General features: G+C 66.0%; 48 protein-coding genes and 4 tRNA genes (1 of these 52 running past the window's edge). 27 read left to right on the top strand and 25 right to left on the bottom strand.

The features are described from left to right. From CYJ22_RS08975 to CYJ22_RS08950, 6 genes are all read left to right on the top strand, one after another. On the top strand, positions 1-505 hold the 3' portion of the coding sequence (locus CYJ22_RS08975) for a DUF2510 domain-containing protein (RefSeq protein ID WP_007588036.1). Its footprint begins 116 nt before the window's first position; only the last 505 of its 621 coding nucleotides appear in the window; its start codon lies off the left edge, out of view; the stop codon is at positions 503-505. Continuing rightward, positions 502-1,194, top strand: coding sequence for a hypothetical protein (locus tag CYJ22_RS08970; RefSeq protein ID WP_007587998.1), 693 nt, complete (start codon positions 502-504; stop codon positions 1,192-1,194). Before CYJ22_RS08975 ends, CYJ22_RS08970 begins: the two co-directional genes overlap by 4 nt. An 85-nt stretch (positions 1,195-1,279) precedes the next feature. After that, complete coding sequence (locus CYJ22_RS08965; RefSeq protein ID WP_101602366.1) at positions 1,280-1,699, top strand: DUF2510 domain-containing protein; 420 nt, start codon at positions 1,280-1,282, stop codon at positions 1,697-1,699. Further along, positions 1,696-2,379, top strand: coding sequence for a hypothetical protein (locus CYJ22_RS08960; RefSeq protein WP_007588007.1), 684 nt, complete (start codon positions 1,696-1,698; stop codon positions 2,377-2,379). Before CYJ22_RS08965 ends, CYJ22_RS08960 begins: the two co-directional genes overlap by 4 nt. 174 nt (positions 2,380-2,553) lie before the next feature. Continuing rightward, positions 2,554-2,991 carry a DUF2510 domain-containing protein gene (locus tag CYJ22_RS08955; protein WP_101602365.1) on the top strand — a complete coding sequence of 146 codons (438 nt, stop codon included), beginning with the start codon at positions 2,554-2,556 and terminating at the stop codon, positions 2,989-2,991. Then, a complete protein-coding gene (locus CYJ22_RS08950; RefSeq protein WP_101602364.1) occupies positions 2,988-3,671 on the top strand; it encodes a hypothetical protein in 684 nt (227 codons plus the stop codon). Before CYJ22_RS08955 ends, CYJ22_RS08950 begins: the two co-directional genes overlap by 4 nt. Before the next feature lie 167 nt (positions 3,672-3,838). Here CYJ22_RS08950 and CYJ22_RS08945 read toward each other — a convergent pair whose 3' ends face one another. From CYJ22_RS08945 to CYJ22_RS08925, 5 genes are all read right to left on the bottom strand, one after another. Continuing rightward, a complete protein-coding gene (locus tag CYJ22_RS08945) occupies positions 3,839-4,261 on the bottom strand; it encodes an RNA-binding S4 domain-containing protein (protein ID WP_101602363.1) in 423 nt (140 codons plus the stop codon). A 9-nt stretch (positions 4,262-4,270) separates the two neighbouring features. Then, on the bottom strand, positions 4,271-6,973 hold the full coding sequence (locus tag CYJ22_RS08940; protein ID WP_101602362.1) for an ABC transporter permease: 2,703 nt from the start codon (positions 6,971-6,973) through the stop codon (positions 4,271-4,273). Positions 6,974-6,993: 20 nt separating this feature from the next. After that, a complete protein-coding gene (locus CYJ22_RS08935; RefSeq protein ID WP_101602361.1) occupies positions 6,994-7,731 on the bottom strand; it encodes an ABC transporter ATP-binding protein in 738 nt (245 codons plus the stop codon). Beyond that, positions 7,728-8,336 carry a PadR family transcriptional regulator gene (locus CYJ22_RS08930; protein ID WP_101602360.1) on the bottom strand — a complete coding sequence of 203 codons (609 nt, stop codon included), beginning with the start codon at positions 8,334-8,336 and terminating at the stop codon, positions 7,728-7,730. Before CYJ22_RS08930 ends, CYJ22_RS08935 begins: the two co-directional genes overlap by 4 nt. A 393-nt stretch (positions 8,337-8,729) precedes the next feature. After that, positions 8,730-9,554, bottom strand: coding sequence for a hypothetical protein (locus CYJ22_RS08925; RefSeq protein ID WP_007588015.1), 825 nt, complete (start codon positions 9,552-9,554; stop codon positions 8,730-8,732). Positions 9,555-9,699: 145 nt separating this feature from the next. Between CYJ22_RS08925 and CYJ22_RS08920 the strand changes: the two genes are divergently transcribed. Together CYJ22_RS08920 and CYJ22_RS08915 are read left to right on the top strand one after the other, a co-directional pair. After that, complete coding sequence (locus CYJ22_RS08920; RefSeq protein ID WP_101602359.1) at positions 9,700-10,578, top strand: aldo/keto reductase; 879 nt, start codon at positions 9,700-9,702, stop codon at positions 10,576-10,578. Between the two features lie 19 nt (positions 10,579-10,597). After that, positions 10,598-11,917: a DUF4921 family protein gene (locus CYJ22_RS08915; RefSeq protein ID WP_101602358.1), complete on the top strand. Its 1,320-nt coding sequence runs from the start codon at positions 10,598-10,600 to the stop codon at positions 11,915-11,917. Between the two features lie 24 nt (positions 11,918-11,941). Here the strand turns inward: CYJ22_RS08915 and CYJ22_RS08910 are convergent, their stop codons facing one another. Continuing rightward, positions 11,942-13,231, bottom strand: coding sequence for a hypothetical protein (locus CYJ22_RS08910; protein WP_101602357.1), 1,290 nt, complete (start codon positions 13,229-13,231; stop codon positions 11,942-11,944). Between the two features lie 141 nt (positions 13,232-13,372). Between CYJ22_RS08910 and CYJ22_RS08905 the strand changes: the two genes are divergently transcribed. Further along, complete coding sequence (locus CYJ22_RS08905) at positions 13,373-13,651, top strand: DUF4235 domain-containing protein (RefSeq protein ID WP_007588034.1); 279 nt, start codon at positions 13,373-13,375, stop codon at positions 13,649-13,651. Positions 13,652-13,675: 24 nt separating this feature from the next. Here CYJ22_RS08905 and CYJ22_RS08900 read toward each other — a convergent pair whose 3' ends face one another. Next, positions 13,676-14,044, bottom strand: coding sequence for a sterol carrier family protein (locus tag CYJ22_RS08900; protein ID WP_034496250.1), 369 nt, complete (start codon positions 14,042-14,044; stop codon positions 13,676-13,678). 101 nt (positions 14,045-14,145) lie between these two features. Here CYJ22_RS08900 and CYJ22_RS08895 point away from each other — a divergent pair, with 101 nt between their 5' ends. Further along, positions 14,146-15,054 (top strand): cytochrome C oxidase subunit IV, encoded by a 909-nt coding sequence (locus CYJ22_RS08895; RefSeq protein WP_101602356.1) that lies wholly within the window; start codon positions 14,146-14,148, stop codon positions 15,052-15,054. Between the two features lie 179 nt (positions 15,055-15,233). Here CYJ22_RS08895 and CYJ22_RS08890 read toward each other — a convergent pair whose 3' ends face one another. From CYJ22_RS08890 to CYJ22_RS08825, 13 genes are all read right to left on the bottom strand, one after another. Next, complete coding sequence (locus tag CYJ22_RS08890) at positions 15,234-16,001, bottom strand: CDP-alcohol phosphatidyltransferase family protein (RefSeq protein ID WP_101602355.1); 768 nt, start codon at positions 15,999-16,001, stop codon at positions 15,234-15,236. A gap of 1,470 nt (positions 16,002-17,471) precedes the next feature. Continuing rightward, the gene (gene purL / locus CYJ22_RS08880; RefSeq protein ID WP_101602354.1) at positions 17,472-19,829 is read right to left on the bottom strand and encodes a phosphoribosylformylglycinamidine synthase subunit PurL; all 2,358 of its coding nucleotides are present in this window, start codon (positions 19,827-19,829) and stop codon (positions 17,472-17,474) included. Positions 19,830-19,898: 69 nt separating this feature from the next. Further along, positions 19,899-20,606 carry a phosphoribosylformylglycinamidine synthase subunit PurQ gene (gene purQ, locus CYJ22_RS08875; protein ID WP_101602353.1) on the bottom strand — a complete coding sequence of 236 codons (708 nt, stop codon included), beginning with the start codon at positions 20,604-20,606 and terminating at the stop codon, positions 19,899-19,901. Continuing rightward, positions 20,603-20,884 (bottom strand): phosphoribosylformylglycinamidine synthase subunit PurS, encoded by a 282-nt coding sequence (locus tag CYJ22_RS08870; RefSeq protein ID WP_009054370.1) that lies wholly within the window; start codon positions 20,882-20,884, stop codon positions 20,603-20,605. The genes purQ and CYJ22_RS08870 overlap by 4 nt, the downstream gene beginning before the upstream one ends. Positions 20,885-20,948: 64 nt before the next feature. After that, positions 20,949-21,950: a phosphoribosylaminoimidazolesuccinocarboxamide synthase gene (locus CYJ22_RS08865; protein ID WP_101602352.1), complete on the bottom strand. Its 1,002-nt coding sequence runs from the start codon at positions 21,948-21,950 to the stop codon at positions 20,949-20,951. Between the two features lie 19 nt (positions 21,951-21,969). Beyond that, entirely contained in the window at positions 21,970-23,304 is a 1,335-nt protein-coding gene (gene purD, locus CYJ22_RS08860; protein WP_101602351.1) for a phosphoribosylamine--glycine ligase, read from the bottom strand. Between the two features lie 92 nt (positions 23,305-23,396). Continuing rightward, positions 23,397-24,350 (bottom strand): tetratricopeptide repeat protein, encoded by a 954-nt coding sequence (locus CYJ22_RS08855; protein WP_009054401.1) that lies wholly within the window; start codon positions 24,348-24,350, stop codon positions 23,397-23,399. Continuing rightward, positions 24,340-25,374 carry a vWA domain-containing protein gene (locus CYJ22_RS08850; protein ID WP_101602350.1) on the bottom strand — a complete coding sequence of 345 codons (1,035 nt, stop codon included), beginning with the start codon at positions 25,372-25,374 and terminating at the stop codon, positions 24,340-24,342. The genes CYJ22_RS08855 and CYJ22_RS08850 overlap by 11 nt, the downstream gene beginning before the upstream one ends. 1 nt (position 25,375) lies before the next feature. Beyond that, complete coding sequence (locus tag CYJ22_RS08845) at positions 25,376-26,395, bottom strand: vWA domain-containing protein (RefSeq protein WP_009054363.1); 1,020 nt, start codon at positions 26,393-26,395, stop codon at positions 25,376-25,378. Continuing rightward, positions 26,392-26,880 carry a hypothetical protein gene (locus tag CYJ22_RS08840; protein WP_101602349.1) on the bottom strand — a complete coding sequence of 163 codons (489 nt, stop codon included), beginning with the start codon at positions 26,878-26,880 and terminating at the stop codon, positions 26,392-26,394. The genes CYJ22_RS08845 and CYJ22_RS08840 overlap by 4 nt, the downstream gene beginning before the upstream one ends. Further along, entirely contained in the window at positions 26,870-27,763 is an 894-nt protein-coding gene (locus CYJ22_RS08835) for a DUF58 domain-containing protein (RefSeq protein ID WP_009054355.1), read from the bottom strand. Before CYJ22_RS08835 ends, CYJ22_RS08840 begins: the two co-directional genes overlap by 11 nt. Before the next feature lie 45 nt (positions 27,764-27,808). Then, complete coding sequence (locus CYJ22_RS08830; RefSeq protein WP_009054360.1) at positions 27,809-28,798, bottom strand: AAA family ATPase; 990 nt, start codon at positions 28,796-28,798, stop codon at positions 27,809-27,811. Positions 28,799-29,008: 210 nt separating this feature from the next. Next, positions 29,009-30,847 (bottom strand): phosphoenolpyruvate carboxykinase (GTP), encoded by a 1,839-nt coding sequence (locus tag CYJ22_RS08825; RefSeq protein WP_009054403.1) that lies wholly within the window; start codon positions 30,845-30,847, stop codon positions 29,009-29,011. A gap of 371 nt (positions 30,848-31,218) precedes the next feature. Here CYJ22_RS08825 and CYJ22_RS08820 point away from each other — a divergent pair, with 371 nt between their 5' ends. From CYJ22_RS08820 to CYJ22_RS08795, 6 genes are all read left to right on the top strand, one after another. Beyond that, a complete protein-coding gene (locus CYJ22_RS08820) occupies positions 31,219-31,851 on the top strand; it encodes a DUF47 domain-containing protein (protein ID WP_009054359.1) in 633 nt (210 codons plus the stop codon). A gap of 3 nt (positions 31,852-31,854) precedes the next feature. Further along, positions 31,855-32,919, top strand: coding sequence for an inorganic phosphate transporter (locus tag CYJ22_RS08815; protein WP_101602348.1), 1,065 nt, complete (start codon positions 31,855-31,857; stop codon positions 32,917-32,919). Further along, the gene (locus tag CYJ22_RS08810) at positions 32,919-33,356 is read left to right on the top strand and encodes a septum formation family protein (RefSeq protein ID WP_009054405.1); all 438 of its coding nucleotides are present in this window, start codon (positions 32,919-32,921) and stop codon (positions 33,354-33,356) included. Before CYJ22_RS08815 ends, CYJ22_RS08810 begins: the two co-directional genes overlap by 1 nt. Positions 33,357-33,507: 151 nt before the next feature. Then, on the top strand, positions 33,508-33,969 hold the full coding sequence (locus CYJ22_RS08805) for a septum formation family protein (RefSeq protein WP_101602347.1): 462 nt from the start codon (positions 33,508-33,510) through the stop codon (positions 33,967-33,969). Between the two features lie 28 nt (positions 33,970-33,997). Continuing rightward, complete coding sequence (locus tag CYJ22_RS08800) at positions 33,998-34,540, top strand: septum formation family protein (protein WP_101602346.1); 543 nt, start codon at positions 33,998-34,000, stop codon at positions 34,538-34,540. A 197-nt stretch (positions 34,541-34,737) separates the two neighbouring features. Then, complete coding sequence (locus CYJ22_RS08795; protein ID WP_101602345.1) at positions 34,738-35,184, top strand: septum formation family protein; 447 nt, start codon at positions 34,738-34,740, stop codon at positions 35,182-35,184. 47 nt (positions 35,185-35,231) lie between these two features. Here the strand turns inward: CYJ22_RS08795 and CYJ22_RS08790 are convergent, their stop codons facing one another. Beyond that, a complete protein-coding gene (locus CYJ22_RS08790; protein ID WP_101602344.1) occupies positions 35,232-36,482 on the bottom strand; it encodes an NUDIX domain-containing protein in 1,251 nt (416 codons plus the stop codon). Between the two features lie 134 nt (positions 36,483-36,616). Continuing rightward, positions 36,617-37,246: a hypothetical protein gene (locus CYJ22_RS08785; protein ID WP_101602343.1), complete on the bottom strand. Its 630-nt coding sequence runs from the start codon at positions 37,244-37,246 to the stop codon at positions 36,617-36,619. 31 nt (positions 37,247-37,277) lie between these two features. Here CYJ22_RS08785 and CYJ22_RS08780 point away from each other — a divergent pair. The 8 genes from CYJ22_RS08780 (at position 37,278) to CYJ22_RS08745 (ending at position 51,726) form a co-directional block, all read left to right on the top strand. Further along, positions 37,278-37,349, top strand: a tRNA-Lys gene (locus CYJ22_RS08780). A 69-nt stretch (positions 37,350-37,418) separates the two neighbouring features. After that, positions 37,419-39,506, top strand: coding sequence for a PfkB family carbohydrate kinase (locus tag CYJ22_RS08775; RefSeq protein WP_101602342.1), 2,088 nt, complete (start codon positions 37,419-37,421; stop codon positions 39,504-39,506). A gap of 1 nt (position 39,507) precedes the next feature. Next, complete coding sequence (locus CYJ22_RS08770) at positions 39,508-41,463, top strand: carbohydrate kinase (protein ID WP_101602341.1); 1,956 nt, start codon at positions 39,508-39,510, stop codon at positions 41,461-41,463. 15 nt (positions 41,464-41,478) lie between these two features. Beyond that, positions 41,479-44,391: an ADP-ribosylglycohydrolase family protein gene (locus tag CYJ22_RS10340; RefSeq protein WP_243390488.1), complete on the top strand. Its 2,913-nt coding sequence runs from the start codon at positions 41,479-41,481 to the stop codon at positions 44,389-44,391. A gap of 12 nt (positions 44,392-44,403) precedes the next feature. After that, on the top strand, positions 44,404-45,471 hold the full coding sequence (locus tag CYJ22_RS10335; protein ID WP_243390487.1) for a PfkB family carbohydrate kinase: 1,068 nt from the start codon (positions 44,404-44,406) through the stop codon (positions 45,469-45,471). A gap of 60 nt (positions 45,472-45,531) precedes the next feature. Then, a complete protein-coding gene (locus CYJ22_RS08755; RefSeq protein WP_243390486.1) occupies positions 45,532-47,427 on the top strand; it encodes a PfkB family carbohydrate kinase in 1,896 nt (631 codons plus the stop codon). A 14-nt stretch (positions 47,428-47,441) separates the two neighbouring features. Further along, complete coding sequence (locus CYJ22_RS08750) at positions 47,442-50,342, top strand: ADP-ribosylglycohydrolase family protein (RefSeq protein WP_207760533.1); 2,901 nt, start codon at positions 47,442-47,444, stop codon at positions 50,340-50,342. 139 nt (positions 50,343-50,481) lie between these two features. Beyond that, positions 50,482-51,726, top strand: a complete 1,245-nt coding sequence (locus CYJ22_RS08745; protein WP_101602339.1) for a multidrug effflux MFS transporter — start codon at positions 50,482-50,484, stop codon at positions 51,724-51,726. A 295-nt stretch (positions 51,727-52,021) separates the two neighbouring features. Here the strand turns inward: CYJ22_RS08745 and CYJ22_RS08740 are convergent, their stop codons facing one another. From CYJ22_RS08740 to CYJ22_RS08730, 3 genes are all read right to left on the bottom strand, one after another. Continuing rightward, positions 52,022-52,882: an EamA family transporter gene (locus tag CYJ22_RS08740; protein WP_101602338.1), complete on the bottom strand. Its 861-nt coding sequence runs from the start codon at positions 52,880-52,882 to the stop codon at positions 52,022-52,024. After that, positions 52,879-53,283: a peptide-methionine (R)-S-oxide reductase MsrB gene (gene msrB, locus CYJ22_RS08735; RefSeq protein ID WP_101602337.1), complete on the bottom strand. Its 405-nt coding sequence runs from the start codon at positions 53,281-53,283 to the stop codon at positions 52,879-52,881. The genes CYJ22_RS08740 and msrB overlap by 4 nt, the downstream gene beginning before the upstream one ends. Positions 53,284-53,543: 260 nt before the next feature. Next, positions 53,544-56,939: a mechanosensitive ion channel domain-containing protein gene (locus CYJ22_RS08730; protein WP_101602336.1), complete on the bottom strand. Its 3,396-nt coding sequence runs from the start codon at positions 56,937-56,939 to the stop codon at positions 53,544-53,546. Between the two features lie 163 nt (positions 56,940-57,102). On the opposite strand from CYJ22_RS08730, the gene CYJ22_RS08725 reads away from it, so the two are divergent. The 3 genes from CYJ22_RS08725 to CYJ22_RS08715 all read left to right on the top strand — a co-directional run bounded on the left by CYJ22_RS08725 (position 57,103) and on the right by CYJ22_RS08715 (position 57,404). Further along, positions 57,103-57,178: transfer RNA gene (locus tag CYJ22_RS08725), tRNA-Glu, on the top strand. Between the two features lie 49 nt (positions 57,179-57,227). Further along, positions 57,228-57,301: transfer RNA gene (locus CYJ22_RS08720), tRNA-Asp, on the top strand. A gap of 27 nt (positions 57,302-57,328) precedes the next feature. Continuing rightward, a tRNA-Phe gene (locus CYJ22_RS08715) sits at positions 57,329-57,404 on the top strand. Positions 57,405-57,671: the final 267 nt, after the last annotated feature.

Genomic DNA, 57,671 nt, shown 5'->3' with positions numbered 1-57,671 from the left:
GGCCGGAGCAACTCCCGTACAGGCTGAGGCGATCCCCGCCTACGACGAAGCCCCGCAGTACGCTCAGCCCGAACACGTCGTTTCGACCGCGGCGGCCGAGGCCAACGCCGAGATCCCCCCGATCCCCTCCCCGGACGATCCCGCGCACTGGGAGGTCTCCGACCCCATTCCCTCCCCCGAGGAAACGGGCGCATGGGAGCCCGCCCCCGCCTCGTCCATGAACGAGGGGAACGATACCCCCGTCCCGATGCCCGGCGACGCCACGAGCCCTCGGGAGGCGCAGAAACGCTCCGGCACCCTCAAGTGGACGCTCGGCTGCGTCGCCTCCTGGATGCTTGTCGCCGTTTTCATCACGGTCCTCGTAGTCGCATGGTCCCACCTGGGCGCCAGCGGCCGCATCCACGATGAGGCGAAGAGCCGCGCCGAAACCGCGCAGCAGGAACTCGATACCGCGCAGTCCACCCTCGCAGACATCAACCGACAGATTGAGGAGGCCCAGAAGTGAGCGCACCCGCCCCCCTACGCGCCGCGACCGTCGCGGGCGCCGCCCTCGCTGTCATTTTCATCATCCTGTCAGCCGTCGTCGGCGGAATTAACGCCTGGCGCTCGCACTCGGCGTCCAGCTACGACACACAGGCCGAGCAGGCTCAGTCCGAGAAGGCTGCGGTCGACCAGCAGATCGCAGACGCGAAGACACGCCTTGACGCCGCCAACGTTCACAAGGACGCCAAGGCGTGGTGCGATTCCATCACCCGAGAGAGGGCGGCATCGATCCGCGACGCCATTAAGTCCTACGATTCGGCGACGCAGGCCGTCAAGGACGCCATTCACGAGGAGTGCGCCCCCAAGGAGACGTACGCCAACGCGCAGCGCGCCGGTGCCGAGGCCGCATTCAGCCCCGGAGTCCCGGAGTGCACGACCGACCAGGTGACCACGACAATCAACGGCACCATCACGCTGAGCTCCACGAGTGCCATCTCCTCGCTCGGCCCCCTTGAGCTCACGATTTCCGGCTACACACTCGACAAGGGAACCACGCTGAGCCCCTCCTCCCCCTACCAGGGGACGACGACGGTGACACTCACGCCGGGGACCCCCGCTACGTTCACAATCTCCGTCCCCTACGACCCGGCGATGACCGACAAGACCGAGTGCGGCTTCTCGATGACGTCCTGGTGGCCGACCAGCCTCTGACAAACGCGTGAGGCCAATCACTGAACAGATTCCATCAATTCACGCTGGCCTAGAATTGACGGGACACAGTGAAAGGAGCCTCCTCGTGAGCAACCCCGTCCAGGGCTGGTACGCAGATCCCGAAGGATCCGACCAGCTGCGCTGGTGGGACGGCACCCAGTGGAGCGAGCAGTTCCGCCCTGCACCCACCGGCAACGAAGCAGCTAGTGACACCCACCCTCAGCCCGCCGCGCAAGTAGAAGAGCCCCCCACCGGCGCTCCCGTCCAGGTGCCCGCCGCGACGCCGCCAGCAGCGAAGCCAGCAGCAGCGAAGCCCAAAGCTCAGCCCCCAGCCTCGCAGCTCGTTACCACGGGAATCCTGGGACTCCTGACGTTCTTCTTCATCGCTGGCGCTGCACTGGCAGGCAGCGCGTATGTGAGTGCCGGTAACGACCTGCAGAACGCACAATCCCTGTACGATCAGGCAGAGCAGACGCTCCAGGAAGCGAAGGACGCAGCCAAGTGAGCGAACACTACTCCCGCCCCCTGTCTTTCCCGCAGCACAAGGTCCGTGGCCTGACTATCGTCAACCGGATCTTGGCCCTCATTGTTATCGTCAGCGCGGTCGCCATGATCACGCTCTTCTCACAGGCCATTTCCCGTAACAACGAGGTGAAGAGCCTGACGAGCGCGACGGAAAATGCCAAGAGACGGACCCTCGAAATCAAGGCGACCAGCTGGTGCGACCAGATCACGTCGGAGAACGCCGACAAGATGTCCACTCTGTTTAGGGACTACGACGCAGCGTCGTCGCAACAAAAGGGCGAGATCGAACGTCAGTGCAATAAGAAAGTGGCCGTTGCCAAGCTCATTAGCTCGCACGATCCCACTGAGGCATTCATAGTCACGTCCGAGTGCACCGTCAACGAGTCGGAAAATACTGCTTCCTGCACTGCTACCGTGGCCACCAATCCGTACACGCTGGGGCAGGGACTCAGCTTCTACTCGGCGACGACCGCGACCCTGCGGATGCGTGTCGCCACCACTCCGACGAACTTAGTCACCGACCCACACGTGATCGACAACGTCGCGACGATAACGCTTGATTCGAGCGGATCCGGAACGACATCTTTCGATGTTCCCATCGATATCAACTGGGGCACCGCTTACGACATCCAGGTGACGTCGTACTTCCCGAACGAATAAGCCTGAGCATCGCACGATGGTCCCGCTGCCCGCACGGGTGGCGGGACCATCGCTTTCCCTGAGATATCGCACCGCACCTCACTGTCCATATGCGACGTGAGGCCTATCACTGACCGATTCAATGAAATTCGAGCTCCCCTAGAATAGTCGGGACACAGTGAAAGGAGGCTCCTCGTGAGCAACCCCGTCCAGGGCTGGTACGCAGACCCTGCAGGAACTGACCAGCTGCGCTGGTGGGACGGCACCCAGTGGACCGACCGCTATCAGGCCGCGCCCGCTTCCAGCACCTCCACGGATTCCGAAACCCCGAACGCCGCAGGCGATGCCGCGGCCACCAGCGAGACCACCGACGCCACCGCCGCAGAGACGTCGCCGCAACCCGCCAACGCCACGGTGCAGTTCACCCCCGTAGCCCAGGCACCTGCCACCAAGGCTACCCGCGGACAGATCGTCCTCGCCGTTGTCGCCTCGATCGTGACACTCGCCTTCCTCGGATCGACCATCGTAGCCACGGGCATGCACGGCAAAGCCCAGGAAGACCTTCATCGTTCGCAGACCATCCTCAACGAGGCAAAGGAACAGCTCCAGAAGGTACAGGAGGCGATCCAGTGAGCGACCCGAACACCACCACGTCCGGCCTCGCAAAGCCCAGCAAGAGCGCGGGCCTGTCGTTCTACAACCGCTTCGCATGTGGCGCGGCAGCGCTTCTCGCCTTGGCGACGGCCATGATCCTGGTCTCGACGTCGCAGGCAAGCCAGTCCGCCAGAGACACGCGGGACGAGGCACACACAACCCTCCAGCAGGCCGGCGAGGAGCTCGCCCCCTACTGGTGCTCGCAGATCACGCCCGACAACGTCAAGAATTTCGACGATCTGTACAGCCTTTACCTCGACGTCAACGACGAGGTCCGAAGCATTGTCAAGCAGCAGTGCGAGAAGAAGGTCATCATCAACGACCTCGTCGCCAATAACACACCCAACGAGGCTTTCGACACTACGAGCGAGTGCACTATTGGTGAGTCGGACACGACTCTCGCCTGCACAGCGACCGTCACCGCGAACGACAGCGTGAAGAAGGAACTCGCGGCGTTCCCCTCCACAACAGTCACGCTCACAATGAAAATCCACACCACGAGCAGCTGGATCACATCGAAGGGATATGACGTCGGCGAAGTGGCAACTATCGACATTGACAGCAGCGGCACGGGGACGACTCAGTTTGAGATCCCCTACGACCCCACCTGGGGCAGGTACTACGAGATCAAGCTCAAGAGGTTCTACCCGAACGAGTAACGCGGCTTCCCTGATCACACTGACCCCGTCGCCCCGTGGGCGGCGGGGTCTCTGCTTGCACGGCTGATGATGAGCAGGAGGGCCATTCGAGCCCCACGAGCAACGGGACAAACAACCCGCCCATGGCCACGACCTCATGGAGGGGCGCCCGGGCCTCGTCGATGCGCTCAGTAGTGCTCGTGGGAGTCATAGCCGCGAAGCCTATCGAGCTCGCGGCGCTCCTTCTTGGTCGGCCGACCGCTCCCCTTCTCGCGCATCGCGACGGGCATGTGCATGCGCGGGCGCTCCGGGGTGCGGTCGTCGTAGGCGATACGAGCCTGCGGGTAGGAGACGCGCTTGCTGAGCAGCAGGACCACCCCGAGGATGCGGTCGAAGCCCTCGATGCGCAGGCGTACCTCGTCCCCCACGCACACCTTGTACGCCGCTTTAACGGGCTCCCCGTTGACGCGCACGTGCCCCGCGCGCACGGCGGCCGTGGCCTGGGAGCGTGACTTCAGCTGCCGGGTTGCCCATAGCCAGGTATCCACACGCACGGACGACGAGGCGAGCGCGCCGGCAGGGATAACGACTTCGTCGGGGGTCTCACTCATCGACGTCCCCTAGTTGATGCGACGAATACGCTTCTGGTGGCGGGGCGTCAGGACAATCGCGACGAGCGCGCACAGGATCGGCATGCCGATGAGCATGCCCAGGAGCGCACCCCACGGCACGATGGGCCGCAGCGTAGTGAGCGTCGAGAATACATGCGCGTTAGCGAACGTAATGACGGCGAGGACGCCGACGACGAGGCCGGACAGAACGGCCGTCGGGATGACATTCAGCGCGAGCACGATACCCTGCCACGTGGTGACGTGGCGACGCATCGCGGGGGCCGCACCGATTGCGTCGAGCGTATCGAGATCGGGACGCATGTCCGAGGCCGACAGGGCGACGACGAGGGCGACCGTGGCCGCCGCAGCGACAACGGCGATAAGCGCTGCAACGTAGGGCAGGACGAGGGAACGCATCGTCGGAACAATGACCTGAGCAGAGGCGCCGGGCACCTGGCGGGCAATCGTCGCCTGGAACGACGGAGCGTCGACGGGACTAACCTGCTTCTCGACGGTCAGGAGCTCGCCCAGAGGCCGCGCCTGCAGGCCCAGGTAGGACGCTGCGGTCGGCGACAGCACGATGATGTTGACGCGAGTCAGGGGCGTGGCGACGAAGGTCTGGACGGTCGTCACCTTGGCGTCCGGCAGATTGTCGTCCGAGGCACCGGCAGCCTTCGCTTCGGCGATGGCGCTCATATCGAGGCTGCGCAGCGTCACCTGGCCAGCGCCGTCGATGTACTGCGGATCGGGAATGAGGACACCGCCGGCGTTGAGGGTCGCGATTGCACGCACCATGTCGTCTTCGTTGGTGAAGTATCCAGCCTCACGCAGATACGTGCCGTCGTCGACCATGTAGGCCAGGTCCAGCTCCGTCATGGTGCCAATCTTGTCCGACATCGTGAAGGTCGAACCGTTGTAGGGGTGCACTGCCTCGACCATGCTGGTCGGGCCACCCGGCCCACTGTTCCACGCGAGGCCATTGAGCGTCACCTGCGACGTGACACCGCGCTGGGCGTTGACGGCATCGACAGCGGACTTCATGAGGTCACGTGAGCGCTTGACCGACTCGGTGCGATCGACGGTCGACACGAAGATCTGACCACGCTGGCCCACGTGGGGGCGAGCGTTCCAGCCGGCCTCGTTCGACGAGGACAGGGTGATGAGCAGGCTGCAGGCAACGAACACGGTCGTCAGGATCGAGGCCATGGCCGGGAACGTACGATGGCCGTTGCGCACCGCGTCGCGCAGGGCGAGGCGCATGCTCATCGACGCCCGGCGGTTGGGAGCGCGCCACCGGGTGAAGATGTAGGGGATCGATCCGATCAGGCCCGCCTCGAGCAGACCGATACCGACGACGAGCACCAGAATCGAGCCTTGCCAGGCGGCAAGGCCGAGCAGCGGCAGGCCGGCAAGGAGGGCGAGCGGGTAGATCATGCGGCGTCGCACCAGGCGGGATGGCTCCCACACGCGCCCGCCGATAACGGCGGAGGTGTCGATATGGGAGGTCGTGTGCGCCGGGGACACGGACGCCATCAGCGAGAGGAGAACCGGCAGGAGCACAGACAGCGCGAGAGGCCACCAGGGGACGATGCCGATGCCCAGGCCCGACCACATGCCGATGCCGACCATGGAGGCCGCAGACAAGGCGGCAGAAAAAAACGCCGAGTAGATGCCGATGATGACGCCGTGGGCAATAGTGAGCCTGCGTCCGTCCGTGCGGTCGCCGCCGTTCGCAACGATCATGGCGGCTGTGCGCATCACCGAGCGCTGAGCGACGGTGTACAGCGGCGAGATCAGCAGGACCATCTCCGTGAGGATCAGGAGGATACCCGCAACGAGGAGAAGGTACTGGCCGGGGTTCGCACGACGAGCGTTTTGGGATACCTCGTACTGTTCGAGGCGCGGGGAGAGCACAGAGGCGTCGGGCGGGTTCGCCAACACCTGGCGAGACAGGACAGAGAAGCCGGACGCGTTGAGCTCACGGACCTTTTCCCAGGTGATGGGCACAGGTCCGATCACGTACCAGGCCGTCTGCGTGCGCCCCGCGACGGCAAGGCGATCGATGGGAAGCGTTCCGTCGCCGATAATGGCGCGCTCGGTGCCACCGATGAGTGCATCGATAACGACGGTTCCCTTAAGGGTCTGCGTTGCGCGTTCCTTAGCGATCGTCAGGGACAGATTGACGCTGTCTCCGACCGAGACTGAGAGCGCTCGGGCAACATCCTGAGAGATAACGGCGTGGCCGGCGGCCAGGGGCCCGGTCTTGCCTCCAGCATTGACACGCGGAGCTTCGAGTGAGGCCGTCTGCATGCCATTGTCAACCGTGAAGCCCGCGCCCTCAGCCGTTTCCAGACGCAGCTGGTAGAGAGTGTCAACGGCGATCAGATGGTCGCCTGCTGGCACCCAGCTGTTGAGGGTCTCCATCGAGACCGATACCTCGTCGCTCGAGGCCGTCGACGCCAGGCGATCGACCGTAAAGTCCTGTTCGAGGGCGCTCGAGGAGCGATGCAGCGTCACCGCCTGCACGTCGCTGCGGTGTCCGAGCCACGACGAGGCATGGTAGCGCTGCGAGGTCGTCACATCCCAGAAGGTGATCGCCGCGATCGCGATAATGATCGGCAGCGAGATCAGAAACACCGCCGTGAGCGTGCGCCCCAAGCTTTGGCGCGCATCACGAGAGGCGATGCGGAGTACTACTCCCCATCGCCTCATCCGTGTGTTGAGCCTGCTCATTAGATCCTTGGTGCTGTGTCTGCCAGCAGATCCCTCAGCGAGTCTCCCCTCGAGCGGTCGACGATGCGACCGTCGCGTAGGAAGACAGTTCGATCTGCCCATGCGGCCATTCTGGCCTCATGAGTCACGAGGATACCGGCTGCACCGGCATCAATGTGATCACGCAACACCAACATGATCTGTTCGCCAGTGTGAGAATCGAGCGCACCCGTCGGTTCATCCGCAAGAATGACCGAGCGGTTACCCACGAGCCCGCGGGCGATCGCGACGCGCTGTCGCTGACCACCGGAGAGCAGCTCAGGGAACCGGTCTGCCAGGTCGGCAACGCCCACCTCCTCCAGCGCAGCCATCGCGGCCGAGCGGACCTTCGACGGGCTCACACCATCGAGCTGCAGCGGCATCTCAACGTTTTCAAGAGCCGACAGAGACGGGATCAGGTTGTAGTCCTGGAAGACGTACCCAATTGAGCGGCGACGCACCTCGGCGCGGTGCACGCTGTCCAGCGACGCCAGGTCAACCCCGTTAATGAAGACACTTCCACGGATCGGACGCTCGAGACCACCGGCGATCGACAGGAGCGTCGACTTACCGGAGCCAGAGGGTCCCATAACAGCGAGAAGCTCGCCGGGTGCGACCTCAAGGTCGATCCCGTCGAGCGCTCTCACTCGGACACCGTCCGCGCCGAACTCATGTCCGACGCCAACCATCCGGATCGGTAGTGGCACAGGCTGGCTCATCGCACCCCGGCACGCTCCGAAATGCTGACCTCAGCCTGAGCCCAGCTCATCGAGCGACCCTTCGCGGCAGCGAAGGCGGCACGACGCGCGGCCTCGGAGACCGCACCGGACTCGATGTGGTCGAGCCAGTTGAGCTCGGCCTCAAGGTCGAAGATGTGGCGCTCCAGGATGAGCTTCCATGCGAGCTCACCCTCATCGGCCGAAGCCTTCAGGCGGGTGACGTCACGCAGGGAACCCAGGGTCGAGCGACGCTGAGTCTGAATCATGGCCTCGACGTCGACCGTCGGGTCGGCGGCAGCCACGGCAAGCTTCATGACGAGCTCATCACGTTCGGGGTGCTCGCGGGGAACGGGTGTGGACCACCAGGCGGCGAGGACGTCGCGACCAGCATCGGTCAGCTCGAAGACCTCAGAATCACGGCCCGCGTTGGTCTCAGCGTGAGACACAACCTGACCATCGCGCTCGAGGCGCTGCATCGTCTGGTAGACCTGGCCGATATTCAGCGGCCATGCTCCGCACGTCTGCTCCTCGAACATCTGCTTCAGGCGGTAGACACCGGCGGGCTGCTGCGCAACAAGCGCGAGCAGTGCATTGCGAACCGACATAACTCTCCGTTCATTGTCTGGACGTGTAGACGATCTGTGGTTGAACAGTATCTATCGTACGCGAATTTTGCTCTTAGAGCGGGGAATTCACGGTGGGTTACCTAACATAAAGCCTACCGTCTGGTTAGACAGGAGTCCCCGAATTTTCGCGCTATATCACAGATATTGACCGTCATACCAATTTAAGTGTCAACCACATTGCAGACGCCATTCAAGGGTTTTTCAGCGACATTTCAGCACTTCTCTACTCACGCGGTCAGCCTCCTCAAAAGAGAGGACTACGAGCGTCCAAAGCCGGGAAAAACGCCGCAAACAGGCCGACTGACCATCGGGACAGAAATAATTTGTCACCCGACGTTCTCAGACTGTGAGATCTGCGGTTCAGGAGTTGGACTACTCGGAGAGAACATCCTCGATATCTTCCCAGAGCACCCCCGTCGATGAAGGGGCAGCAACCGCCCAGAACTCACCATCTGCGCTCGCCAGCAGGGGCACCTCGTCGGGATACAGCTCGGTGAATTCAACGCCGGCCAGCACCTCGCAGACCTCCTCGCTGGTGGCGAGCAAACGCCAGCTCTCGCCCGACAGACTCGGGTACGACACCGCATCAACGACCCGCACGGAAAGTCCCACCCACGAGTCATCCGCGAGGTCCGCCCAGAAGCCTCCCGTCGCCTCGTCCACCTCGGTGTCGATGAGCTCGGCGATCTCACGGGCCACCTTCGGCACCTCCACGAGTATCTCCGTCACCTCCGCCCGTTCGAGGGCACCGAAGAGCGTCGCCGGCACCGCCGTCGGCAACACCCCCTCGCCGGAAGGCTCGCCGATGGCGCTGAGCTCGAAGAACGTGTCGCGCAGCTGCGCGGAGTCAACCACCCACACCGACAACGGGTCATCCTCGCCGGGAAGTAGCATCCCGTCCTCGCACCGTGACACCACAGAGGAGTGCGGGCCAACGAAGAAGGTGGATCGGCGGCACCCAGCCGGAGCGACGACCCAGGCGGTCAGCACCTTCGTTGCCTGCGAGAACGCCTGAAGGAGAGCAGCGAGGCGCGGGACGGGAGTATCACCAACAACGAGGCCCTGGCCGCGCAGCAGCTCAACGAACGGATGCTCGGGATCAGCCAGGAGTCCGTCGGCGTATGAGCGCAGCGCCTCGCACTCCAGGTTGCTCATGTCGAAGACGACGCCGTCCTCCGTCTCGTAGGCATTAATCATGATTCCTCCTGCGCTCTCAGATCGTCGCCGCGCACGGCGTTAAACGAGGACAACGCTACGACATGCGCACCGACCGCGCCCGCGGACGACGGCGACCGCAGCGTGTGCGGGAGGCTACACTGGGAACGACTAGGAGGATTCACCGATGAACACCCCGCTTCCCGCTGGCCCCACCCCGGCCTCGTCCCCGATTCCGACCCTCATACTCCCGACAGGATCACCCATCCCCGTGCTCGGATTCGGCACCTACAAGGTCGCACCCGAGGACACGTACGACGCGGTGAGCCGCGCCCTCGAGGTCGGGTACCGTCATATCGACACCGCTCAGATGTACGGCAACGAGGCCGAGGTCGGGGCAGCGCTCGAGGCATCGGGCATCGCGCGCGAAGACCTGTTCGTCACGACGAAGGTCGACAACTCCAACCACGAGCCCGATCGGGCAGCCGCGTCCATCCAGCGCTCCCTCGAGGACCTGCGCACCGACTACGTGGACCTCCTCCTCGTGCACTGGCCGCTGCCCACGCTCTACGGAGGCGACGTCGCCCTGCCCTGGCCCGCCCTCGAGGACGCCTTCAACGCAGGCGGCGCACGCGCGATCGGCCTGTCGAACTACGAGCGCGAGCACGTCGAGGCCGTCCGCGCGGTCGCAACAGTCGCCCCGCACGTCCTCCAAGTTGAATCCCACCCCTTCTTCCCCAACGCCGACCTGCGCACCTACGCACAGGGACTCGGCATGGTGTTCGAGGCGTGGTCCCCCTTGGCGCGCGGACGCGCGGTCACCGACCCGACGCTCATCGAAATCGGCGCGCAGCTCGGGGTGGGCCCGACGCAGGTCGCGCTACGTTGGGCGCTGGATCGCGGCCACGTCGTCTTCCCCAAGACCCTGAGCCGCGAGCGCATGGCCGCCAACTTCGACGTGTTCTCCTTCTCGCTGGATCCCGAACAGACCGCGCGCATCGATGCCCTCGACGCGGGCGAAGCCGGTCGCATGGGGTCGCATCCGGCCACAATGGACCGACTCTGAAGACGGGTACGATACAGACATGGCTTCCAAGCTCACGCGCGCCGACCGCGCCATCGTTCGACTGGCCGACGGCACTGTCAAACAGCAAAACCTCCTCACGGGCACAGAGGTGTGGACCGTCCCCGGTCGCAGCAACCGCCCCCTGACCGCGCCACACACGGACCACAACCCGATCAACCACGAGGCCGACGGACACCACTGCGCATTCTGTTCCGGCCGATACCTCGAGACCCCGCCCGAGAAGTCGCGCCTGGTGCGCCACGAGGACGGGTCCTGGGAGCAGCTGGACGCCCTCGGCGCCGATCAGCTCGGCGACACGGTCGCCGAATTCCGACGCATCCCCAACCTGTTTGAGATCGTCTCCTACAACTACTGGCACCTCAACCACGGGCACGTCCCCTCCGAGAATGACCGCCGCCGCATGGCGCACTACCTGGCCTCCGACGCTGGCTACGAGCACGTCATGAACGTCGTGCGCGCCCGCATGCTGGCCTCGGGCATGAGCGAGGGCGAGTTTGCGGCAACCAGCGAGACCGCGCGCCTGCAGTACGCCAACGGCTTCTTCTCCGGCGGGCACGACCTCATCATCGGCAAGCGCCACTACGTCGACGGCGCCACCGAAGCACACCAGCTCGCCGGGTCCGGCACCCTCACCCCCGAGGAGCACGAGCAGTACACGGCCTACACGGCCCGCTCGATGCGCGACCTGTACGACCTGGACACCGCCGTGCGCTATGTGGCGACGTTCCAGAACTGGCTGCGCCCCGCGGGCGCATCCTTCGACCACCTGCACAAGCAGCTCGTCGCAATCGACGACCTGTCCGTCCAGACCGAAGCTGAACTCGAGCGCCTGCGCGCCCAGCCCGACATCTACGACCAGATCTTCACCGTCGCGGCCACGCGCAAGCTCCTCATCGCCCAGAACGAGCACGCCGTCGCCCTGGCCGGGTTTGGGCACCGTTTCCCCGGCATCGCGATCTGGCCCCTGGGCGAGCCGAAGAACCCGTGGGAGGTCAGCCCCGAGGCCATGCGGGGGATCTCCGACATCCTCCACGCCGCGCACGCTGCAACGGGCGTGGAGGTGCCCGCCAACGAGGAGTGGTACCACCGCCCGCCCACCGTGTCCACGCCCATGCGCTGGCGCATCCTGCTCAAGTGGCGCATCTCGACGCTCGCGGGTTTCGAGGGCGGCACGCGCATCTACCTCAACACGATCGACCCATGGAAGGTCGTCGAGCGCACCGTGCCGCGCCTCCTCGAGCTGCGCGAAGCGGGCCTCATCGCCCCCATGCGCATCGGCGAAGAATGCAAAGTCAGCCCCGCAATGCTGCGAGGCTGACTCTTCAGGGGCGTCCGGCGGGGATTACTCCTCGTCACCCGAATCGTCGAGGCCCGGATCGGTCGCCGCATCATCCGCGGGCGCCGGATCCTGTCCAGTGTCCTGCGTGCCCGGGTCGGTCGCGGGGTCGGGCGTACTCGGCGTGGTCGGCGCCGGGGAAGCCAGCGCCGAGGACCACGTGGCCAGGAAGGCATCGAGCGCGTCCAGGGAGCCGATCGTCTCGTCAGCGACGACAGCCTCACCCGTAATACCCATGAGCCAGCCGGCCTTCGTGTCGGCGGCAAGCACACCGTCAATCGGGTACGCCGCACCGGTCGTCGCCAGGGAGCGCTGAGCGGTCTCCCCCTGCAGCCAGGCAATCAGCGACTCGGCGCCATCGGAGGCCGACGAGCCCGTCGCGGCCACGTACATGATGCGGGCGATGCACGTCGACGAGATCGGCGTACCGTAGGAATCCGCGCCCGTATTCGTCGCTGCGGCAGCGGCCAGCGAACGCGGGGCCACAACCAGCGGGTACGCTCCCGACGTGGCGGCGGAGGCCCCCGCGATCTCAGAGAGGTATTCCTCGGACACATGCGCGCCCGCGGTCCACGCGCCGATCGTCGCCCCCAAGGAGGCGTCCACACGCGGGTTCAGAGACTGCGCGAAGGATCCCAGTCCCTCGCCCGTCTGCGAGGCAGCTTCCTGCACGAACGCGCGCCCCACCGACGACGAGGCCGGGTCCGGGACCGCGAGCAGCGCGCGGATACGCGGAGACGTCAGATCACCGAACGAGGTCGGCAGCGGGCGTCCATTCGCGCTCATCCACGACTTGTCGGCAATGACGCAGACGTCGTCACGACCGTAGGCGACGGCAGCAGCCGCGCCCTCCACAGCCGTGCCCGACAGTGTCACCGTATCCTGGGGCGCCACGGCCGCAATCGAACCGGCCGCGCTCGCCTGCAGTGCATCCGCGCCGTCAAGCCCCACAACAACATCCGCGTTCGTCTTCGCCAGGCCCGCAACGCTATCGACGGGCACCGCGGCCACCGTGAAACCCGTCGCCTTCGTGAACTCCTGCGCCGTCACCATCGGCAGCTGCGCGCCACCCACCAGAGCGACCGTCACCGTCCCCGAACCACTGCGCGGCGTCGGAGCATCAATCGTGCCAGCCGTGGTCGCGGCCGACGAGGCGCGGGCGCTCTGACCCGGCACAATCGGAGAGGCGAACGGATCCCGGGGCGCGCTCGACGACACGGACGGCGTACAAGCCGCAATCGTCGACGCCGCAACAACGAGGGCCGAGAGCGCAAAAACAGAGCGGGCGCGAGCCATGAGGAATCCTTCAGACGGGAACACTACCGTTCAAGCATAGGACAGCGTGCCCGTGGGCCTCGCGCAAGAGCGCCGCGTGGGGCATCATGGAATCGTGCGCACGCGCACAGGGACAACCACCCCCCACGCCAGGAGGCAACCATGGACTCAGCCACCATCGAAAAGGTCGCCACGACCGTCGTCATCGCCGGAGCGGCCTTCGCCGCCTCCAAGCTCTTCGAAGTCGGCTGGAAGGTCGCCACCGGACGCCCCATCCCCGCCGAAGACTCCGACGACGTCACCATCGCCTCCCTGGTGCTCTTCGCCTCGACCTCCGCGGCCATCGCCGCCGTTGCCCAGCGCTACGCATACAAGGGTTCCCAGAAGTGGCTCGCCCCCAAGCTCGAGGCCCGCTTCGGCGTGCCCCAGCTGGAGGCCTGAGCATTCCTTCCCCTTTCCCGCCGCTCACACGAGCGGCAGGAGGGGCCCCAGGTCGGTGCGCTCACCCGATGCGCTCACGCGCAAGCCAGCCACGGCCTCGTCCCACGTGAGAAGTCCGCACGCGAGCGACAGCCACGTCACGGCGTCGGTTTCGACCACGGCGGGCGGCGTACCACGCCGATGAGTCGTACCCGGCAGGATCTGCACCGCACCCGCGGGAGGCACACGCACTTCGACTGCACGGCCCGGATGCAGAACTCCCAGTTCCTCGAGGGTGAAGCGCACGGCAGTGAGCACGACCGCACGCGCCGGCTCCTCGCCGCGCTCCACCGACTCGCGCCACGAGCGCAGCGCCACCATTCCCTCGCCCGGATCAATCCGTCGTTTCGCCATACCCCGATTCTACGCGGCGAGGCCACGCCAGCCTCGAGCGTGCATTCCGACCACTTTGTCAGGCACAATGGATGTGTCCGACTCCCGACGAGAGGCCCCACGTGAGTGACACCGCTTCCCTCATTACACTGCGTTCGATCCTCGACATTGAGATCGCACGCAGCTACGAGTGGGACGCTGCCACCATCATCGCCATCTCGGGCGTCGACCGGGCCGGCGACCTGACAACCCGGATCGTCGAAGTTCCCGGCGCCCTCACAGACATCGCCGCGGAAGGATTCTCCCCGCACTCCGCCGCAGGGCACGCACTCTCCCACGAACTCCACGACGCCATCCAACGCCGTGTGCGCCTGTGGATCGCCGAAATCCCCACCGAGCAGCTCTCGCGCCTGCGTGAGGCTCTCGGCGACGACCTCATCCACGAGGCCGGCCAGCCACGCGACGGCTACACCCCCATCGCCCTGTCCCCCCTCGAGCTGCTAGAGCGCTGGGCAGCCGGCAGCGACGAGCAACGCGAATTCATGCGCGTCGCGATGGCCGGACTCGATACGCTCACGACCTCGTCACACGCCACCCACGCCTCGCGTGCCGTCGGCGCCTCCATCATCGAACGCGCCGCATTTCTGCGGTTGTGCCGCAACCCCAAATTCATCGCCTACGTCGTCGTCCTCGTGTATTCGATGGCGCGGGCCGTGCCCGTCATGTACGTCCCCCACTTCCGGGGCGACTGGCGCATCCTGTGGGCCATCGACATGATCACCGCGATCCCCTACACGTGGGGCCTCATCGAAATGGTCGCCGGCCAAAAGCTCTGGCACCGCGTCGTCGGCGCCATCACTGCCGCCATCACCTTCCTCGCACCCTACGTGTACTTCCTCATGTACGGGCGCCACGCTCCCCCGGGCGTATGGACCGCCATCGCGCTGATCTTCTTCGGCGGCATCTTCCTCGAGGTCTTCCGCTACCTGCGCGACCGTGCCGTCAAGAAGGGCCTCGCAGAGCTGCTGTAGGCACGCCGTTACTGCTGCATCCCAGTGTGTTCCGGGCGCCGGAAGCCCCGGCCTCGTTCCTCTGAGGTCCGCCCCTGCCCTCACGTGACGTGACCGCGAATGTGTTTATCGGGCTCGCATAACGACCTCCCCCGAGCGCAGTGCCCGGGGGACGTTCGTATCCGTTCGTGATGCGGCGACTACTTGTCCTCGCCGGTCGCCGTACGGATGAAGCCGGCGATGAGGAACCAGCCTCCACCAACCCAGAACAGGATCAGAGTCCACAGGGGCTGGACCGGGTAAAAGACCACCATGTACGCGCAGGCCACGATCCACGCGGCCGCACCGATGATGTTCGGAATCTGGAAACGCTTCACGCGGGCCGGGTGCGTGTAGTGCAGCGGGACCAGCGTCATGATCGCCAGGAAGATCGTCGCCGCAATGTTCACCCACGCGGGTGTTTGAAGCACGTACATGACGATCGCGACGCAGTTCCACGCAGCCGGGAAGCCTACGAAGTAGTTGTCGTTCGATTTTTCTCCGTCGTTCGCGTAGCAGAACACGGAGGACACGATGATGACCACCATCATGATGACAGGGATCGGCTTGGGTCCGAAGGGCAGGTACATCGCCATGAAGACCGCGGGCAGGAACGTCCACGTCAGGTAGTCGACGAGATTGTCGACGACGCCGCCGTCAAACCAGGGGATCACCTGGCGAACGCCGACCTTACGGGCCAGCGTGCCATCGACACCATCAACGATGAGCGCGATGACAAACCACAGCCACATCATGGGGATGTTGTTATCGAGCATCGCGAACAGCGCGAGCGTCGCCCACGCTAGGCCCGAGATGGTGAACGCATGCACCGCCCACGCGGCAATCACGCGACCGAGGCTGGGTTTGGCAGCACCCGCAGACGAGGCCGGGGCCTGCTCAGTTGTAGTGGGGACGTTTTGCTGAGGCACGGACGGCTCCTATGATGGCGGATTATTTCCGCCCCTCAGTATGCCAAAGAATGGTGCGCTATTGGTAGGACTTCAATCAAATGACACACGTTTGGGGCGTTCTCACAGAACACGGTGGAGTAGCATCCTGCATAGTGGGCGTCAGTGCTGCCTCACAGAACCAAGAAGCGAAAGAAAAACCGCCCCTGCACGGGGATCCGGCACCCCAGATGAAACATTTTCCACCCCTGCACGGGGATCCGGCACCCCAGATGAAACATTTTCCACCCCTGCACGGGGATCTGGCACCCCAGATGAAACATTTTCCACCCCTGCACGGCATGGATCGGGCCATCATGAAATTTTCATCGCCCACACACACCCAAAATGCCCAATTTCCGACCATTTTCACCGTGCTGGGGCGATATTTCTTTCACAGAGACACCCCACACGACCATACAGTGCTACGCAGGGGCGATATTTCTTTCATACAACCCCTCGAAGCACCCCCGGCGTGGCGAGGACGCGGACCCGGAGCACCTCATTCGCTTCGCGTCGGCCGTCGCCGCGGTGTCCGTGTCCTCTTTTGGCACGAGGCAGTGGCTGGCTTCCCCCTCTCTCGCAGAGCTGGTGCGCGGCTGGTAGGTGGTGGCTGAGGAGGCACAACAGTAGTTCTGCCTGCCTCTGTGCGGGTCACCCCTGGGACAACGACTGCCAAATAGGCGTCCTTCCTGGTACCGACAGGTCCATAACTATCCCCACTCGCTACCTTGCGGGCCAACCCGGTACAAAACTCGCCCAGCACGGGGCATTCTTGGGTCAACCCGGTACAAAACTCGCCCAGCAAGCCACAAACCGCCAATTTTGGGCCATTTTTCGAGCGCTGGTCGAATTTTGTCACGCTCAGGCCGACAACAGGCCACGCAGGGCGAAAAAAGTCACGCCCCAAGACCCCACCTCACCCCAACAAGGCCACCATCCCCCAATGTCGCATGCAATTCGGTTGGGAGAAGTTTCAACAACGTCTGAAAACGTTGGAATACCAACAATCAAAATTCATGGTTTGAAAGAGTCGTGGGGGAATTGCATGCGAAATTGAATGTGGACTCAGCAATGAGGGTTCGACGGCCCGGGATGAAGTGGGACTGGCAGCACGGCCTGGCCGGGCTTCGAGACGACGCACCAATCAGCGACCCAGCCCCACTGGCGTGGAGGGCGCCGGAGGGACCGGAGGGCACGGGCGGGCTTCGAGATCGACCACTCCGAGCCGCAGGCTCGCGTGTGGCGATCTCGCGGGCGGCCGGGCCCTCCGGCGCCCGGAACACCCGTGGGGCAACAAGCAACAACAAGCAGGCAGGCCGCCGCCCACCGGCACACACAGCGGCCGGGCCCGACGGCACCCAGAACACCAGCGGCGCCACAAGAAACACAGCACAGGGGCGCGGGCCCGCAGGCCCGCGCCCCTAGACGCTACGACTCAGACGCGAACGCTCAGAAGTACGTGCGTCCGGTCTCGCTCAGCTCGCGCAGCTCGTCGATGGAGGCGATCCAGCCGCAGCCCTCGCCTTCGGCGGCGAGCAGGTCCACACCGCTGATCGCGAGCATGTCGCCGCCCGTGGTGCCGATGCGCACGGCATCCACGCCCTCGGCCTCGGCGGCCGCGAACACGGCCTTGACGGCCGCTTCGGGCACCGCGACGAAGGCGCGTGCCTGGGACTCGGACAGGAGCATCTCGTGGTCGCCGACGCAGTCGCGGCGGGCGGCCCCGGCCACGTCGAAGACGCCGCCGATGCCGAAGCGCAGCGCGGAGTCCACGAGGGACTGCACGAGGCCGCCGTTCGACAGGTCGTGCGCGGCACGCACGAGGGGCCGGCCGTCGGGGCCATCGGCGGCGCTCAGCGCGCGCACGACGTTACCGAGGGCAACCTCCGCCTTCAGGTCGACCTCGGGCGGCAGGCCACCGAGATGCGAGCGGGCGATGCGCGCCCACGCGGATCCGTCGAACTCCTCGCGGGTGGTGCCCAGGAGGATGACGGCGAGGCCCTCTTCGGTGAAGCCGGAGGGGTTGGCTCGCGTGACGTCGGGGAGGATGCCGAGCATGCCGATGACGGGCGTCGGGTTGATCGACGAGTTCGGCAGCCCCTTCTCGGTGCCGGACGAGTTGTACAGCGACACGTTGCCGCCGGTCACGGGGATCTCGAGCTCGATGCAGCCGTCCGCGAGCGCGGTCATGGCGGTCACCAGCTGCCACATGGCGTCCGTGTCTTCGGGGTTGCCGAAGTTCAGGCAGTCCGTGATGGCGACGGGCTCGGCGCCGACGACGGCGACGTTACGGTAGGACTCGGCGAGGGCCTGGCGGGCTCCCGTTGCCGGGTCGAGCTTGGTGTACCAGCCGTTCGCGTCGGTGGAGAGCGCGACACCCAGCCCAGTGGTCTCGTCGATGCGGATGACGCCCGCGTCGTCGGGCTGGGCGAGGGCCGTGTTGCCCTGCACGTAGCGGTCGTACTGGTCGGTGACCCACGCCTTGGAGGCCTGGTTGACGGCGGAGAGCACGGCGCGCACGTCGGCGATCAGTTCCTCGCGCGTGGCGGGGCGCGAGAGGTCCTCAGAGGTGGCAGCCTGCAGCTCGTCCTGCCACGCGGGGCGCGCGTAGGGGCGGTCGTAGACGGGGCCCTCGTGGGCGACGGTCTTCGGGTCGACGTCGACGATGCGGTGGCCGTGGTGGTCGATCGTGAGGCGTCCGTCGCCGGTCAGGTGGCCGATGACCGCTGCCTCGACGTCCCACTTGTCAATGATCTCGAAGAAGCGCTCGCGATCCTCGGGGGTCACGATCGCCATCATGCGTTCCTGGGACTCGCTCATGAGGATCTCGCCCGCGGTGAGCGTGGGGTCGCGCAGGAGCACGTTTTCGAGGTCGACGTGCATGCCGGAGTCGCCGTTGGAGGCCAGCTCGGAGGTCGCGCACGAGATGCCCGCGGCGCCGAGGTCCTGGATGCCCTGGACGACGTCGGCCTCGAACAGGTCGAGGCAGCACTCGATGAGGACCTTTTCCATGAAGGGGTCGCCCACCTGGACGGAGGGGCGCTTGGCGGGCATGCCGTCTTCGAAGGTTTCGGAGGCGAGGATGGAGGCGCCGCCGATGCCGTCGCCGCCGGTGCGCGCGCCGAAGAGGACGACGAGGTTGCCTTCGCCGGTCGCGTTGGCCAGGTGGATGTCGTCGTGGCGCAGCTTGCCGATACACAGCGCGTTGACGAGGGGGTTGCCCTGGTAGGAGGGGTCAAACTCGGTTTCGCCGCCGATGTTGGGCAGGCCCAGGCAGTTGCCGTAGCCGCCGACGCCGGAGACGACGCCGTGGACGACGCGCGCCGTGTCGGGGTGGTCGACGGCACCGAAGCGCAGCTGGTCCATGACGGCGATCGGGCGTGCGCCCATGGAGATGATGTCACGGACGATGCCGCCCACGCCGGTGGCCGCGCCCTGGTAGGGCTCGACGAAGGACGGGTGGTTATGGGACTCGACCTTGAAGGTGACGGCCCAGCCGCCGCCGATGTCGACGACGCCGGCGTTCTGGCCCATGCCGACGAGGAGGTTCTTCCTCATGGCGTCGGTCGTGCGCGCGCCGAACTGCTCAGCGAGGTGCTTCTTGGAGGACTTGTAGGAGCAGTGCTCGGACCACATGACGGAGTACATGGCGAGCTCAGCGTTGGTGGGTCGGCGCCCGAGGATGTCGCAGATGCGCTGGTATTCGTCCTCTTTGAGGCCGAGTTCCTTCCAGGGCATGTCCTGGCCGGGGGTCGCGGCGGCGTTCTCGACGGTGTCGGGCAGCTCGCGGGTGTTTTCGGAGGTCATTCGTGTTTCCATTCGAAAGGTCTGGGACGAGGCCGGGGCTCCCTCACGGGTGAGGGTGCGGTGGCGTCGTCAGCCGACGAGGGATGCGAGGACGGAACGGAAGATGCCCAGGCCGTCGGTTCCGCCGTGGTGGCTGGCGCCGTCGGCTCCGAGGGAGAGGGGGCCGAAGCCGGCCTCGGTCGCGTGCTCGGGGTGGGGCATGAGGCCGACGACGTTGCCCGCGGCGTTGGTGACGCCCGCGATGTCATTGGCGGAGCCGTTGGGGTTGAAGTCGACGTAGCGGAACACGACGCGGCCTTCACCCTCGAGCCGTTCGAGCTCGGCGGGAGACGCCTGGAAGTTACCTTCGCCGTTCTTGAGGGGGACGGTAATGGTGTCGCCGACGCTGTAGGTGCGCGTCCACGCGGTGTCCGCGTTCTCGATGCGCAGCACCTGGTCGCGGCACAGGAACTTCTGGTGGTCGTTGCGGATGAGCGCGCCGGGCAGCAGGTGTGACTCGCACAGGATCTGGAAGCCGTTGCAGATGCCCAGGACGGGCAGGCCTCGTCCGGCTTCGCGCACGATTTCGCTCATGACGGGAGCGGTCGCAGCGATCGCGCCACAGCGCAGGTAGTCGCCGTAGGAGAAGCCGCCGGGGATGACGACCGCGTCGACGCCGTGCAGGTCGGCGTCCTTGTGCCACAGCGACACGGCCTGCGCGCCCGCGATTTCAACCGCGCGGGCGGCGTCGCGGTCGTCGAGGGTGCCGGGGAAGGTGACGACTCCGACGCGGGTCACTGCACGCCTCCCGCGTAACGGGCGTCGGCCTCGTCGATGGCCTCGACGCGCACGACGTCCTCGATGATCGGGTTGGACAGGACCTCTTCGGCGGCCTTGCGGGCCTGGTCCAGGAGCTCGTCGGTAACGGGACCGTCCACGCTCAGGTGGAAGCACTTACCCTGGCGCACGGCCTCAAAGCTCGTGATTCCGAGCCTGGGCAGCGCCGAACCGACAGCCTTACCCTGGGGATCCAGGATCTCCGGCTTCGGCATCACTTCCACGATGATTCGCCCCACGGCGTTCCTCCTTGTGTTGTTGGTGAGGATCCCGCCGTGCATCTTGCCCGGCGGGCAAGTCTGTTTACAGGATGGGGTCCGACCCGGTGAGTCGGCGGTATGCCTCGACGTAGCGCGCGGCGGTCGCGGCGGCCACGGAGTCGGGCAGCGCGGGCGGGTTGGCGCCCGAGGAGCGGTCCCAGCCGGACTGCTCGGAGACCAGCCAGTCGCGCACGTACTGCTTGTCGAAGCTGGGCGCGACCTGGCCCTCCACCCACTGGTCGGCGGGCCAGAATCGGGAGGAGTCCGGGGTGAGGATCTCGTCCGCGAGCACGAGCGCGCCCGTGGTCACGTCGATGCCGAACTCAAACTTGGTGTCCGCGATGATGATGCCGCGCTGCGCGGCGATGTCGCGGGCGGCCCGGTACAGGGCGATCGACAGGTCGCGGATCGCGACCGCGAGCTCCTCGCCGATGCGCTCGACGGTCTGCTCGAAGGTGATGTTTTCGTCGTGCTCGCCCAGCTCGGCCTTCGCGGCGGGCGTGAAGATCGGCTCCTCGAGGCGCGAGGCCTCGGTCAGGCCCTCGGGCAACGTGATGCCGCACACGGATCCGGACTCGCGGTACTCGGCCAGGCCGGAGCCCGTCAGGTAGCCGCGCACGACGCACTCAATGGGGATCATGTGCAGGCTGCGGCACACGACCGCGCGACCGTCGACCTCGGCGGGAACCGTGAAGCGCGTGGGCTGGGCGCCCTCCAGGGCGCGCGAGGCCTCGGCCGGAGCCTTCGTGCCGACGGCCAGCAGGTGGTTTTCCACGAGGGGACGCAGCTGGCCCATCCACCAGATGGCAAGCTGGTTGAGGACCGCGCCCTTGCCGGGGATCAGCGTGGGCAGCACGTAGTCGTAGGCGCTGATGCGATCCGAGGTCACCATGAGGAGCGCCTCCGGGCCAGCCTTCGCGTGGCGCGGGCGGCCCGCCGGGGTGGCGGCCTGCGGCGCGGGGCCAACCACGGCCTCGTCGGGAGCGTAGATGTCGCGAACCTTGCCCGCGCTCAGCGGGGTCCAGCCGTGGAGGGTGGCGGTCATGATGCTCCTCAGGGATTTCTCAGTCGAGGCTGACGACCAGGTCGGCGGGCCACGTCGCGATGTCGCTGCGGTGGTGCTCCCCGTCGAAGTGGATGAGGTCGACGCCGCGGTAGGCGAGTGCCCGGGCCTCGTCGAGCGTTGCCGCGCGGGCGACGACGTCGAGGACTCGGCCGCCGGAGTTCACCAGCGCGTAGGTCGGTTCGAAGCCGCAGCATCCCGCCGCGACGTCGGTCGGGTCGTCGGTGATCTCCTCGGAGGTGCCGGCGTGGATGACGTGGACGCCGTCGAGCTCCTCGGCCGCTTCGATACCGGTGATCTCATGCCCGGTATCCGTGGGGCCCGGGTATCCGCCCGAGGCCATGACGACCGTGACGGCAGCGTCCTCGCTCCACACGGGGGCGGGGACCTTGGCGAGAGTGCCGGTCGCGGCCGCGTACAGGATGGGGGCCAGCGGGGAGTCGAGGCGCTCGAGGACCGCCTGGGTCTCCGGGTCGCCGAAACGCACGTTGAACTCGACGACGCGGATACCCTTCGAGGTCATCGCGAGGCCGCAGTACAGGAGGCCACGGAAGGGGGTGCCGCGACGCGCCATCTCGGTGATGACGGGCTGGGCCACCTCGTCGACGATGCGCTGCGTGGCCTCTTCGGGGAGCCACGGCAGGGGGCTGTAGGCGCCCATGCCGCCCGTGTTCGGGCCCTCGTTGCCGTCGCCCACGCGCTTGAAGTCCTGCGCGGGCTGCAGCGGCACGACGGTAGAACCGTCGGCGAAGCAGAAGAGGGAGACCTCGGGGCCGTCGAGGTAGTCCTCGATGACGACCGCTCCCCCGTCGCGCGACAGGCAGGCGCGCGCATGCTCCGAGGCCTGGGCGCGGTCGGTGGTCACGACGACGCCCTTACCGGCGGCAAGCGCGTCGTCCTTCACGACGTAGGGGGCACCCAGATCGTCGAACGCGGCCTCGACCTCGTCCATCGTGGTGCACGTGAAGGCACGAGCCGTGGCCACGTCGGCATCGGCCATGACCTGCTTCGCGAAAGACTTGGAGGCCTCGAGGCGCGCCGCATCCTTCGTCGGGCCGAAAACGGGGATTCCGTAGTCCAGCACGGCATCCGCGACGCCCGCGACGAGCGGGGCCTCGGGGCCGACGACCACGAGGTCGACGTTCTCGGACGTGGCGCGACGGACAACGTCCTTCGGATCGAGGGGATCCATGGTCAGGGAGCGGCCCAGCTGCTCCAACGCGGGGTTACCCGCCTGGACGACAAGCTCCACGGGATGCTCGGGGGTGGACGTTCGCACAAGCGCACGGGCGATCGCGTGTTCGCGACCTCCGTTACCAACGAGAAGGACCTTCACAATTCAAGCCTATCTGTGTTTGGGGCCCTCCCGGGCCGCCGCGGGGTTTTATGGGTGCACGTCACAGCAAAGTTGAGACGAACTTGCAACCCTCACCAGGCGCCGTTCGGATTGCCGTCGCGTTTCCCGTCCTGGGCATCGCGCTGGTTCTGCTGCCGTTCCTTGTTCTGGTCCTGCAGCTGCTCGCGGCGCTCCTTTTGCTCCTGATCCTCACCCTCGAAGGGGTCCTCGGTCGGGCTGGGCGTGGGCGTCGGATCCGTCTGCTGGTCCTGCTGTTGCTGCTGGTCCTGCGAACCGCTCTGCCCCTCAGACTCCTCCTCGGTCTGCTGCTTCTTGTCCTCGACGCGTTCCTTATTTTCGTCAGCGGGGTTATTGGATTCGCTGCCGGACTGCTGACCGGACTGTCCGCCCGACTGGTTCTGGTCGCCGGACTGACCGGAACCACCAGACGCGGTCTGGCACGGCGAGATCGTGTCTTGGGCTTCCTGGTAGACGCTCACAGCGTTACCGGTCGAACCCGAGGAGCGCAGCTTATCGCCCTGAATCTCCAGTCCGATGGCGAGATTGACGCGCACACGGCACTCGTAGGAGAAGGGCTCGAGGCGACCAGGCTGCACCTCGCGAGCCTTCGGAACAAGCTCAAACGCGGTGCGCAGTTCCTCCACGCCCTCATCGACGCGGTCCTGGCGCACCAGGGTCGTGCCGAGGTTGTAGTGCGCGACCCAGGCCTCGATACCGATGCCCGTCCATGTCCGCTGGCCCTCGTAGCCCGCCTGAGCGGACTCGTAGTCGCCAGCCTTCCAGTGATTCAACGACGACTGCGACCAGAGCGTCAGACCAATCAGGTACCCGGCGATCACCAGGGCGATCACGAGAATCGGAATGGAGTACCACAGAGGTCGCAGAGCCCGCGGGGAGCGCTGCACCTTCGGCTTGCCGTTCGTGGCCTGCCCCAGCTGTTCGCGGACCGACGCGTCGACCGGACCACCCTGAAGGGCACCGAAAGGCAGGAGGTCCTCTTCGGGCAGGTTGTTGTTAGAGGGCATGCGAGTTCCTCAGCTGTTGAGCGCGCAGCGCCAGGTTGGCGCCCTCCCACGCGAGGAGTCCCCCGAGCAGGAGCGCAAACGGCCAGATGATGTAGCGGTACGTGTCTTTCATGTTGCGCTGTTCGGCAATCTCCGTCGCGCCTTCCAAGATGGTGTGCGCGTGGGATTCGATCGCCGACTTATCGGGCGAGTGCACGTAGTCGACGCCGATGCGCGATGCGACCGACTGGAGGGCCGCCTCGTCGATCTTCGAGATGGCGATCGGGTTACCAGGCTGGGAGAGGTCGTGAATGTAGCCGTCATCATCGCCGCTCTGCGCCTCGCTGTTGCCCAAGCGCAGCACCTTCATCGGGGCACCCTCCGGGGTGCCGTATCCGATGACAAGGCCGCCGTCGACGTACTCCTTCACGCGATCCCAATCTTCCTCACTGCCCGTCGGTGCGGACTTCCAGTGTTCCTGGTTCGAGGTCTCACCGTCGGAGAAGATGAAAACCGCGCGGAGGTTCTGCGGGTGACGTTCCTTATTCTTGGCGAGGAGGGCGGCCAGCTCCGCCGCCGGTCGGTTCAGCGAAGAACCCTGGGAGGACGCGGACAGCTCTCGGTTGAAGCTGTCCATGTACGAGGCCACGGCGGAGGCGTCACTCGTGAGCGGCATGTCCGTGTGGACCGAAGAATCCCAGGTGAGGATCGAGAAGCGAGATCCCGCCAAAGTGTTCATGATGAGCCCAACGTCGTTGCGCACTCCGTCGATGCGGGGCTTGGTGCCATCCCAGTCTTCCGCAGCCATGGAGCCCGTGCGGTCGATCACGAGGTAGACCTCGAGGGCCGACGAGACTTCGAGGGCCTGGCCGGGGATCGACGGACCAGCACCCATGATGATGACGGTCAGGACGATGAACGAACGTCGGATGATGTCCATGACGCGCTTGCGCGCGGCGCGCTTGGCGGACAGGAACACGAAGGCCGCTGCCACAAGCAGGATCAGGACCAGCAGCACCGGGTGGACGACGGGACGGAAAATCATGTCAGAGCCTCCCGAAAGCAAGCAGACCGAGCAGGGACAGAACACCGACGATGGTCCAGCCGAGGGCGGCGCCCGGGCGGTCGGTTTCCACGAGCTTGCCCGCAGAATCGAGCTCTTCCTTTTGCTCGGATTCGATCTGTCGGACGACCTCATCGACCGCGGAGGGCGATGAGGCATCGTAGAAGCTGCCGCCGGTGGACTTGACCTGGTCCTGCAGCTCCGCGCCCTCGGCCTTCAGCGAGTACGAGGAGCCTGGATAGAGAACCGAGACGGTCACGCCCTGGCTCTTAGCGAACTCGATGGATTCGGCGAGGTTGTAGATGCCCTCGCCGAACACCTCGTTGTCGGTCGCTAGAAGGATCGTGCGGGAACGCTTCTTATCGGTGTGGTCGAAGCCGAGCACACAGGATGCGAGGCCATCGCCCACCAGGGAGCCACGGCGGTCATCCGGCCCGCTAAACGTCGGTTGCAGGTATGCCTCGAGTTCCCTCGTCAGGTAGATCTTGTTGCCGATCTGATTGAAGCCGCGATCGATCTTGTCAGCCATCTCGGTGAGCACCTCGTTGGCCATCTCGTAGTCGTCCGTGAGCGGGAACATCGTCATCGAGTAGGCGTTCCACAGCTGCAGCGAGATTCGCTCGCCCTCGAAGTGCGAGATGATCTGCTTGAAAGAGTCGCCGATCTTGGAGTCGTAGGGAAGCATCGATCCGGAGGCATCCAGGCACAGGACGATGTCACGACTCGAGGACTTGTCGTGCTTCATGTAGCGGTCGACGGGCGCCCCGGCCGACACCGACGTCGCGATGACCGCGATGAGGAAGCACACGACGGCCATCGCCAGCGACGAACGAGTACGGCGCACGAGGGCCTGATACTTGGGCAGGTCGCGCAGGAAGCCAGTGTTGGCCACCCAGCCCTTCTTGCCCGAACGCTCACCGGCGCGGCGCGCGAGCATCCATCCGGCGACGGTCGTCGCCACGACAACCAGCAGCACGACGGGAATAAGCCACCCGAACCTCATACGTTCACCGCCTCCACAGCCATGGTCAGTACGCGGGTGACGGCCTCGTGCGAGGGCTGTCCCTGCGGGATGTTGTCGCCCGTGAAGCTGGGGACTTCACACGCCTGAAGAATGTCCGCCAAACCCGGCCACACCGGGACGAGCTCGCGCACCTCGGACACGGTCGCCACCTCGAGGTCGCGGCCCGTTCGCTCCGTGCCGAGGGCACGCATCAGGCCGGCGAGGGCGAGGTGCACACCGCGCGCATCCAGGTCGCCGTCGGCGTAGCGATCAGCGATCTGGTCGATGAAAGTCAGGTACTTCTTGCGGCGCGCGTCCGTGATCGTCTGCAGTTCCATGACCTCGCCAATACGCGAGGTCCACCAGCGCCACACGCTGTACAGGATCCACCCGATGACGCCAATCACGATTGCCAGGCCGAGGACCCACATCCAGTTCGGGTAGACGACGGGATCCAGCAAGTAGTCTTTGAGTTCACCGGACATGTGCGCCCCTTTCGAGAGCGCGCATCAGGGCGCGCGGAACCTCTTCACTGGACGAAACATCCACGTGGATGACCCCCCTCTTATCGAGCATCTGGGCCACGGCAGCCCGTCGCATCTCCATCACGTTGGCGGCTTCGCCCGAGAGCTGGTCGTCACGCAGCAGGAAGTCGGGCAGCGGCCCCTCGTTCACGTCGACGACGTCCGTTCCCTTGTCGAGGGACGTCGGATCGATGTCAGCCACGCATATCTGCATGACCTGGTGGCGCACCGACAGAGACTTAATGAGGTCGTCGGAGACGCGGGTGGGCTCAGGCTGCGTCGCGTCCGTAACGATGACGATAAGGCTTCGACGCTGGGTGACGGTGCGGGCGCGCGCCAGCAGCTTGGGCACGTCCGAGTGAGGCGAGGACAGGGTGATGTCCTCCTCGATGCGCCGCATCACGGTCTCGGCGTGAGCGTTACCCGAGCGGGCAGGCATGAAGCGAACGCGCTCCGAATCCCCCGCGACGAGGCCAATCTGGTCTCCTCGTGCGACGCTCAGCCAGGCAATCGCCTCGCACGCCGTCAGCGCCACCTCTTCCTTGGTTTCACCGGAGGGTGCCAACGCACCCATCTCGCGTCCGGTGTCAACGACGAGCATGACCTGCAGATTCGCGGTTGCCTCGCGCCGCTTGATGACCGGCGAACCCGTGCGAACGGTTGCCGGCCAGTCGATGGAACGCACGTCGTCGCCCGCCTGATAGGGAGCCAAGTCCAGGAACTCCCATCCGCGACCGTGCCGCAGCGCGGAGTGCTGACCGTCCATGATGGACAGCAGCTTGCGCAAGACTGGCAGCTGGATACGCGAAGAGAGCGAGTGGATCTCGCGCGAACGTACAGGCATAGCGTTCCTCTAGAAAGTCGACTGGCGTGTGGGACCGTGGGTGCTTTACGGAACGGGCACCGCGTTGAACACGGCGTCGATGAGCCCCTCAATGGACACGTTGTCGGCGAGGGCGTCAAAGGTACGGATGATGCGGTGGCGCAGGATGCCGTAGCGCATCGCCTTAATGTCGTCGGGCATCACGTGGTTCCGACCGGCCATGAGGGCAATGGCCTGGGAAATCTGCATGAGCGCAATGCCGCCACGCGGGGAGGCGCCGACGCGCACGTGGTTGTTCCACCCCGGCAGAGGGTTAGGGCCGGCACCTCGGGTCGTGTTGACGATGTCGACGATGTACGCCTTGAGGGTCTCGTGGACGAACACGCGACGGCACGCATCCTGCAGCGTGAGCACGTCGGCGAGGGTGATCGGCGCGGCCGAGGACTGGGCCTTAATCTGGCCGTTGTCAATGCGCGTGAGGACCTCGAGTTCCTCGACGGGCGTCGGGTAGGTGATGACCTCCTTGAGGAGGAAACGGTCCATCTGCGCCTCGGGCAGCACGTAGGTGCCCTCTTCTTCGATGGGGTTCTGGGTGGCCATCACCATGAAGGGCCTGGGCAGCTTGTGGTTGACACCGCCGATGGTGGTCTGACGCTCCTGCATGGCCTCGAGCATGGCGGACTGGGTCTTCGCGGAGGAACGGTTGATCTCGTCCATGAGGACCATGTTCGCGTGGACGGGACCCAGCTGGGTGACCATCTCGCCACGTTCCTGGCTCCAGATCTGCGAGCCGACGATGTCGTTCGGCATGAGGTCAGGCGTGCACTGGATGCGATGGAAGGTGCCAGAGACCGCGGATGCAAGTGTCTGCGCGGCGGTCGTCTTGGCGAGGCCGGGGACGGATTCGACCAGCACGTGGCCGCCGGCGAGCAGCGCGGCGGTGAGTGCGCGGCGCAGGCCTTCCTGGCCGACGACGGTGTGCTGGAAAATATCGTTCATACGATCGAGCAGCCCCTTGGCGTGGGCCAGCTCTTCGTTGGTCAAGTAGTTGGGCACGGGCTCTCCTTGCGTGCGCGGTCGGATGCAATCTCAGTGTAGCGGCCTACGCCGCTTCGCACTCAATCCGGTCAGTTTTCACGTCATCATCAACGAGGTCTCGGCCGGCTGCGCACAGAGGTATCCACTGTCATGCCACCCGAACCCGTCGCACACAAAAGGGGCGAGCCCCGGAGTTTCCTCCGGGGCTCGCCCTCAGGTCCGCGTTGATCAGGCCTGCTTCGCGGCGGCGATGCGCGCGCGGAACTTAGCCAGCTGCTCGGTGATGGCGGCGGGAACCTTGTCGCCGAACTGCGAGAAGTATTCCTCGGTGTCGTCCATCTCGGCGGCCCATGCGTCGGGGTCGATCGCGAAGAGCTTCGCCCAGACCGTCTCGTCGATGTCCAGGCCGTCGAGGTTGAAGTCCTCGAACTTGGGGTAGCGGCCGGTCACACCGTCGATGGCCTCGACCTCGCCGGCGGCGCGGCGAACGATCCAGTCCAGGACGCGGGCGTTGTCGCCGTAGCCGGGCCACATGAAGTTGCCCTCTTCGTCCTTACGGAACCAGTTGACCTGGTAGACGTGCGGGAACTTCTCGCCCAGCTTGTCCTGCATCTCCAGCCAGTGGCCCCAGTAGTCGGCCATGTTGTAGCCGCAGAAGGGCAGCATGGCGAAGGGGTCGTGGCGCAGCGAGCCGGCCTTGACGTCGGTCGCAGCAGCGGTGACCTCGGAGGCCACGGAGGCGCCGATGAACACGCCGTGGGCGGGCTCGTACTGCTCGGCAACCAGCGGGACGTTGGTGGCGCGGCGGCCACCGAAGAGGATGGCGTCAATGGCGACACCCTCGGGGGCTTCCCAGTCGGGGCAGATGATGGGGCACTGCGCGGCGGGGACGGTGAAGCGGCTGTTCGGGTGAGCAGCCTTCTCGCCGGACTCGGGGGTCCAGTCGTTGCCGTGCCAGTCGATCAGGTGCGCCGGAACGTCGCCGTCGATGCCTTCCCACCACACGTCGCCGTCGTCGGTCAGGGCGACGTTCGTGAAGATGGAGTTGGCCTTGGCGGTCTCCATGGCCATGGGGTTGGTCTTGTAGGAGGTACCGGGGGCAACGCCGAAGAAGCCAGCCTCGGGGTTGATGGCGCGCAGGCGGCCATCCTCACCGGGACGCATCCACGCGATGTCGTCGCCGACGGTCTCGACCTTGTAGCCGGGGATCGTGGGCTGGAGCATGGCGAGGTTGGTCTTGCCACAGGCCGACGGGAAGGCGGCGGTGACGTGGAACTGCTGGCCGGTGGACTCGCGGGTCAGGCGCAGGACGAGCATGTGCTCGGCCATCCAGCCGTCACGCTTTGCCATGGTCGAGGCGATACGCAGGGCGAAGCACTTCTTGCCGAGCAGGGCGTTGCCGCCGTAGCCCGAACCGAAGGACCAGATCTCGTTGGTCTCGGGGAAGTGGGTGATGTACTTCTCGTCGTTGCAGGGCCAGGTGGAGTCTTCCTGACCGGGCTCGAGGGGAGCGCCGACCGAGTGAACGGCGGGAACCCACACGCGACCCTCGTTGATGAGGTCCATGGCAGCAGCACCCATGCGGGTCATGATGCGCATGTTGACAACGACGTAGGGGGAGTCGGTGATCTCAATACCGAGCTGGGAGATGGGGCCGCCCAGGGGACCCATGGAGAAGGGCACCACGTACATGGTGCGGCCCTTCATGGAGCCCGTGAACTTCTCACGCAGGGTGGCCTTCATTTCCTTGGGGTCGGCCCAGTGGTTCGTCGGGCCGGCGTCCTCTTCCTTCTCACAGCAGATGAAGGTACGGGACTCAACACGCGCAACGTCGGACGGCTTGGAGCGAGCCAGGAACGAGTTGGGGCGCTTCTCCTCGTTGAGCTTGGTGAACATGCCACTCTCGACCATCTGAGAGGTCAGGCGATCCCACTCCTCCTGGGAGCCGTCGGAGAACTCGATGGCGTCAGGCGTGGTCAGCTCAGCAATTTCAGCAACCCACTTGATGACATCTTCGGGAGCGTTCGCCGGAGCGGCTGCACGCACGTCCTGTTCGGTCACGGACATTTTGCCTCCTGAGGCATTTCGGATTGTCGAGGCCGCAGTTGCGTCCTCGATTGACAGAATCAATCATGCCGGACCCCACACCCGCGCTTACGGGCGCTTGGTCCCGGTCACACCTCAATCGTAGTCGAACAAGTCACACACCGCCCGACCGATAGGGACCTTCAACCCACCCACAAGGGCCTTTATGAACGCCATACCCCGCCCCGACCTCGCGAATGCGACGGAAGTCGTCCAATCACCCATCGCCGTGAGATAGAACACCCAATATGGGGTCACAATTCCATCTCTGAACTTGAAGTCTCACCACCCCATGACCGACGATTACACGTAGCACAATAGTGCTGTTCACCATTGGAAGGACCGAATACACCATGGGATTCCGAAACAAGACCCAAGGCCCTGACTTTTTTGAAGACTTCACATCCCAGGCCCGCCAGCTCGTGCAGGCCGTCGAGTTCCTGACGCACATCTACGCCGCCTCCCCCGAGGAGCGCATCGCCCTGCGCGATCAGCTCCACGAGGTCGAGCACCGCGGCGACGAACTGAACCACGCGATCGTTCAGCGCATCAACTCCTCGTTCATCACGCCTTTCGACCGCGAAGACCTGCAGTCCCTGGCGTCCCACCTGGACGACTGCCTGGACTTCATCGACGAGGCCGGCGACCTCCTGGTCGTCTACGGCATTGCCGACATCCCCACTTCCCTGGTTTCCCTGCTCAACGAGCAGATCGCCGTCATCAAGCACTGCGCGGACCTGACCGCGGAGAACATGCCCAAGCTCAAGTCGCCCGTCGACATGCGCGACTACTGGATCGAGGTCAACCGCCTCGAGAACGAGGGCGACCTGGCCTACCGTCGCACGCTGACGGCCCTGTTCGACTCCGGCCTCGACGCGATCACGATCATCAAGCTCAAGGACATCGTCCAGGGCCTCGAGTCCTGCGCCGACGCCTTCGAGGAGCTGGCTAACGTCATCGAGTCCCTCGCACTGAAGGAATCCTGAGCCGTGGATCTGAATCTGATCCTCGTCTGCGTCGTCATCGCCGTCGCGCTGTTCTTCAGCTACACGAACGGCTTCCACGACGCGGCGAACGCGATCGCGACCTCCGTGTCGACGCGCGCGTGGACTCCCCGCGCGGCGCTCCTCATGGCCGCGACGATGAACGTCATCGGAGCCATGATGGGCACGGCCGTCGCCAAGACGGTCGGTAAAGGCATCATTTCGATCAGCGACTACGCCGAGTCTCCCCTGCCGGAGATGCAGCAAAAGGGCCTGGTCATCATCCTGTCGGCCCTGCTGGGCGCCTGTATCTGGAACCTGATCACCTGGTGGTTTGGCCTCCCCTCGTCCTCCTCGCACGCCCTCATCGGCGGCATGGTCGGCGCAGGCCTCATGAGCGGCACGGTCGTGCACTGGTGGGGCATCATGAGCCACGTCGTGATCCCGATGTTCGCCTCCCCCATCATCGGCTTCGTCGTCGGCTACATCGCCATGAAGCTCGTGCTGTGGGCGCTGCGCAAGGCGCAGTATCACCGCACGATGCGCCGCTTCCGCGCCGGTCAGCGTTTCTCCTCGGCGGCCATGGCCCTGGGCCACGGCATCCAGGACGCACAGAAGACGATGGGCATCATCGTCATGGCGCTGCTGGCTGGCGGCTACGGCGAGACCCACAACATCCTCGATCCCGTCACGGGTGAGATGAACGTGCCGCTGTGGGTGAAGATCTCGGGCGCTCTGGCGATCTCGCTGGGCACGATGGCCGGCGGCGGACGCATCATGCGCACGATCGGCCGTAAGATCATCGACCTGGACCCGGCTCGCGGTTTCACGGCCGAGGCCGTGTCTTCCTCGATCCTGTACCTGTGCTCCTACGTCATTCACGCCCCCATCTCAACGACGCAGGTCGTGTCGACGGCGATCATGGGTGTGGGTTGCACGAAGCGTTTCTCGGCGGTCCGCTGGGGCGTCGCGGGCAACATCGTCATCGCGTGGTTCCTCACCCTGCCGGCCGCCGCTCTGGTGTCGGGCATCGTGTACCTCGTCGTGGCGCTGCCTCTTGGAGTTCACTGATGCGTGGTCGCTTCGTCGTGACGGCTGCGGTCGTCGCTCTTGCCGCTGCCCCGCTCGCGGCATGCTCGGATTCGTCCGTCATGCACATGCGGGTCGGGCAGTGCATCCTCCTGCCGGAGGATAAGAGCGCGACCACGGCGACGACGATCGATAAGACTAGCTGCACGCGCGAGCATGACGCTGAGGTCTTTGCCTTGGCGTCCGCGGCGGACGGGGATTTCCCGGGCGCCGAGGCGCTCAACCGGCAGGCCGAAACCGAGTGCATTTCCGCGTTCGACGCGTACGTGGGGTCGGATTATCTGACCTCGTCCCTCGACGCAACGTGGATGATCCCGACGAAGGATTCGTGGGCGCAAAACGATCGCTCGATCGTGTGCCTGGCGCGTCCGTTGGATCATTCGAAGCTCACCTCGTCGGTGAAGGAGTCGGGCCTGTAGGGTTCGACCAACATCCGACTGTCATCGGGTGGTGTGCGGCTTCCTGCCACGCACCACCCGATACTTTTACCATCCGGTATTTCGATTGTTATAGTTCGTACAGTGCCGACCAGCGCATACCCCATCCAACACAGCCCCCTTAAGGAGCACCATGTCCCGCACCATGACTCGCGTCCTGGTTCTGACGGCCTCGGCGGCTGCCCTGGCCATGACCATGTCGGCCTGCAGCCTGCTCTCTTTCGGCCCGCGCACCTCCGCTTTTAGCATGAAGGTCGGCCAGTGTGTTCAGCTGCCCACTGGTGATAACATCACCGACCTGGAGACCACCGACTGCTCTGCCTTGCATGACGCCGAGGTCTTCCACCTAACCCAGGTCACCGAGGACGAGCGCCCGAGCGACTCCGAGCTCGAGGACATGGGCGGCGACGCCTGCCTGGCGGCCTTCGAGGGATACGTGGGCATCCCCTACGAGGAGTCCGAGCTGGACTACACGATCCTCTACCCGTCCCCGGGCAGCTGGGAGCAGGGCGACCGCGAGATCATTTGCTTTATCATTTCCGGTGACGGCACGGACACTCAGCTGTCCGGCTCCATGAAGGGCTCGAACAAGTAACCGGAGATCTCAACGCACAAGGAGAATCATGTCCCTCAGCTCTTTCACGTCCCGCCCCGCGCGCCCCGCGCTGGTCCTCGGAGTCTCGGCCGCCATCCTGAGCCTGGGGCTGTCCGCGTGCGTACCCAGCTACAGGCCTCGCAGCTCGTCGCCCAACCCGGCGCCCACCTCGTCCAGCGGGAGAAATCCCACTGCCCCATCGAAGCCAGCCACTGGGCTCATTTACTTCGCCGATCTCGAGGTGGGCCAGTGCTTCCAGGACTGGACTGCGGGAGATACGCAGGTGATGGCCGTCGACTGTTCAACCCCACACGACAACGAGGTGTACTACGTAGCGGAGCTTACGGACGATGACCTTCCCTCTGAGAACGACTTGGAGAACCGAAGCCTTGGACTATGCTTAGCATCGTTCGAGCCCTACGTCGGCGCACTTCCTGACGAAACGACGCTCGACTACGGCTGGCTATTTCCGAGTGATGAAAGTTGGTCCGAGGGCGACCGCGACATCGCCTGCTACCTTTTCGCCGCAGATGGATCGAAGCTGAATCAATCGGCACAGAACTCTTATTAGTAAGCGCAGCCGCCCCTGTCTGCATGACCTGACTGGCGTGGCGGCTCGGCTTGTGCCGGGCCGCCACCGCTTTTACCCCTGCGACCTCCACCTTGTATAGTGTCATCAGCGATGCCGAAGTCCTACCGGACAGTCAGCGTCGCCATGCCGTGCGCATCACGTCCCATCGGCCACGGTCCCATCACCCAAGGAGCATCATGTCCCGCGTTTCTACCCGTACTCTTGCGCTCGCGTCGTCCGTCGCGGCCCTGTCCATGACTCTGTCCGCCTGCGCCCTGGGCGGCAACACCTCGGCCTTCAACGTCGAGGTCGGTCAGTGCGTGCAGCTGCCGGACGGCAGCACCATCTCGCGCGTCGAGGTCGTCGAGTGCACCGCCGAGCACGACGGAGAGGTCTACCACATCGAAAAGCTCACGGACAAAGAGCGTCCTTCCGAGGACTGGCTCAACATGCGCATGGAGAGCATCTGCTCCAATGCCTTCGAGGGATACGTGGGCGCCGCCTACGAGGACTCCGACCTGAGGATCACGACGATGTTCCCGACGGAGGCGAGCTGGAAGCGGGGCGACCGCGACATCGTGTGCATCGCGATTTCGAATGACGGTGAGAAGCTGTCGCAGTCCGTGAAGGACTCCGGCATGTGACCTGCGCTCGTGCACTCTGAAGGCGGCTCGGCTTGTGCCGGGCCGCCTCAGTGCTTCTTGGAGGCCTTGCACGCGGGCGCGGTGGGGTCCTTCGTGGTGACGCCGTGGGTTTCGAGGGCGGCGACGACGAGCCCATCGGGGCCGTGTTCGACGTGGGCGACGAGGACCTGGCCGTGCCTCAGACACGGGGACTCGCCGCCGGCGACGGGAGCCGACGCATAGGCGCGGATCTCCTCGATGATGGCATCGCGCGCAGGGCCGGCGACAGACAGGACCGTGGGGGCCGCGTGCTCGCGCAGGCGCTCGGCCGCGAAGGCACGGACGCGCCCGAGGCGCGCCTCAGCGTCGATCTGAACATCCGAGCCGGAGGCGGTCAGATCGAGGGACTCGACGAGCGTCACCGAGCCCCCGCCCATCGACGCCCACGGGGTGAGGCTCTGGCGCGAGCGGGCTGCCGGCGACGCGAACGCGCGGGCCACACCAAAGCTGGAGAGCAGGTCGATGAGGTCGAAAGCCTGGCGCACACCGAAGCGGCTGAGCGGCGGGTCGACGGGTTCCGGCGCGGTCTGGGTCTTCTTCGCCGAGGCCTGCTCCACCTGGGCGGCCCTCCTGGCCGCAGCGGACGCCACCATCGCGGGGGTCGGCGCGGGGCGAGGCTTGGCCGGAGCAGCTGCCTCGGCAGGTGCCGCGGAGCCGCCGGAAGAAGCGGAAGGAGAGGCGGACGCGTGGGTGTCCCCAGCCTCGTCGACGCGCGGGCTGAGGCCCTGCCCGGGACGCAGGACGAGGAGCGTGGTTGTCACGAGGCGGCCTTCGCGGGCGCGGGCGACGATGTCGGCGAGGAGGCGGCGATCGCCTCGGCGCGTGAGCATGTCGGCGGCGCGCTCGGGCGAGGTCCACGCGGTCTGGTCGATTTCGGTGCGCGGGGCGCGCGCGACGGGGGCGCGCAGGCGCTCGGAGGCGTGGCCCGCGGGGACGGGGGTGCCCACCCAGTAGTGGACTTCCTTGGTCTGCCCGCCGCCCAGGCGGTAGCGCTGGGTCGTCAGGGGCGCGCCGAGCGTGATGATCTGGCCGGTTTCCTCCTCGACTTCGCGCACGGCGGCGGCGACGAGGGATTCACCGTTTTCGGTCTTGCCCTTGGGCCAGGACCAGTCGTGGTAGCGCGGGCGGTGAACCATGAGGACTTCGATGTCCGCGGGGTCGATGGGCTCGCCGGGGACGGCGACGCGCGCGGGGTCAGTGAAGCGCCAGACGAGTGCGCCCGCAGAGCGAACGAGTCGCTGGGGGCGGGGGGCTGGCATCGGACGCATAGGGACAAGGGTAGTCGCCAGCGCGCGCCCGTGCCCTGGTGGGCGCGCCACGTCACCCCGGTTCGGGCCTTCCACGAGTCCGTCCGGGGGACGCCAAGATCAGCCCGGGCGCTACCGACGAAGGCTCAGTCAAGGGTGCCGACGGCCGCCTCGCGCGCGGCGACGTCGAGCTCGTCGGCGGTGACCAGCAGCGCGGAGTGGCGCATGGTGACGCGGTGGGCGAGCGGGTCTGCGGGGTCTTCGATCCACAGGGCCCCGGCCTCGCCGGCGGCGAGCACGCGCATGGCCCGCGAGGCCTCGCCCAGCACGTATTCCAGGTCGTCGTCGGTCAGGTCGCCGCGCAGCAGCGAGTCGACTTCCTCCATGATGAGGCTCAGGGGCCGCAGCTCGACCGGGGCCTCGAGGCCCTGGATGATGGGCGCACGCGACCCGTCGGCGTAGCGCTCGGCTACCAGCAGCGGGTCGCGGTGGTACCACTCGTGCAGCAGGTAGACGCGCCACAGTGCCCCGGGGAGGGTGAACTCGGGGCTGCGCGACCACACGTGCGCGATCGTATCCACCCCGCTGGTGCGCACGGTCTCGCGCAGGCGCGCGACGTCGGCGTCAGTGAAGGTCTCGTCACCCACGCCCATGAGGGCCCAGGCGGCGGTGTGCGCAACGGCCGCGGTGGCCGCGGGGTCTTCGTCGCCGATGATGGCGTCAGCCCGGGCGGCGTCGAGCATCGCGGGGCGTCGCGGCATCTTCGATTGGGCCATGGGGACTTCTTCCTCCTACAATGGGGCTGCTGGGCCTATAGCTCAATGGTAGAGCAGCGGACTTTTAATCCGTAGGTTGGGGGTTCGAGTCCCCCTGGGCCTACTGGTCGCCTCGGAAGGTTCCGGGGCGTTCACGCTATCTGCGGGCGCGTGCCCGCGTTGGAGGTGCATCATGGATCCTCGTTTTTCTCGCGCGTACGGCGCCCTGGCTGGCCTGGCGCTCGGAGACGCGCTGGGCATGCCGACGCAGGCGATGTCCCCGGAGCAGATCCGCGCAGTGTACGGGACGATCACCGGCCTCGTCGACGGTGACGCCTCGCAGCCCTACGCGCCGGGGATGCCCGCTGGCTCGGTCACGGATGACACGGAGCAGGCGCTGCTGGTGGCGTCTCTCCTGGTACGAGGCCGAGGCACTTCCTCGGGTCGCGTGGCCCTGGACGCGGGCGAGTTCGCCCACGCTCTGCTGGCCTGGGAGGATTCGATGATCGAGCGCGGGTCGCTCGACCTGCTGGGACCCTCCACGAAGGCGGCGCTCGAGGGCGTGCGCGCGGGCGAGGACCCGCTGACTGTGGGTGGGGCGGGGACCACGAACGGCGCGGCGATGCGCGTCACCCCGATCGGTATCGCGATGTCGACGGCCGATCCGGAGGCCTTTGCGGATGCCGTCTGGTCGTCCTGCCAGGTCACGCACGCGACGCGCCAGGGTTTCCAGTCGGCTGCCCTCGTGGCGGCGGCCGTGTCCATGGGTATTGACGCGGCGCGCTCGACGACCCCGGATCTGAGGGGCCTGCTATGGAAGGCCCTCTCCTACGTCGATTCGCTGCCCGAGCGCGGCGCGTGGACCCCCGACCCGGACGTCATCGCGGCGACGCGCAGGGCCATGCAGCTGGTCGCCAACCCCGCCTCATCATCCCTGGAATGCCTCGTCGAGCAGGTGGGCACGTCCGTGGCTTCGGCGCAGGCGATCCCCATGGCATTTGCGTTGCTCGCGCGAGACCCCTCCCCGCAGGCGCTGCTGGACGCCGCCAACATCGGTGGGGACACCGACACGATCGGCGCAATCGCGGGCGCAATCCTGGGCGCCGCCCTCGGCTTCGAGGTCTTTGTCGGCCGCGGCCTCGCCCAGGTTGAACTCGCCTCCCGCCTGGACCTGCCGTCCGTCGCCCTCGAGCTGTTGGAGCTGCGTGCGGCTCACGAGCCTGCCGCAGACGCACCCACGTCCCCCGAGACTGAGGGTGCGAGCGAGGCCGACGTCCCCGAGGTGCCGGCCCCGGCCTCGTCCTCCGATCCCGGGGCGGGCCGAGTCGTCCTCATGGGGCAGATCCTCGTGGACCACGTGTTAGCGGGCGCCGCCCCGGTATACGGCGGCGGCTCTGATTGGGGCAACGACGAGGGCCTCCACGTCAGCGCGGGCTTCAGCGTTCTCGCGGCGGCACGCCGAATGGGGGCCGAGGCCGTCTCCCTCAGCCCGATCGGCACCGGCCCCCACGCCTCGATGATCGAGGCTGCCCTCGCACGCGAGGGAATCGTCGACGCAGGCCCCCGGGTGACAGACTGCGACAACGCGTACCGCACCGCGCTCGTCTCGCGCAACGGCACGTGCACGATCATTGCCACGAAGGGCGCCGAGACGATGGCCCCCGAGAACGCGTGGGCCGATGTCGTCCGCACGATGAAGCCGGGCGATGTGCTCTTCATCGACGGATCTCTCATGGAGCATCCGTCCAACAAGGTGGCGGCCGACAACGCGCTGCGTGTCCTCCCCGAGGGAGTACGCGTGGTCCTGGACGTCTCCCCCGTCGTCGGGATTCCTGATGGTTTGCCGTCGAACACCATCATTTCCATGAATTACGATGAGTCGCAGGACCTGTGGAAGAGGATTCCTGACGAGGAGCGAAAGTTCCCCTCCTGGCTACCAGCAGATAAGGCAGCGACAGCCCTGGCCGCCAGGCTCGGGCATCACGTTCTCGTCCGCAAGGATGAGAGTGGCGCGTACTTCGCACCGGCCGATGGCGCAGCCGACCTGTCAACCTTCCACATCCCGACCCCGAGTGTCAGAACAGTCGACACAAACGGCGCGGGCGACGCCCACTCGGGTGTCCTAGCCGCCTGCCTCGCACAGGACGTTGCGCTCAAACGAGCGCTTGTGCTCGCCAACTGCGCGGGTGCCCTGGCCTCAACCGTGCCCGGCCCAGCCTCGTGCCCGACGCGCAGCCAGATCGAGGCCGCGGCCGACGCGCTGAGTGAATCGGAAGACTGACATGGATCCACGTTTTGATCGCGCCCACGGGGCGATGGCCGGACTCATTTACGGTCGGTCGCTCGGGGTCGATACCTCGAGCGAGGAAAGTACCAACGCTGCAAGCGTGTGCAAAGCCATTCTCGAGCTACTGACAGTCGACACATCGGCGGAGCCGCCGACACTGCCGTCACTGTTGACCCCCACCAAACGCCAGTACGCGACACTGATCGGCGGCGTCCAGGTCGGCATCTCCACTTCGACGAAGGGACGCCAGGCCTTCGCGGACGCCGTGTGGAACGACCACCTGCTGGTTGAGCCAACGCGCCAGGAATTCCAGGCATCAGCCCTCGTTGCCGCCGCCGTGTCACTCGGCCTCGACAGCCCGCACTTCCGCGTGGCCGATGTTCTGGTGAAAGCCGTCGATATCGCCTCGTCGCTGGAGGCACGCGGAGAGTGGAGCCCGGAACCTGACGTCGTGGCCGCGACGCGCAGGGCGCTGAACATCGTCAGCGACATGAACGAGTACGTCGAATCCCCACTCGAACGTCTCCTCGAGCACATCGGTGCGGGCGATTCGCTCTCGCAGATCGTTCCCATGGCCTTTGCCCTGGCCTCCCGCTACCAGAACCCCCACCTCCTGGCCTCTCCCCTACACCTCGGCCCCCAAGCGCACACGATCCTGTCCGTCGCCGGCGCGCTGGTCGGCGCGGTTCGTGGCGTGAGTTTCCTGCGGCCCTACGGGTACCCCCTGGTTGAGAAGGTGTTCACGCAGGACTTCAAACAGAGTGCACATGACCTGCTCGCGAAGCGCGTGCCTTACCCCGGCGACGCTGACGCCTCGGACACGGCCGCTCCGTCGGGGCCCTCCTCGTTCGAGGATGACAATTCTGGCCAGCGCACGCGTCAGCGCTACTTCGAGTCCATCAACCCGCCCACGCCTCTCGCGGCGCTCCGCGGCGGCTCTCAGCCCGGACGCGTCGTTTTCCTCGGTGAGCTCTTTGCCGACCATCTCGTGCACGCACACAAGTACCCGAAACTCGGGCAACACGTGTGGGCGTCGGACCAGGGACGGACTGCGGGCGGCATGTTCAGGGCCATGGCGGCGGCTCGCCATATGGGAGCCGAGGTCGTGTCGCTCGGCCCCATTGGGCAGGGACCCAACGCGCGTATCATCACGCAGGCACTGCGACGCATGAATATCGTCAACGCCGGCCCTCACCTGGGCGGAGTGGACAACGGCTACCGCCTTCAGTTCTCCGCCGACGAGGGGTACCGCATGATCCTACGCGGGACCAACAACGGCTGGTTCTTGACCCTTTCGACGAGGAATCCGATGCCCTCCGCGGCGTCGCGCAAGTGGGTGGAAGCCGTTGGATCCCTGGGGCCCTCGGATGTTCTGTGGATCGATGGAACGCTCATGGGCGACGACACCACGGCACAGGCCCTGAACGAGGCCCTGCGAGGACTTCCCGAACACGTGCGCGTCGTATTCGACGGGGCATCGGACGAGGGTGTCCCCAACAATCTCCCTCTCGACAACGTCCTCGTATCGCTACAAATCAGCCACCACGCGACATTCAGGGAGCACTTCAGCGCAGAGTCGCCTCTCGCGCTTTACCGCGACCAGCCCGAGCAGCAGGCGAGCGCTCTGAGCCTGCTCAGCGCGCGCCACATCGTCGCACGCACTGACGACAATGATGCGCTGTTCGCGCGCCCCACGCTCGATGACGCCCGTATCCTGTCCCCCACTCTCACACGGGTTGCGGGGCCTTCGATCAATCCGGCGTTCAGAGCGGAGCGGATGGCGGACGTTCATTCCGGAACGCTGGCAGCCTGCCTCGCACTGGGCATGAGTGCCGAACGAGGGATCCTCCTGGCCAATTGCGCGGCTGCACTGGCGACCCCCGTCTCATTGTCCGCCCGAGACGCTATCGAGGCGGACGCTCACGATCTTCTGACCCGCGATCAGGCCTAACAAGGAGAAACGAGAATGGATCCACGACTCCCCTACGCTCTCGGGGCGCTGGCAGGCTTGGCCCGCGCAGACGCAGCACATTCGGACACGCTCGAGGCGTCCGATGGGCATGGCTGCGAGGTCACAACGTCGGCAATGGCCGTTGCCCTCCAGCTTCTGCGAGCACCGGGCGAGGACTGCACCACCCACTCAGGGACGCAGCTACCCACCACCGCGAGCGCTGATGCTCGTCTCATGTGCGCGATACCGGTCGGCATCGCACTGTCGACGGTTGACCTCGAGGCATTCGCCGAGACCGTGTGGCGTGTATGCGGGTGTACGAGCCGGAACGAGTTTCAGTCCGCCGCGCTTCTTGCTGCCGCGGTGTCCATCGGCATCAATACCCGCATCCGTACCCGTCCTCTTTCCTACATCGACCCCCTGTGGGACGCCGTCGATGTCGTGAGCGCAATGACCCCTCGCGGCGAAACAGACAGCAGCCCGGACGTGCTCGAGGTGGCCCAGCGCACCCTGAAGGCGGTTGCCAATACCCAATCTGATCTGCGCTCGTCGCCCGCGCCCGTACTTCAGGAAACGCTGTCAGACTGCGCTCCCTCCAGCCGGATCGTTCCGCTCGCTTTCTTCTTGGCTGCCTCTCCACAAGGCGCCGACGAGGCCTCGAAGTGCTTCGCGTTGAGCGGATCTCCGGCGCTGTGCGAGGCGGTTGCAGAGACGCTTTCTGGGATCTTCAAGCCAACCGGCGTACTCCCAGAACCCAATCTGGCGCAATGCTCTGAGGGCGCCCAGCCGGATTGGCTGGGGATCACCGGTCAGCTCCTCGAACTGCATCCTCTCACCCCCATCAAGTGGATCCGTCGAGCGTTGGGCGATTCCATTCCGCGCGTACCCCGGCGTGATCCTTCCCCCTTCGAGGCCTCTGAATCTGGTGCGTCCACCCGCGCCGCTGCCGATGGCCCAAGCGCCGATGAACAGCGGGATTCAAACGTTGCAGAGGCGTCGTCTGGCCGGGTCATCGTCATGTCCGAACTGATGCTTCGATACGACCGGGGCTCCGAGGAGGACCCCATTCCCGCCGGGAACGAGTGGACCACCCGAAAGGGTGTCTATCTCTCACGCCCCTTCACGGTCATGCTGGCGGCGCGCGCCATGGGGGTCGAGGTCATCTCTCTGAGCCCGATCGGGCAGGGCCCGCGCTCCTCAGTCATCACCGATGCACTGGCACGCGAAGGGATCGTGAATGTCGGACCACAGGTGACCGGGGGCGATAGCGGGTTCATGTCGCCTATCGCCAGAAAGTTCGGACCAGGCGAAACAGAAACAATCACGGGCATGCCGCGGGATGCATGGGACGAGTTCATCCGCACTTTGGGCCCCTCCGACGTGCTCTACATCGACGCGGGAATCGAAACCAATCCACCTGTTCTAGCGGCGGCCGAGCACGCGCTTGCCCATCTCCCCCAGCACGTGCGAGTGATCCAAGACATGTCGGGAGCATTCATCGGTCCGCGTAATGTTCGCAACGACAGCGTCCTGACGGTGCTGGACCAGGGGTCGGTACAGCGTTTGGGTGAGCGATTCATGTCCGATCGCACCGCCTTCGATGCCTCCCACGTCCCTGCTCACGCCGCGAGCTTCATCCTGTCCCTCTTCCATCGTTCCACGCTGGTCAGCACGATGACGTACGAGTCCTTCCTCGCGCGACCGCGCCACGCGATGGGCGAGGCGAGCGAGCCACGGACCCGTTTCCCAGCCCCCACCGTCGTGTCCACCGACCACGACGGGTCTTACAGCGTCTGGACGGGAGCCCTCGCGGCCGCCCTCGCTGAGGGGAACGCGATAGAGCGAAGCATCGTCCTTGCGAACTGCGCGGGGGCCTTGGCCACGACGATGCCCGGTCCGGCCTCGTGCCCCACGCGCGAACAGATCGAGGCCGCGGCTCGCGCCCTGCCAGAGCGAGACAGTGTTGAGCTGGAGCGCCGCACGCACGCTCTCGGGGCGCTGGCGGGAGTCGTGTTCGGCGATGCAGTCGGCATGTTCTTCAAGGGGATGTCGGCGGAACTCGTTGAGGACCTGCGCCGCACATTGCCGCTTTTGACGGATTCGACCACCGCCCTCCCCACGATGCCGGCAGCACCCGCGGGAACACTCACGGCCGTCACGCACGAGGTTCTCGCGTCAGCCTCGGCGCTACTCTCGGAAGGCATCTCCCCTCTCAGGGTCGAAGCCGAGGACCGTGCGGGTGATGAGCTGGCGGGTTCTCGCTACGTCCTGCGCGCTATTCCGGTGGGCATCGCGACCGTGACGACCGATGCCGAGGCCTTCGCGGAGGCCGTGTGGCAGGCCTGCGGAAACGAGAACCTCACCCGGCAGGAGTTCCAGGCAGCCGCTCTCGTCGCCGCGGCTATCTCCTTGGGCATTGACAAGAAACACTACAGGGCCAGTGGAATCGGTTCCATCTTGGGAGAAGCTATCGACTACGTGGCAGCTCTTCCCCCGCGTGGTTCCGCGAGCAGCGAGCCTGACGTGCTGCAGGCGACGCGCAAGGCGATTGGAACTGTCCGCAACTTCCGTGATGACATCTACGAGCGCGTGCGCGGGTCGATCGGCACGTCTGCGGATCCGACGCAGTCGGTTCCTGCTGCCTTCGCACTTATTCTCAAGGACGAATCACAGTCCACTGCTGTCAGCGCCGCCGTCCTCGGCGGGGAGACAAGTGTGATCGCGGCGATTTCCAGCGCCGTTCTCGGGGCAATTCGCGGCGTCACGATGTTCTCTCCCAACAACCTCGCCACGATCGAGAGGGTTTCCCACCCGGGCGTGGCTCCCCTGTCCGAGCGCCTCGTCGAACGGCGGGTGTACGTCTCCGAGGAGACGAGTGAGCCTGCTTCCACGCGGAGGAATTCCCCCGATGATGCGGCGTCCAACTAGGAAGAAAACAGCATGATTCCACCCTCTGATACCGCCCGCTCAATACCGGACACAGAACCGTCTACACCCAGCCGTCACAGCACCACCGACGGTAACGATCACACGGGACGCGTGGTCCTCATGGGCCAGATCCTCGTGGACCTCGCCGTGCGCGGCGAGGCTCTGCCCTCGCCCGGTGGCGACGTGTGGGCCATCGACGAGGGAATGCACGTGGGCGGAGGCTTCAACGCCCTCGTGGCGGCGCGGCGCATGGGGGCCGAGGCCGTCTCCCTCAGCCCGATCGGCGACGGCCCCTACTCCTCCCTCATCCAAGCAGCGCTCGCGCGCGAGGGGATCACTGACCTCGGGCCTCGCATCGCGGGCATTGATAACGGGTTCTGCATCGCGTTCACGGACCGCACGGGCGAGCGCACCTTCATCTCCACAAAGGGCGCCGAGACGATGGCACCCGCGAGCGCGTGGGCTGACTTCGTGCGCACGATGCACCCGGGCGACGTGCTCTACGTCGACGGATACCTCATGGACCACCCCGCGAACAAGGAGGCTGCGGAGGCGGCGCTGCGCGTCCTGCCCGAGGGCGTGCGCGTCCTCCTCGACGTCTCCCCCGTGATCGGTATCCCGTCCGATCTTCCCTCCGACGACGTCATCGTGTCGATGAACCACAGGGAGGCTCAGGAGATTGGTCAGCAGAGAGGGGATTCGAGCGTCTGCGACCGGTGCCGTGAGCCTCACGAAGCGGCGCGCGCGATGCTCGGCCTGCTGGGCCATCCCGTCCTCGTGCGCGCGGGAGCGGCGGGGGCATACTTTGTGCGCCCCGCCGGGACAGCGCCGAATGCCAGCAATGAGGATGCGGCCCACATCCCGACGCCTCACGTCGAGGCGATCGACACGAACGGCGCGGGGGACGCACACTCCGGTGTCCTGGCAGCCTCCCTCGGGCATGGTATCCCCATGGAGAGGGCGCTCCTGCTGGCCAACTGCGCGGGCGCGCTGTCCACGACGGCCGTCGGACCGGCCTCGTGCCCGACGCGCAGCCAGATCGAGGCCGCGGCGGATGCGCTCGCCGCACAGGAGGGATGACCGATGGATCCTCGTTGTCACCGGGCCTGCGGGGCAATAACCGGTCTCGCGTTCGGCCACGTGATCGCAGCAGACGCTATCGGTGATCCTGTCGAGGAATCGACGAGTATCAGCGAACGCATCCTCGCGCTGCTCACCGCCAATGACTCCAACGACGATCACACCGACACACCCTTCGGGGCAAGCAATGATCGGCTGCACGATCTGGTCGTCTCCGCCGTCACAGCTGGCATTGCCACGCCGACCGGCGACCACCAGACATTCGCGAACGCTGTGTGGGATAGATGCGCGCTCTCCGACGTGACACGTCCGGAGTTTCAGGCGGTCACCCTAGTTGCTGCGGCGATCTCTCTGGGCATTGACAGCGCGGACTTCCTCGTCGAGAACACGCTCGTTCGGGCGGTCGACCTCGCGGCTTCCCTGGAGCCGCGAGGCTCGTGGAGCCCAGAACCGGACGTGCTGGCGGCAACACGCAGAGCTCTCAATACGGGATACCGGATCGACGCGTACGCCGACTCCCCCATCGACCGCCTCGTTGAGCAGATCGGGGCCTCTGATTCTGCTGCTCAGGCCATCCCGCTGGCCTTCGCTGTGGCCTCGCGCTACCAGGACAGTCATCTTCTGTCCGCTCCCCTCCGCGTAGGCCCGCACAGGCGCGCGATTATGGCCCTCGCGGGCGCCTTGGTTGGTTCCGTTCGTGGCGCTGATTTCTTTGAGCCCTACGGGTCTGCACGGGTTGACACCGCTTTTTCGGGGAGATTGAAGCAGTACGCGGAACAACACTTCTCGGAACGCACGCACTACCCGGACGACATCCCCGGTACGGATGACACGACGCCGTCCCTCGCGTCCCCAGCACGGTCCTCGTTCAATGACCTGGCTTCCTCCCTCCGTTCCCAACAGAGCTACTTCGAGCCCGTCACCCCTCCCACTCCACTCGACGCTCTACGCGAAGAGACCACGCCAGGCCGCGTGCTTGTCCTCGGCGAACTCCTCGTTGATCAGACGCTGCGCTCCGAGGACTATCCCCGTTCCGGGAGTACCATCTGGGCACGGGACCTGGGCCCGTCACCGGGAGGCTCCTTCCGTGCGCTGGTTGCTGCGCGGCGCATGGGGGTCGAGGCCGTCTCGCTATGCCCGATCGGCCGAGGTCCGATTGCTGACTCGATCTCACAGGCACTGGAGCGCGAGGGCATCGTTGATGCCGGTCCACGCATCGCGGAGGACGACAATCGATATCGGCTGCATGTCGCCGTCGAGGACGGTCGGCGCGTGGATGTCTCGACGAACAATCCCCTGCCTGAGAACGCCACCCACACGTGGGCACAAGCCATCGCGGCGATGAGCCCCTCGGACGTGCTGTACATCGACGGGGCTCTGCTCGCCCACGAGCCTTATGCTCCTGCGTTGAGTGAAGCCGTGCGGTGGCTCCCTGAGCACGCCCGCGTGGTCTTCGATTCTTCTTCACACAAGGGTTTCGTGCCAGGTCTCCCCCTCGACAACATCATCATCTCGGTGCGCGCCTCGCGGTTACCCCTAGGCAGTGATTTCTTGCGGTATTTCATTGCAGGGAGCCCCTACTCCTCCCCCCTCTATGACCACGAGGCTCGGCTCGAGCATCAGGCGTCAGCCTTGTCGCTGTTGACCGGGCGACACGTCGCGGTGCGTGCAGATAGCGGCGAGGTGTGTTTCGCGCGTCCTACCCGTGACGATCAGCGCATCATCCGACCTGCTGTCACACGCATTGCGGTACCTTCATTGACCGAGGAGCAAGCCCTGGAGACCTCAGGGGTCCACTCCGGCACCCTAGCGGCGGCCCTCGCGCTCGGCATACCGGCTGAGCGGGGGATTTTGTTCGCCAATTGCGCGGCCGCCCTGGCAACCCCCACCTCATTGTCCGCGCGAGGCGCCATTGAGGCGGCCGCCAACGAATTGCTGGCACGCGACCTGGCCTGAGAAGGAGAGAACACATGGATCCACGACTTCCCTACGCGCTCGGGGCACTGGCCGGCATGGTTCGCGCGGACGCAGCGAATGAGGCAGCGTCCGGCTCGCCGGAAGGCACGGTCTCGGACATGATGCGGTCGGCACTGACCATCGCCAACCAGCTACGACGAGGCCCGGGCGGCGTACACGCCATACGTTCGGGTCAATGGAGCGTCCCGGCCGGGAGCGCTCGCGACCGACTCCTGTGCGCGGTCCCCATCGGCATCGCGATGTCGACGATCGACCCCGAGGCTTTGGCCGAGACCGTGTGGGTCGCCTGCGGATGTACGAATCGCAACGAATTCCAGTCTGCGGCGCTCCTCGCCGCAGCGGTGTCCCTGCTTATCAATAATCGGAACAACTCCCCCATCACTACCCTGTGCGACGCCGTTGATGTCGTCTCTGCGATGAAGCCACGCGGAGAGCGCGAGGAGGGGCCCGATGTCCTTACTGCAACCCGACGTTCCCTCAACGTCAAAGCGAACTCGCACTCTCCTCTCGTCCGAGTGCGAACGGGCACCCTCATGGCCAAGCTCGCCGACATCTCCCCCTCTCACCGGATCATTCCCCTCGCCTTCTTCCAGGTTCTCTATCTCTGGGCCAAGGAATTGCCCTCCGCATTCCGCGAGCAGAGTGGTGACCCCGCGCTGTACGACGCTGTCTCCGCGGCGTTGGCCGGTGTGTGTGATACGCCCAGCGCGCTGCGGGATCTCGACGTCATCCCCATTGAGGGAGTTTCGCACGTCGATGTGCTGGGAATCGCCGACCAGCTCCTGGCGCTGTCCGCGCACACTCCCCTCGAGTGGATCCGTCGAGCGGCGGGGCTTGCTCCCGATCGTCCACCGAGGAGCGGGCCGTCCTCTTTCGAGGAACCCAATTCCGATCTCCTCAACCGATACGCCCCCTTTGAGGCTGAAAGCGCGCCCACCCCTCTGGGCGCGGCCCGAGGCGATGCGCCCGCGGGCCGGGTCGTCGTCATGAGCGAGCTTCTGCTCCGATTCGATGGCCATTCCAAGGACGACGTGCCCACCGAGCATGAGTGGGCCACCCGCGAGGATGTCCACCTCGCGCTGCCCTTCACCGCAATGTGCGCCGCCCACGCCATGGGGGTCGAGGTCGTCTCCCTCAGCCCGATCGGGCAGGGCCCACGCGCCTCGATCATCGCCGAGGCCCTGGCACGCGAGGGAATCGTCGACGCTGGACCCCGCGTGGAAGGATGCGACAACGGCTTCCTGTCACCCCCTGCGACACAGTACGGTGCGAGTATGAGCACGGGCATGACGGACATGCCCGAAGATGCGTGGGATGAGGCGATCCGCACGCTGGGCCCCTCGGATGTGCTGTACGTCGATGGCGGCGTTCAATCTCAAGCCGTTCTGGCGGCGTGCGAGCATGCACTCGCCCACCTGCCCGAACACGTGCGCGTCGTCCTCGACGCGTCGCAAGGAGACGTCCGCCAGCACTCCCTTCCCAACGATAACGTCCTGATCATGGTGGGGTATGACTCGGCGGAGCCCCTGTGCCGGAGCATCTCCTACGAGAGGCCGTCCGGCGATTGCACAAAATATCCTCACTCGGGTGCGGACAAAGTCCGCTCGGATTTCCATCAATACACGCTAAACTGCGGCCAGACACACGAGTCCTACCTCGCACGGGCGATGCTCGAGGAGTATTCGTCCGACGGAGAGGTGACTCGATTCCCCGCCCCCACGGTTATCTCCACTGATCTGCGCGGCGCGCTACATACCTCCATGGGCGTCCTAGCGGCCGGTTTCGCCCTGGGTTATACCCTCGAGCGGAGCATTGTACTGGCGAATTGCGCGGGTGCCCTCGCCTCGACCATGCCGGGCCCTGCCTCGTGTCCGACGCGCGAGGAGATCGAGGCCGCGGCGGATGCCCTCACGGACCGCGGGGACGAGTACATGAGACAACGCGACCGTGCCTACGGGGCGTTAGCGGGGGTCGCAGTGGCAGACGCGGTTGCTCTGCCCGTCCGGGGCATGTCCTCCGAACAAATCACAAGCTTGTACAACGGACGCGACCAGCTGGTGGCCGCCGGCGCTTCACACCCCACCATGCCCGGTGCACCAGCGGGGACGATTACACAGATCACGCGCGAAGTCCTCGCCTCGTCCTCTCGTCTGTTGGGCGAGAACCACCCCGCGATCGTGGACGATACCGGGTCCGACAGCGATGATTGGCTGGCGGGCTCTCGCTACATTCTGCGAGCAATCCCTGTCGGCATCGTGACCTTGACGGCTGAGCCGGAAGTCTTCGCCGATGCCGTATGGCGGGCCTGCGGAAGCGACGACCTCACAAGCCAGGAGTTCCAGGCGGCAGCACTGGTCGCCGCGGCTGTGTCACTTGGTCTGGACTGGAAGTTTGACTGGCGCAACAACAAAAGATCTCTGCTCCGTGCAGCTTGCGAAGTCGTGGCCACTCTCCCTCCACGCGGCATCCCGATCCCTGGAGCAGATGTGCTGGACGAAACCCGCAGGGCAATCGGCCTCGTCAAAACCTTCGCGAAAGACACCTTCGAGCAATTACGTCACCACATTGGTACGTCCGCGGATCCAGCGCAGTCGCTTCCGGCCGCCTGTGCCGTCAGTGTTCAGTTCACCGACAGGTTTTCTGCTTTTCAGTCTGTGGCTCTCGGAGGAGAAGCTGGCATCATCTCAGCGATTGCAGGATCTATCATCGGCGCACTCTATGGGGTCACTACCTTCTCTGCGCACAACCTTGCCGCGATTGAGAAGGTTTCCCACCCGGATCTTGCACCTCTTGCCGACCGCCTGACCGACCTACGCCTCGGCGATCTGACCAGCGCGAACGCGACTGGCGAGGCCACGGCGGATGCGCTGGAGGCACTCGCGGACGAGGAGTGAGCGCGGTCCAGGTGTTCGCGCGGAAGGAGCGCTGCACGCCTGCGCACATGTGTGCACGCCACCGCCTGCGACGTGCGAGATGCGTCAAATAATCGACCGCAGCGTCTATTTAGCGCCCTAAAGGGTGCACAATCACACCATGACGACTAACGACACCCGGGACCGCGGCGGAATCGTCGGCGGGGCGCTCACGGTTGCCCTGCTGATCACGCTCGCCGTGCAGAACGCCGTGCCGCCGATGGCGACCGACATGTACTCGGCGGCGTTCCCCCAGATCACGGTGGACCTGGCGACGAACTCGACGATGCTCGGGTTCACGCTCACGACCTTCTTCGTGGGCTACGCGACCGGGCAGGTCTTGGGCGGCGCAATCTCGGACCAGATCGGGCGCCGCCGACCGATCATCGCGGGCGGCATCATTGCCCTCGTCGGCTCCATGATCTGCGTGTTTACGCCGGGCATCTGGGTGCTCCTCGTGGGCCGAGTCTTCCAGGGCCTCGGCGGCGGCGTCGCCTCCTCGGTGGCGCGCGCGATCCTCGTCGACGTCGCGCACGGCAAGACGCTGGCACGCGCCATGAGCCTCATCCAGGCGATCGTTGGCTTCGCGCCGATGCTCGCCCCGGTCCTCGGCGCGTTCATCATCACCCACGCGACATGGAGGGTCGTCTTCTGGGCGCTCGCCGGCTTCACGCTGCTCATGGCGACCCTCGCGTGGTTCGTCGTGCCCGAGTCCCTGCCCGAGGAGCGCCGCCACCCCGGCGGTATTCCGCGGTTCTTCCACGGCCTCGTCCAGGTCGTGCGCATCCGCCCCTTCGTGGGCTTCATGCTGACCAACGCCTTCTCAAGCTTCTGCATGTTCGGATACATCTCGAACGCCACGTACGTGCTGCAGGGACCGCTGGGCCTGTCCCCCATGGCTTTCGCGTGGGTGTTCGCGTTTAATGCGCTGCTGTCGACGGGCTTCGCGCTGGTCAACGTGCGCCTGATCTCGCACTTCACGCCGCGCACGCTCATCATCACGGGCCTCACGATCGCCGCGACCGGCGTGGTGACACTCGCGATCTCGACGTTCCTCCTCGACCTGCCGCTGATCCTCACGTGCGTGGGCTTCGCCCTCATCATGACGGCGACTGCGTTCATTTTCGGTAACTCGGGCGCGCAAGCCATGAGCGAGGCGCGCGAGCACGCAGGCACGGCCTCGTCCGTCATGGGCGTGTTCCAGTCGATCGCGAACGGCATCGCCGCTCCCCTGGCGACCTCGGGCGGCGACAGCGCCGTGCCGATGGTGCTCGTCATGATCGTCGGCTCGGTGGGCGCATGGTTCGCGTTCTGGGTGATCGCCCGCGGCGGCAAGCGCACGCATCGCCACCTCAGCCTCGACTGAGGGGCTTCAGCACCCCACCCACCGTGTTGCGGCGCCACCCGCGCCCGGCGCACCGGCACATTCTGGATAGGTTGTACACATCCGGATAGGTAACGCGCATCCGGATAGGTAACGCGCATCCGGATAGGTTATTAACCTATCCGGATCGTCACAACCTATCCGGATCGTCACAACCTATCCGGATCGGGCACCTCATCGCGACGAATTCAGCGGAAGGCGCCATCTTTCATAGACCGGCCACGACTATCAGTTGGGATGGCGCTGCCCGACCCGCAAAACGTCCACCACTCGGCCCTTACTCGCGCGAGGCCAGCCAGACCGCGACTGACACCAGGACCAGGCCGATGAGTTCGAAGACACCGGGGATCTGGCGCAGCATGACGGCCCCGACCAGGGCGGAGGTGGCCGGCAGGATCGCGGCGAACAGCGCGAAGGTCGACGCCGCCAGGCGCCGCATCGCGAGCGCCTCGAAGGTGTAGGGAATCGCGGTGGACAGCAGGCCCACGCCGACGACGATGGCGATCAGCTTCCACGAGGCCAGAGCCGCCATCGCGCCCGGCCCGAGGAAGGGCGCGAAAAACAGGGTGCCCCACGCGCATCCGAGCGCCAAGTTCGTCACCCCGTCGCGCGTGGTCGAGGCCTTCTGCCCGACGACGATGTAGGCCGACCAGGCGAGGGCCGCAAGGAGGATCCAGGCGACGCCGATGCGCACGCTCGGCACGCTCAGGTCGAGGGCGAGCCCGCCGATGCACGCCACCCCCGCGAACGCGAGGAAGGCGGCGATGCGCGGCCGCCAGCCACGGCCTCGGAGAACGGCGACGGCAACGGGGCCGATGAACTCGATGGACACGGCCGTCCCCAGGGGAATGCGCGCGATCGACTCGTAGAACGAGGAGTTCATCGTCAGGATGATGACGCCGAAGAGCGCGGAAATCGCCAGGTCGGAGCGCGTGAGGCCGCCGCGCCACGGACGCTTCCAGGCCAGGAGAACGACCGCGCCGGTCAAGACGCGCCACCAGGCGACGGAGGCGGGTTCGACGGAGGCGAAGGCGATGACCGCGAGCGCCGCGCCCACGTACTGGATGAGGCCGGAGCCGACGATGTAGAGCTGAGGCGGGATCCGGTCGGTGACGGGGCGCTGCGCGGGCGCGTTCACTGGGTGCGCGCGAAAGTGAGGGCCGCCGAGTTCATGCAGTAGCGCATGCCGGTGGGCTGGTCGGGCGCGTCGGGGAAGACGTGGCCGAGGTGGGAGTCGCAGGTCGCGCAGCGCACCTCGGTGCGGATCATGCCGTGGCTGGTGTCGACGTTCTCGACGGTCGCGCCGTCGTGGGCCTGGAAGAAGGAGGGCCACCCGCAGGAGGAGTCGAATTTCGCGTCGGAGTCGAAGAGCTTGGATCCGCAGGCCGCGCACGAGTAGGTGCCGACGCGCGTCTCGTCGAGGAGCTCACCGGTGAAGGGGCGCTCGGTGCCGGCCTCGCGCAGCACGTGGTAGCGCATGGGGCTCAGGAGCTTCTTCCACTCGGCGTCGGTGCGGGCAGCGGGATCAGTTGCGTTCATGGATCTATTGTCCCGCGCCGCCCGCGCCCTCGCACGCGTGCGGCCGCTTTCCTCACGCGCCTCGATCGACGAGGAGGGGGCTCAGTCCGCGGTCACCGCTGCGGGCCGGGCATCTCGCTGTGGGCGGTGGGATCGGGAGCGGTCATGTCTCTATTGTCGCGGACCGCCCGCGCCCGTGCACGTATGTGCGTGGGCGCGGGCGGTCCGTTTTCCTCGCGCTGGCCTCAGTGACGAGGCCGTGGCCCGTTCACCTGTCCCCATCACTCATTGGTGGCGGGCCCTGCGTTGGAGGTCTTCTTTGCCGCTGCCTTCTTGGGAGCCTCCTTCTTGGCGGCACCCTTCTTGGCGGCGGGCTTCTTCGCGGTGGCCTTCTTGGCGGGAGCCTTCGCGTCCTTTTCAGGGGTCGCGTCGGCTGCCTTATCAGCAGCGGCACCGTCCTTCACGGTTTTTGTGGCCGCGGCGGAGGACTTTTTGGAGCCCTTCTTCGCAGTCGATGCCTTCTTGGCGGGAGCCTTCTTCGCGGGAGCCTTCTTCGCGCCAGCCTTGGTGGAGGCCGCCTTCTTGGCGGTCTCCTTCTTCGCCGTGGCTTCCTCTTCCGCCGCAACGCCCTCTGTCGAGGCATCCTCAGCCTTCGCGGCCTCAGAAGCCGGCTCGGCAATGGCCGCAGCGGGCATCACGAGGGTCTCGTCCACGGGCTCGTCGACGGCGGGCAGGACCTGCGTGGCGTCGGAGTCGAGCGCGCCGGCCTCTTCGGCCTCCACGGGATCCATGACGATGGTTGCCTCGGCAGTGGGTTCCTCGGCGGCGTCCTTCTGCGCAGCCTCGACCTCGGGAGCCTCGACCTCGGGGGCCAAGTCCTCCGCGGGCGCACTCTCGGGTGCCACGGCCTCATCAGTCACGGACTCGTCAATCGCGGCCTTGTCGGCCACCGCAGACTCGGCGTCCTCGGGCTTGGGCTCCCGGGGCTCGACGACCGGGATCTGGCCGGTGACGGCGCGCAGCATGTCGGCCTCGGCGCCGGTGGGGGCGACGGCCGGGAACAAGTCCATGATCGACACGCGCGCGGGCTTCACCGTGGGCGTGGGGCGGGTTTCCGCGTCGAGGCGCGCTTCTTCCGCGACCGCGTACCAGCCGGGGTGGACGGCGGGCTCGTCGGCCTCGTCCTCGGGCGCGCAGGATGCGGCCATCTCGGCGGGGGTCGGCGCGGGCGGCGGCGCGAGCGCCGGCGCGATCGCCTGGACCGTGTCGGTCATGACGGGTCGGCCGGTGCGCACGGGCGGGGGCACCTGCACGGGATGTTTCACGGATGTTTCACGCGCGGGGATCGGCGTGGTCTCCTGCTCATCCGGGGAAATCTCTCCCTCCGACGAGGCCTGGGCCTCCTCCTCGCCGCCCGTCTCCTCGGGCGCGTCGGGGGCAGGTGCGCCCTCACGCTCAGCGTCCTCGGCGGGAGCGCTGTCCTCCTGTGATTCAGCGGCGCGCGAGTCGCCGGAATCGGCGGATGCGCCAGCGTCGGCGGGGGCCTCGCCCTGCGCGGGGGCAGGCTGAACGTCGGCGGCATTCTCCTCAGCGGAAGCGGCATCGGCGGGCTGCACGTCGGCCTCGGGCTTCACGCCCTCGGCCTGGTCGTCAGCGGTTTCGGATCCGGCGGCAGCAGATTCGGGCTTCTCGTCGGCGGAATCGGTACCCGAAGCATCGGCCACGGCATCTTCGCTCGCATCGACAGAGCCAGCCGCGGCGTCCTTCACGGTTGCCTCGTCCGCGCGCTCGGCGGCGGCACCCGCAACCTCCGCAGAATCGGCGGCTGCACCCGCAGCATCGGCCACATCCTGAGCAGCCTCGGGCCCCTCGTTCTCGGGCGCCTCGTTGTCGGCAACGACCGGCTCGACGCCGACGGCCGCCAGGGCGAGGGTGGCCTCGGGGTCGAGGGCCTCGGCCTCACGGCGCTTGTGGGCCTCGCGGCGCTCCTGGGCGCGGCGGGCCTCGGCCTCGCGCTCGGCGTAGGCCTCTTCACCCGGGCCCTCAAGGGCGGCGGCGCGCGCCTCGGCCTCGGCGGAGCCGGAGAAGAAGCGCTCACCTCGGCCGATGGAGGTCGCGGTGAGGGTCTGGGTGAGCTGCGGGTTCGCGTTGCCGGCGGCCTCGATGATCTTACGCAGAGCGCTCTTGGAGATCACCTGCGTTTCGTCGCGGGAGGCACTGGGGCCGCCCTCGGCGAGTTCGCGCTGGCGGTCGGCCATGGCGCGGCGGCGGGCGCGCTTGGCCTTGCGGCGGGCGGCGACCATGCGTGCGGCGTGGGCGGGGTCCTTGGGGGCGGCGGGCGCGGCACCGGACGCGGAGATCGCGGAGGCGGCGCCGCCCGTCGCGGCGCTGGACTGCTCACCGGCCGACGTACCCGTGTGGGAAGCCGACGTGCCCGTGGCGGCCACGGCCTCGTTCGTGCCGGAGATCCCAGCGAGCTCGGCGGCCAGTCGCGCGATGCGTTCGCGGCTCATGTCCTGCTCGACGGTGACGGTCTGGCGCGGCTCGATGCGCTGGGCGGGGCGCGCCCACGGCTCTTCGGCGACGATCCACGCGATGATCTGCTCGCGCATGTACGCGCGCAGGTCGGAGAGGTGGCCGGAGTTCTTCGCGGAGACAAGGACGCGCACGGTGACCGTGTACTCGTCGGAGTCGGTGATCTGCACGCCCCACGTGCGCCCGTCCCACAGGTCGGTGGCGGTGAGGAGCTGCTCGACCTTGGCGCGGATGAGGGTCATGGGCGCGGACCAGTCGAGTTTGAGCTCGACGGTGCCGAGCTGTGCGGCGGCGCGGCGCGTCCAGTTCTCGAAGGGTGTCTGCGTGAAGTAGCGCGACGGGATGATGAGGCGGCGCTCGTCCCAGATGCGCACGACCAGGTAGGAGAGCGTGATTTCCTCGACGGAGCCGGTTTCCTTCTTCTCGCCGGCGACGACGACGTCACCCACGCGGATCGCGTCGGTGAAGGCCAGCTGCAGGCCGGCGAAGACGTTGCCGAGGGTCTGCTGGGCGGCAAGACCGAAGATCACCGAGATGACGCCGGCGGAGGCCAGGACGGTGGTCATGGCCTGGCGGGCGACCTCGAAGGTACCGATGATAGCGACGATGCCCACAACGACGACGATCGACTGGGTGAGGCGGCGCAGCACTTGAGCCTGGGTCTCGAAGCGGCGCGAGCGTCCCTGGTCAGAATCCTGGCGCACCTTGGCGGCGTCCTCGAAGACCCACGCGGCGGCGTAGGCCATCCAGGTCAGGCAGGCGAGGGCGACGATGAGCAGCACGTGCATGAGGAACGTCGTGATCGACGTGCCGTTCCATTCAGACAGGTGGGGATTGATCAGCGCGATGCCGAGTCCCGCCCACGCTCCCCAGGCCGCGAAGGTGAAGTGCCCCGGGCGGCGCACGCGCGCCAGGATCGACGAGGCCGTGGCCGCCTTGGAGAGCGCCTTGCGCGCCAGGGCGGAGAGGAGGACCGAGACGACGACCCCCACGAAGGCGCCGACGAGCGGGCCGAGGATCAGGAGGGTGAGGTCGATAGTCGTGGCCACGGCGGCCTCCGCCCCGGATTGTGGGTCAGCGATCGCCCGCGTGAGGGCGTCCGAGGCCTGGGCGAGGGCACCGAGTGCTGATGTCATAGTCATGCATCAAGCCTAGGTCGGAGAGCTGATGAATTCCTGGGAATTCCGCACAATTGCAACGTTTTTCGGTAATGTGTTAGCTGTCACTTGATTTCGTTTTGACGCACCGCGCGCGTTCTGCCTAAACTATCTCCCGTCTTCGGACGCCAGTTCGACGGCCAAGCAGGCCCCCATCGTCTAGCGGCCTAGGACACCGCCCTTTCACGGCGGCGACACGGGTTCGAATCCCGTTGGGGGTACCACCGGTCGCTTATGTGATTGGAACAATTCAATAGGTCTTACCTGTTGTAAGGCCCCGTAGCGCAGTTGGTTAGCGCGCCGCCCTGTCACGGCGGAGGTCGCGGGTTCAAGTCCCGTCGGGGTCGCCGACCAGACCTTTTGGTTCAGGTCTTGGCTCTGTAGCTCAGTTGGTAGAGCGTTCGACTGAAAATCGAAAGGTCACCGGATCGACGCCGGTCGGAGCCACCAGCAAGTCCCCGAAGCTTTCACTTCGGGGTTTTTGTTTTGCCCATGCGCTTTGCCTGGGGGGTCGCTTACCTGCGTTTTGCTTGGGGCGAGGGCCGCTTGCATGCGCTTTGCCAGTAGCGTCCCGCATAGTGGTGTAACCGTGGGTGGTCGGCCCGTTTGATATGGGTGCGGTCACCGTGTGATCCTTCGAGAAAGCTCTCTACTTCTGACTCGAAACGATTTGGAGGCACAACGATGACCGCTCCTCATATTATCGACCCTGCTGGC

Source organism: Schaalia odontolytica (genome assembly GCF_002847525.1).
GTDB classification, from domain to species: Bacteria; Actinomycetota; Actinomycetes; order Actinomycetales; family Actinomycetaceae; genus Pauljensenia; species Pauljensenia odontolytica_B.
The sequence above is the reverse complement of the archived record's forward strand: the minus strand, read 5'-3'. Positions and strand labels throughout refer to the sequence as shown.

Excerpts from the sequence above, each read along its gene's own strand:
- CYJ22_RS08945 (WP_101602363.1), bottom strand. The coding sequence starts at position 4,261 with ATGAGTGAGACCCCCGACGAAGTCGTTATCCCTGCCGGCGCGCTCGCC.
- CYJ22_RS08940 (WP_101602362.1), bottom strand. The coding sequence starts at position 6,973 with ATGAGGCGATGGGGAGTAGTACTCCGCATCGCCTCTCGTGATGCGCGC.
- CYJ22_RS08935 (WP_101602361.1), bottom strand. The coding sequence starts at position 7,731 with ATGAGCCAGCCTGTGCCACTACCGATCCGGATGGTTGGCGTCGGACAT.
- CYJ22_RS08930 (WP_101602360.1), bottom strand. The coding sequence starts at position 8,336 with ATGTCGGTTCGCAATGCACTGCTCGCGCTTGTTGCGCAGCAGCCCGCC.
- CYJ22_RS08925 (WP_007588015.1), bottom strand. The coding sequence starts at position 9,554 with ATGATTAATGCCTACGAGACGGAGGACGGCGTCGTCTTCGACATGAGC.
- CYJ22_RS08920 (WP_101602359.1), top strand. The coding sequence starts at position 9,700 with ATGAACACCCCGCTTCCCGCTGGCCCCACCCCGGCCTCGTCCCCGATT.
- CYJ22_RS08915 (WP_101602358.1), top strand. The coding sequence starts at position 10,598 with ATGGCTTCCAAGCTCACGCGCGCCGACCGCGCCATCGTTCGACTGGCC.
- CYJ22_RS08910 (WP_101602357.1), bottom strand. The coding sequence starts at position 13,231 with ATGGCTCGCGCCCGCTCTGTTTTTGCGCTCTCGGCCCTCGTTGTTGCG.
- CYJ22_RS08905 (WP_007588034.1), top strand. The coding sequence starts at position 13,373 with ATGGACTCAGCCACCATCGAAAAGGTCGCCACGACCGTCGTCATCGCC.
- CYJ22_RS08900 (WP_034496250.1), bottom strand. The coding sequence starts at position 14,044 with ATGGCGAAACGACGGATTGATCCGGGCGAGGGAATGGTGGCGCTGCGC.
- purL (WP_101602354.1), bottom strand. The coding sequence starts at position 19,829 with ATGACCTCCGAAAACACCCGCGAGCTGCCCGACACCGTCGAGAACGCC.
- CYJ22_RS08865 (WP_101602352.1), bottom strand. The coding sequence starts at position 21,950 with ATGACCGCCACCCTCCACGGCTGGACCCCGCTGAGCGCGGGCAAGGTT.
- CYJ22_RS08855 (WP_009054401.1), bottom strand. The coding sequence starts at position 24,350 with ATGCCCTCTAACAACAACCTGCCCGAAGAGGACCTCCTGCCTTTCGGT.
- CYJ22_RS08850 (WP_101602350.1), bottom strand. The coding sequence starts at position 25,374 with ATGATTTTCCGTCCCGTCGTCCACCCGGTGCTGCTGGTCCTGATCCTG.
- CYJ22_RS08845 (WP_009054363.1), bottom strand. The coding sequence starts at position 26,395 with ATGAGGTTCGGGTGGCTTATTCCCGTCGTGCTGCTGGTTGTCGTGGCG.
- CYJ22_RS08840 (WP_101602349.1), bottom strand. The coding sequence starts at position 26,880 with ATGTCCGGTGAACTCAAAGACTACTTGCTGGATCCCGTCGTCTACCCG.
- CYJ22_RS08835 (WP_009054355.1), bottom strand. The coding sequence starts at position 27,763 with ATGCCTGTACGTTCGCGCGAGATCCACTCGCTCTCTTCGCGTATCCAG.
- CYJ22_RS08825 (WP_009054403.1), bottom strand. The coding sequence starts at position 30,847 with ATGTCCGTGACCGAACAGGACGTGCGTGCAGCCGCTCCGGCGAACGCT.
- CYJ22_RS08820 (WP_009054359.1), top strand. The coding sequence starts at position 31,219 with ATGGGATTCCGAAACAAGACCCAAGGCCCTGACTTTTTTGAAGACTTC.
- CYJ22_RS08810 (WP_009054405.1), top strand. The coding sequence starts at position 32,919 with ATGCGTGGTCGCTTCGTCGTGACGGCTGCGGTCGTCGCTCTTGCCGCT.
- CYJ22_RS08805 (WP_101602347.1), top strand. The coding sequence starts at position 33,508 with ATGTCCCGCACCATGACTCGCGTCCTGGTTCTGACGGCCTCGGCGGCT.
- CYJ22_RS08800 (WP_101602346.1), top strand. The coding sequence starts at position 33,998 with ATGTCCCTCAGCTCTTTCACGTCCCGCCCCGCGCGCCCCGCGCTGGTC.
- CYJ22_RS08795 (WP_101602345.1), top strand. The coding sequence starts at position 34,738 with ATGTCCCGCGTTTCTACCCGTACTCTTGCGCTCGCGTCGTCCGTCGCG.
- CYJ22_RS08790 (WP_101602344.1), bottom strand. The coding sequence starts at position 36,482 with ATGCCAGCCCCCCGCCCCCAGCGACTCGTTCGCTCTGCGGGCGCACTC.
- CYJ22_RS08785 (WP_101602343.1), bottom strand. The coding sequence starts at position 37,246 with ATGGCCCAATCGAAGATGCCGCGACGCCCCGCGATGCTCGACGCCGCC.
- CYJ22_RS08775 (WP_101602342.1), top strand. The coding sequence starts at position 37,419 with ATGGATCCTCGTTTTTCTCGCGCGTACGGCGCCCTGGCTGGCCTGGCG.
- CYJ22_RS08770 (WP_101602341.1), top strand. The coding sequence starts at position 39,508 with ATGGATCCACGTTTTGATCGCGCCCACGGGGCGATGGCCGGACTCATT.
- CYJ22_RS10340 (WP_243390488.1), top strand. The coding sequence starts at position 41,479 with ATGGATCCACGACTCCCCTACGCTCTCGGGGCGCTGGCAGGCTTGGCC.
- CYJ22_RS10335 (WP_243390487.1), top strand. The coding sequence starts at position 44,404 with ATGATTCCACCCTCTGATACCGCCCGCTCAATACCGGACACAGAACCG.
- CYJ22_RS08750 (WP_207760533.1), top strand. The coding sequence starts at position 47,442 with ATGGATCCACGACTTCCCTACGCGCTCGGGGCACTGGCCGGCATGGTT.
- CYJ22_RS08745 (WP_101602339.1), top strand. The coding sequence starts at position 50,482 with ATGACGACTAACGACACCCGGGACCGCGGCGGAATCGTCGGCGGGGCG.
- msrB (WP_101602337.1), bottom strand. The coding sequence starts at position 53,283 with ATGAACGCAACTGATCCCGCTGCCCGCACCGACGCCGAGTGGAAGAAG.
- CYJ22_RS08730 (WP_101602336.1), bottom strand. The coding sequence starts at position 56,939 with ATGACTATGACATCAGCACTCGGTGCCCTCGCCCAGGCCTCGGACGCC.